Source organism: Brachybacterium sp. GU-2, assembly GCF_030866705.2.
GTDB lineage: Bacteria > Actinomycetota > Actinomycetes > Actinomycetales > Dermabacteraceae > Brachybacterium > Brachybacterium conglomeratum.
Genome location: NZ_CP133037.2, coordinates 2441318 through 2497316 on the forward strand (window position 1 = coordinate 2441318; position 55999 = coordinate 2497316).

At 71.9% G+C, this 55999-nt stretch carries 52 protein-coding genes and 1 pseudogene (2 of these 53 cut by a window edge); 35 read left to right on the forward strand and 18 right to left on the reverse strand.

What is annotated here, in order from left to right:
- On the reverse strand, positions 1 to 199 hold the 5' end (the start) of the coding sequence (locus tag RBL05_RS11145; protein ID WP_308739425.1) for a GNAT family N-acetyltransferase. The gene continues 359 nt to the left of window position 1, outside the view; only the first 199 of its 558 coding nucleotides appear in the window; the start codon lies at positions 197 to 199; the stop codon falls past the left edge of the window.
- 154 nt (positions 200 to 353) lie between these two features.
- Between RBL05_RS11145 and RBL05_RS11150 the strand changes: the two genes are divergently transcribed.
- The 8 genes from RBL05_RS11150 (at position 354) to RBL05_RS11185 (ending at position 8637) form a co-directional block, all read left to right on the forward strand.
- A complete protein-coding gene (locus RBL05_RS11150) occupies positions 354 to 911 on the forward strand; it encodes a DUF4242 domain-containing protein (protein WP_308739424.1) in 558 nt (185 codons plus the stop codon).
- On the forward strand, positions 911 to 2134 hold the full coding sequence (locus tag RBL05_RS11155) for an acyl-CoA dehydrogenase (protein ID WP_308739423.1): 1224 nt from the start codon (positions 911 to 913) through the stop codon (positions 2132 to 2134). Before RBL05_RS11150 ends, RBL05_RS11155 begins: the two co-directional genes overlap by 1 nt.
- On the forward strand, positions 2131 to 2844 hold the full coding sequence (locus RBL05_RS11160) for an ABC transporter ATP-binding protein (protein ID WP_308739422.1): 714 nt from the start codon (positions 2131 to 2133) through the stop codon (positions 2842 to 2844). Before RBL05_RS11155 ends, RBL05_RS11160 begins: the two co-directional genes overlap by 4 nt.
- Complete coding sequence (locus RBL05_RS11165; RefSeq protein WP_308739421.1) at positions 2841 to 4079, forward strand: ABC transporter substrate-binding protein; 1239 nt, start codon at positions 2841 to 2843, stop codon at positions 4077 to 4079. The genes RBL05_RS11160 and RBL05_RS11165 overlap by 4 nt, the downstream gene beginning before the upstream one ends.
- The gene (locus RBL05_RS11170) at positions 4076 to 4975 is read left to right on the forward strand and encodes an ABC transporter permease (RefSeq protein ID WP_308739420.1); all 900 of its coding nucleotides are present in this window, start codon (positions 4076 to 4078) and stop codon (positions 4973 to 4975) included. The genes RBL05_RS11165 and RBL05_RS11170 overlap by 4 nt, the downstream gene beginning before the upstream one ends.
- A gap of 181 nt (positions 4976 to 5156) precedes the next feature.
- Positions 5157 to 6374, forward strand: a complete 1218-nt coding sequence (locus RBL05_RS11175) for an acetyl-CoA C-acetyltransferase (protein WP_308739419.1) — start codon at positions 5157 to 5159, stop codon at positions 6372 to 6374.
- Positions 6374 to 7738: an acyl-CoA dehydrogenase family protein gene (locus RBL05_RS11180; RefSeq protein ID WP_308739418.1), complete on the forward strand. Its 1365-nt coding sequence runs from the start codon at positions 6374 to 6376 to the stop codon at positions 7736 to 7738. Before RBL05_RS11175 ends, RBL05_RS11180 begins: the two co-directional genes overlap by 1 nt.
- Positions 7739 to 8022: 284 nt before the next feature.
- The gene (locus RBL05_RS11185) at positions 8023 to 8637 is read left to right on the forward strand and encodes a hypothetical protein (protein ID WP_308739417.1); all 615 of its coding nucleotides are present in this window, start codon (positions 8023 to 8025) and stop codon (positions 8635 to 8637) included.
- A 15-nt stretch (positions 8638 to 8652) separates the two neighbouring features.
- Here the strand turns inward: RBL05_RS11185 and RBL05_RS11190 are convergent, their stop codons facing one another.
- From RBL05_RS11190 to RBL05_RS11220, 7 genes are all read right to left on the reverse strand, one after another.
- Positions 8653 to 9474 (reverse strand): hypothetical protein, encoded by an 822-nt coding sequence (locus RBL05_RS11190; protein ID WP_308739416.1) that lies wholly within the window; start codon positions 9472 to 9474, stop codon positions 8653 to 8655.
- Positions 9452 to 10429, reverse strand: a complete 978-nt coding sequence (locus RBL05_RS11195) for a hypothetical protein (protein WP_308739415.1) — start codon at positions 10427 to 10429, stop codon at positions 9452 to 9454. The genes RBL05_RS11190 and RBL05_RS11195 overlap by 23 nt, the downstream gene beginning before the upstream one ends.
- Positions 10426 to 13527, reverse strand: coding sequence for a type I restriction endonuclease subunit R (locus tag RBL05_RS11200; protein ID WP_308739414.1), 3102 nt, complete (start codon positions 13525 to 13527; stop codon positions 10426 to 10428). Before RBL05_RS11200 ends, RBL05_RS11195 begins: the two co-directional genes overlap by 4 nt.
- Entirely contained in the window at positions 13524 to 14756 is a 1233-nt protein-coding gene (locus tag RBL05_RS11205; protein ID WP_308739413.1) for a restriction endonuclease subunit S, read from the reverse strand. Before RBL05_RS11205 ends, RBL05_RS11200 begins: the two co-directional genes overlap by 4 nt.
- Positions 14753 to 16723 (reverse strand): type I restriction-modification system subunit M, encoded by a 1971-nt coding sequence (locus RBL05_RS11210; RefSeq protein ID WP_308739412.1) that lies wholly within the window; start codon positions 16721 to 16723, stop codon positions 14753 to 14755. Before RBL05_RS11210 ends, RBL05_RS11205 begins: the two co-directional genes overlap by 4 nt.
- Before the next feature lie 299 nt (positions 16724 to 17022).
- Positions 17023 to 17370 (reverse strand): hypothetical protein, encoded by a 348-nt coding sequence (locus RBL05_RS11215; protein WP_318603642.1) that lies wholly within the window; start codon positions 17368 to 17370, stop codon positions 17023 to 17025.
- A gap of 81 nt (positions 17371 to 17451) precedes the next feature.
- Positions 17452 to 18153 (reverse strand): CDP-alcohol phosphatidyltransferase family protein, encoded by a 702-nt coding sequence (locus RBL05_RS11220; protein ID WP_308739410.1) that lies wholly within the window; start codon positions 18151 to 18153, stop codon positions 17452 to 17454.
- A 218-nt stretch (positions 18154 to 18371) separates the two neighbouring features.
- Between RBL05_RS11220 and RBL05_RS11225 the strand changes: the two genes are divergently transcribed.
- Positions 18372 to 19238 carry a hypothetical protein gene (locus RBL05_RS11225; protein WP_308739409.1) on the forward strand — a complete coding sequence of 289 codons (867 nt, stop codon included), beginning with the start codon at positions 18372 to 18374 and terminating at the stop codon, positions 19236 to 19238.
- 31 nt (positions 19239 to 19269) lie between these two features.
- Here RBL05_RS11225 and RBL05_RS11230 read toward each other — a convergent pair whose 3' ends face one another.
- Both RBL05_RS11230 and RBL05_RS11235 read right to left on the reverse strand, forming a co-directional pair.
- Positions 19270 to 19554 carry an antibiotic biosynthesis monooxygenase family protein gene (locus tag RBL05_RS11230; RefSeq protein WP_308739408.1) on the reverse strand — a complete coding sequence of 95 codons (285 nt, stop codon included), beginning with the start codon at positions 19552 to 19554 and terminating at the stop codon, positions 19270 to 19272.
- Between the two features lie 326 nt (positions 19555 to 19880).
- Complete coding sequence (locus RBL05_RS11235; protein ID WP_308739407.1) at positions 19881 to 20789, reverse strand: NAD(P)-dependent oxidoreductase; 909 nt, start codon at positions 20787 to 20789, stop codon at positions 19881 to 19883.
- 112 nt (positions 20790 to 20901) lie between these two features.
- Here RBL05_RS11235 and RBL05_RS11240 point away from each other — a divergent pair, with 112 nt between their 5' ends.
- The 9 genes and pseudogenes from RBL05_RS11240 to RBL05_RS11280 all read left to right on the forward strand — a co-directional run bounded on the left by RBL05_RS11240 (position 20902) and on the right by RBL05_RS11280 (position 31297).
- Positions 20902 to 21984 (forward strand): D-2-hydroxyacid dehydrogenase, encoded by a 1083-nt coding sequence (locus RBL05_RS11240; RefSeq protein WP_308739406.1) that lies wholly within the window; start codon positions 20902 to 20904, stop codon positions 21982 to 21984.
- Positions 21985 to 22003: 19 nt separating this feature from the next.
- The gene (locus RBL05_RS11245; protein ID WP_308739405.1) at positions 22004 to 22762 is read left to right on the forward strand and encodes an IclR family transcriptional regulator; all 759 of its coding nucleotides are present in this window, start codon (positions 22004 to 22006) and stop codon (positions 22760 to 22762) included.
- Positions 22763 to 22825: 63 nt separating this feature from the next.
- A complete protein-coding gene (locus RBL05_RS11250; RefSeq protein WP_308739404.1) occupies positions 22826 to 24280 on the forward strand; it encodes an MFS transporter in 1455 nt (484 codons plus the stop codon).
- Between the two features lie 89 nt (positions 24281 to 24369).
- A complete protein-coding gene (locus tag RBL05_RS11255) occupies positions 24370 to 25221 on the forward strand; it encodes an SDR family oxidoreductase (RefSeq protein ID WP_308739403.1) in 852 nt (283 codons plus the stop codon).
- A 98-nt stretch (positions 25222 to 25319) separates the two neighbouring features.
- Complete coding sequence (locus RBL05_RS11260) at positions 25320 to 26381, forward strand: LacI family DNA-binding transcriptional regulator (RefSeq protein WP_308739402.1); 1062 nt, start codon at positions 25320 to 25322, stop codon at positions 26379 to 26381.
- Between the two features lie 294 nt (positions 26382 to 26675).
- Entirely contained in the window at positions 26676 to 28064 is a 1389-nt protein-coding gene (locus tag RBL05_RS11265) for an extracellular solute-binding protein (protein WP_308739401.1), read from the forward strand.
- On the forward strand, positions 28061 to 28942 hold the full coding sequence (locus tag RBL05_RS11270) for a carbohydrate ABC transporter permease (RefSeq protein WP_308739400.1): 882 nt from the start codon (positions 28061 to 28063) through the stop codon (positions 28940 to 28942). Before RBL05_RS11265 ends, RBL05_RS11270 begins: the two co-directional genes overlap by 4 nt.
- Before the next feature lie 52 nt (positions 28943 to 28994).
- A pseudogene (locus RBL05_RS11275) lies at positions 28995 to 29815 on the forward strand (carbohydrate ABC transporter permease).
- A gap of 75 nt (positions 29816 to 29890) precedes the next feature.
- Positions 29891 to 31297 carry a glycoside hydrolase family 32 protein gene (locus RBL05_RS11280; protein WP_308739399.1) on the forward strand — a complete coding sequence of 469 codons (1407 nt, stop codon included), beginning with the start codon at positions 29891 to 29893 and terminating at the stop codon, positions 31295 to 31297.
- Positions 31298 to 31558: 261 nt separating this feature from the next.
- Here RBL05_RS11280 and RBL05_RS11285 read toward each other — a convergent pair whose 3' ends face one another.
- Together RBL05_RS11285 and RBL05_RS11290 are read right to left on the reverse strand one after the other, a co-directional pair.
- The gene (locus RBL05_RS11285; protein WP_318603643.1) at positions 31559 to 32674 is read right to left on the reverse strand and encodes a PLP-dependent cysteine synthase family protein; all 1116 of its coding nucleotides are present in this window, start codon (positions 32672 to 32674) and stop codon (positions 31559 to 31561) included.
- Between the two features lie 312 nt (positions 32675 to 32986).
- Positions 32987 to 33718, reverse strand: coding sequence for a GNAT family N-acetyltransferase (locus RBL05_RS11290; RefSeq protein WP_308739397.1), 732 nt, complete (start codon positions 33716 to 33718; stop codon positions 32987 to 32989).
- Between the two features lie 280 nt (positions 33719 to 33998).
- On the opposite strand from RBL05_RS11290, the gene RBL05_RS11295 reads away from it, so the two are divergent.
- Entirely contained in the window at positions 33999 to 35012 is a 1014-nt protein-coding gene (locus RBL05_RS11295; protein ID WP_308739396.1) for a hypothetical protein, read from the forward strand.
- 28 nt (positions 35013 to 35040) lie between these two features.
- On the opposite strand, the gene RBL05_RS11300 is transcribed toward RBL05_RS11295, so the two are convergent.
- Positions 35041 to 36006, reverse strand: a complete 966-nt coding sequence (locus tag RBL05_RS11300) for an aldo/keto reductase (protein ID WP_259882754.1) — start codon at positions 36004 to 36006, stop codon at positions 35041 to 35043.
- A 256-nt stretch (positions 36007 to 36262) separates the two neighbouring features.
- Here RBL05_RS11300 and RBL05_RS11305 point away from each other — a divergent pair, with 256 nt between their 5' ends.
- The 5 genes from RBL05_RS11305 to RBL05_RS11325 all read left to right on the forward strand — a co-directional run bounded on the left by RBL05_RS11305 (position 36263) and on the right by RBL05_RS11325 (position 41533).
- A complete protein-coding gene (locus RBL05_RS11305) occupies positions 36263 to 36412 on the forward strand; it encodes a hypothetical protein (protein WP_156488549.1) in 150 nt (49 codons plus the stop codon).
- Positions 36413 to 36484: 72 nt separating this feature from the next.
- A complete protein-coding gene (locus tag RBL05_RS11310; protein WP_308739395.1) occupies positions 36485 to 37477 on the forward strand; it encodes a hypothetical protein in 993 nt (330 codons plus the stop codon).
- A gap of 214 nt (positions 37478 to 37691) precedes the next feature.
- On the forward strand, positions 37692 to 37931 hold the full coding sequence (locus RBL05_RS11315; protein WP_308739394.1) for a hypothetical protein: 240 nt from the start codon (positions 37692 to 37694) through the stop codon (positions 37929 to 37931).
- Positions 37932 to 38051: 120 nt separating this feature from the next.
- Complete coding sequence (locus RBL05_RS11320) at positions 38052 to 40253, forward strand: 3-hydroxyacyl-CoA dehydrogenase NAD-binding domain-containing protein (RefSeq protein WP_308739393.1); 2202 nt, start codon at positions 38052 to 38054, stop codon at positions 40251 to 40253.
- 299 nt (positions 40254 to 40552) lie between these two features.
- On the forward strand, positions 40553 to 41533 hold the full coding sequence (locus RBL05_RS11325; RefSeq protein ID WP_308739392.1) for a hypothetical protein: 981 nt from the start codon (positions 40553 to 40555) through the stop codon (positions 41531 to 41533).
- 187 nt (positions 41534 to 41720) lie between these two features.
- Here RBL05_RS11325 and RBL05_RS11330 read toward each other — a convergent pair whose 3' ends face one another.
- Both RBL05_RS11330 and RBL05_RS11335 read right to left on the reverse strand, forming a co-directional pair.
- Positions 41721 to 42971 (reverse strand): aminotransferase class I/II-fold pyridoxal phosphate-dependent enzyme, encoded by a 1251-nt coding sequence (locus RBL05_RS11330; RefSeq protein WP_308739391.1) that lies wholly within the window; start codon positions 42969 to 42971, stop codon positions 41721 to 41723.
- A gap of 68 nt (positions 42972 to 43039) precedes the next feature.
- Positions 43040 to 43621, reverse strand: a complete 582-nt coding sequence (locus tag RBL05_RS11335) for a GtrA family protein (protein WP_308739390.1) — start codon at positions 43619 to 43621, stop codon at positions 43040 to 43042.
- Positions 43622 to 43893: 272 nt separating this feature from the next.
- Here RBL05_RS11335 and RBL05_RS11340 point away from each other — a divergent pair, with 272 nt between their 5' ends.
- From RBL05_RS11340 to RBL05_RS11390, 11 genes are all read left to right on the forward strand, one after another.
- Positions 43894 to 44694 (forward strand): hydroxymethylpyrimidine/phosphomethylpyrimidine kinase, encoded by an 801-nt coding sequence (locus RBL05_RS11340; protein ID WP_308739389.1) that lies wholly within the window; start codon positions 43894 to 43896, stop codon positions 44692 to 44694.
- Positions 44695 to 44967: 273 nt separating this feature from the next.
- Complete coding sequence (locus RBL05_RS11345; protein WP_308739388.1) at positions 44968 to 45783, forward strand: amino acid ABC transporter ATP-binding protein; 816 nt, start codon at positions 44968 to 44970, stop codon at positions 45781 to 45783.
- Positions 45784 to 45860: 77 nt separating this feature from the next.
- Positions 45861 to 46850: a glutamate ABC transporter substrate-binding protein gene (locus RBL05_RS11350; protein WP_308739387.1), complete on the forward strand. Its 990-nt coding sequence runs from the start codon at positions 45861 to 45863 to the stop codon at positions 46848 to 46850.
- Between the two features lie 125 nt (positions 46851 to 46975).
- Positions 46976 to 47674 carry an amino acid ABC transporter permease gene (locus tag RBL05_RS11355; RefSeq protein WP_263311799.1) on the forward strand — a complete coding sequence of 233 codons (699 nt, stop codon included), beginning with the start codon at positions 46976 to 46978 and terminating at the stop codon, positions 47672 to 47674.
- Positions 47675 to 47828: 154 nt separating this feature from the next.
- Positions 47829 to 48647 (forward strand): amino acid ABC transporter permease, encoded by an 819-nt coding sequence (locus tag RBL05_RS11360; protein WP_308739386.1) that lies wholly within the window; start codon positions 47829 to 47831, stop codon positions 48645 to 48647.
- A 19-nt stretch (positions 48648 to 48666) separates the two neighbouring features.
- Positions 48667 to 49596, forward strand: a complete 930-nt coding sequence (locus RBL05_RS11365) for a class II glutamine amidotransferase (protein ID WP_308739385.1) — start codon at positions 48667 to 48669, stop codon at positions 49594 to 49596.
- Positions 49593 to 50459 carry an ABC transporter ATP-binding protein gene (locus RBL05_RS11370; protein WP_308739384.1) on the forward strand — a complete coding sequence of 289 codons (867 nt, stop codon included), beginning with the start codon at positions 49593 to 49595 and terminating at the stop codon, positions 50457 to 50459. The genes RBL05_RS11365 and RBL05_RS11370 overlap by 4 nt, the downstream gene beginning before the upstream one ends.
- Positions 50456 to 51106 (forward strand): ABC transporter permease, encoded by a 651-nt coding sequence (locus RBL05_RS11375; protein ID WP_308739383.1) that lies wholly within the window; start codon positions 50456 to 50458, stop codon positions 51104 to 51106. Before RBL05_RS11370 ends, RBL05_RS11375 begins: the two co-directional genes overlap by 4 nt.
- Entirely contained in the window at positions 51103 to 51774 is a 672-nt protein-coding gene (locus RBL05_RS11380) for an ABC transporter permease (protein WP_308739382.1), read from the forward strand. The genes RBL05_RS11375 and RBL05_RS11380 overlap by 4 nt, the downstream gene beginning before the upstream one ends.
- A 61-nt stretch (positions 51775 to 51835) precedes the next feature.
- Complete coding sequence (locus tag RBL05_RS11385; RefSeq protein WP_308739381.1) at positions 51836 to 52786, forward strand: ABC transporter substrate-binding protein; 951 nt, start codon at positions 51836 to 51838, stop codon at positions 52784 to 52786.
- Complete coding sequence (locus RBL05_RS11390) at positions 52786 to 53625, forward strand: SDR family oxidoreductase (RefSeq protein ID WP_308739380.1); 840 nt, start codon at positions 52786 to 52788, stop codon at positions 53623 to 53625. Before RBL05_RS11385 ends, RBL05_RS11390 begins: the two co-directional genes overlap by 1 nt.
- A gap of 16 nt (positions 53626 to 53641) precedes the next feature.
- On the opposite strand, the gene RBL05_RS11395 is transcribed toward RBL05_RS11390, so the two are convergent.
- The 3 genes from RBL05_RS11395 to RBL05_RS11405 form a co-directional block, all read right to left on the reverse strand.
- Positions 53642 to 54433: an IclR family transcriptional regulator gene (locus tag RBL05_RS11395; protein WP_308739379.1), complete on the reverse strand. Its 792-nt coding sequence runs from the start codon at positions 54431 to 54433 to the stop codon at positions 53642 to 53644.
- Entirely contained in the window at positions 54430 to 54975 is a 546-nt protein-coding gene (locus RBL05_RS11400) for a cupin domain-containing protein (protein WP_308739378.1), read from the reverse strand. Before RBL05_RS11400 ends, RBL05_RS11395 begins: the two co-directional genes overlap by 4 nt.
- A gap of 279 nt (positions 54976 to 55254) precedes the next feature.
- A protein-coding gene (locus RBL05_RS11405) for an aminopeptidase P family protein (RefSeq protein ID WP_308739377.1) crosses the window boundary here: on the reverse strand, positions 55255 to 55999 show its 3' portion. It continues 506 nt past the right edge of the window; only the last 745 of its 1251 coding nucleotides appear in the window; its start codon lies beyond the right edge, outside the window — the gene reads right to left on this strand; the stop codon is at positions 55255 to 55257.

Consider the following 55999-nt stretch of genomic DNA (forward strand, 5'->3'; position numbering starts at 1 on the left):
CGAGGCGCCGCGCGATCGCGGGCTCGCCGAACCACCCCTCGCCCGAGAGGGCGTGCCCGTAGGCGACCTCCCAGCCGCGCACGTGGACCCGGGCGAGGCCCGGGACGTCGGCCAGGGTCGGGGCGTCGATCGTGAAGCCGGAGGCCGGGTCCGGCGCGGGATCGGGAGCGGTCGAGCCGGCGGGTCGGAGCGCGCACATGGCCGCGAGGCTACCTGCCGCCCCCGCTCGCCGCGGAGCGGGACGCCTGCGGGCACGGGGACGACAGGGCGCCCCACCCTGTGCGATGCTGATGGATGCCATAAGCAATGCTTCGACCCGTCAGGGCGTCGGAGCGGACGACGAAAGGTGCACCATGTCGCTCTTCCTCCTCGAGATCGAGCCCGCCACCACCACTCGCGAGGGCAGCCAGGCCGTGCTCGACGCCCTGCGCGCCGCAGCGGGCGACACGGCCCCGGCGGAGCTGATCGAGTCCCAGGTCGCCGCGGACCATTCCCGCCTGTTCACGATCCTCGAGGCGGACGACGCCGAAGGGGCCGGGACGGTCGTCGCCGAGCTGCGCGAGGTCGCCGGAGCCGTCCACGGTCCCGACGAGGTGCGGCTGGTCGGCGCCGAGCTCGACGAGATCAAGGCCCTGCGCCGCGGTGCCGGCTACCTGGTGGAGTGGGACATCCCCGCCGAGATCACGATGGACCAGTACCTCGCCCGCAAGAAGGCGAACGCCCCGAAGTACGCCGAGGTCCCCGAGACCAGCTTCCTGCGCACCTACGTGCGCGAGGACACCGCCAAGTGCCTCTGCTTCTACGACGCTCCCGACGAGGCCGCCGTGGTGCGCGCCCGCGAGGCGGTCTCCACCCCGATCGACCGCATCTGGGCGCTCGGCGCGATCGAGCTCGACACCACCGGCGCCTGATGACCGCCACCTCCGAGCGTGCCCCCGAGCCTGCGGCCGGCACGGATCCCGCGACCCGTGACGGGCTCGGCCTCGCCGTGCTGCCCGCGGCGACGGAGCCCGTGCTCGCCCGCGTCGCCGAGCGGGCCGGGGAGGTCGACCGGGCCGAGGCGGACCTCTGGGACGAGCTCGCCGCGCTCGGGGAGCTCGACCTCCTCGCCGCACCGCTGCCCCTGGCCGCGGAGCTCACCCATGCCCTCGCCCGCCGCTGCACCGCGAGCGCCTTCGCGCTGTGGGGCCACCGCTCCGCGATCGCGTACCACGAGGCGACCGGCACCCCGCCGCCGGACGGCGCCGCCTCCGGCGCCGTGGCCCTCGCCTCCGGCATGGCCCCCGCCTTCAAGGAGGAGGCCGGCCTCGGCGAGATCCCGCTGCTCGCGACCGACTCCCCGGACGGCGCGATCGCCGTCTCCGGCGTGCTGCCCTGGTGCTCGAACCTCCGACCGGGAGGCTGGGTCGTCACCCCCGTCCGCTTCGAGGACGGCCGGCGCGCGGTCGTCCGCCACCGGCGCGACGCCGACGGGGTGCGGGTCAAGGAGCTCACCGGCCTCACCGCCCTGGACGCCACCGCCTCCGGCGTGCTGCTCCTGGACGAGGTGCGCATCCCCGCACAGGACGTCCTCACCCGCGACCTGCCCGCCTTCCGCGACCGGGTCCGCGCCACGTTCCTGCAGATCCAGACCGCCATGTGCCTCGGCCTCGCCGGGGCGGCGCTGGACGCAGCCGAGGCCGGGGCCGACGACGTGGCCCGCGAGGTCCTCGCCGAGGAGCTCTCCACGGCCGCCGAGGACTGGCAGCGCCTCCGCGGAGCGCTCGCCGCGGGCGTGCGCGCGGCCTCCGCGGTGCGCGCGGGCGGCGCGGGCGGTCCCTCGGACGACGCGTCGTCGGGGGCGTCTCCGTCGGGGGCGTCTGCGGCGGGCGGATCTCCGGCGGGCGCCGCGCCGTCGGCCCCCGTGCGGCCGGCCGAGCTGGTGCGGGTGCGGCTCGAGGCCGCGCTGCTCACCGGCCGTGCCACCCGGCTCGAGCAGAAGATCGTCGGCGGTCGCGGCTACGCGCTCGCCTCCGACACCTCGCGGCGCGCCCGCGAGGCGGCGTTCCTGCCCGTCCAGTCCCCGACCGAGACGCACCTGCGCCATCTGCTGGCCCGCGCCGGCGTCCCGGTCCCGACGGACGGGCGCGCATGAGCAGCCTCGCGCTCCACGGGGTCACCCACCGCTATCCCGGCGGCGCCGGCCCCGTGCTGCAGGACCTGGACCTCGAGGTCGCAGAGCACGAGACCCTGTGCGTGCTCGGCGCCTCCGGGGCGGGGAAGTCGACCCTGGTGCGGCTGCTGGCCGACCTCGACCAGCCGCAGTCCGGGCGCATCGACCGCGGCGCGGATCCGCGCCTGCCGGCGCTCGTCCCGCAGTCCCCGGACCTCTTCCCCTGGCTCACCGTCGCTGAGAACATCGCCCTCGGCGGCCGCTACTGCGCCAACGCCGGCCGCTTCCGCGCCGAACGGGTCCCCGAGCTGATGGCCGACCTCGGCATCGCCGAGCTCGCAGGCGCCCTGCCCGCCGAGCTCTCCGGAGGGCAGGCCCAGCGCGTCGCCCTCGGCCGGGCGCTCGCCGTGGACCCCTCCGTGGTCCTGCTCGACGAGCCGTTCTCCGCCCTGGACCCCGCGATCCGTGCCGACCTGCAGACCTGGCTGCGCGACGTGCTCACCCGCGTGCGGATCTCGGCGGTGCTGGTCACCCACGACGTCGACGAGGCGCTCGTGGTCGCCGACCGCATCGTCTACCTCGACGGGCCTCGCGGGATCACCGCCGACTGGACCCCGCGGGAGGACGGCACCACCCGCGAGGAGGTGCTCGCCCACTACCGGCGCGGGGCCATCGCCGAGGCGGACGCGTGAGCCCTCGGCGGTCCTCGCGCACGCCGTCGGGCGCGCGGGGTCCGAGCCGACGCGCCGTCCTCGGCGGAGGAGGAGCGCTCGCGCTGTCCGGCCTCGCCGGCGCCGGGCTCGGCCTCGCCGCCCGCGGCGAGGTCCCCGAGTCCCGCGGAGGGCAGGCCGGGAGCGGGTCGGGCGGCGCGGGACGCGAGGGGACGGCCTCGCAGCGCCCGCTGCGGATCGCCTATCTCCCCATCACCGACGCCGCCCCGCTGCTGGTCGCCCACTCCCGCGGCCTCTTCGCCGAGGCGGGGGTCGAGGTGGCCGAGCCCGTGCGGCTGCGCTCCTGGGCCACGATGGGCGAGGCCCTGCTGGCCGGGAGCGTCGACCTCGTCCACCTGCTGTTCCCGATGGCGCTGCAGATGCGTCTGGACCTCGGCGCCGACATCACCGTGCTCGGCGCCAACCATTCGGGCGGCTCCGCCCTCACCCTAGGCCGGGACGTGCCCGAGCTCGGCGCTCTCGCCGGCTCCACCCTCGCCGTGCCCAGCTGGTTCTCGATCCACAGCATCATCGTCCAGCAGATGCTGCGCGCCGAGGGACTCACCCCCGTCGTGCGACGCACCGCCTCCCGCGACCGCGGCGAGGTCACCCTGGTGCCGATGGCGCCCTCGGACATGATCCCGGCGCTGGACGCCGGATCGATCAGCGCATACACCGTGGCGGACCCCTTCAACGCGATGGGCGAGACGACGGGAGCCGGCACCATCGGCCGCTTCCTCGGCGACGTGTGGCGCTCCCATCCCTGCTGCGTCACCGTCGCCTCCCGAGCGCTCCTGCGCCGCCCGCCCGAGCAGATCGCCGGCGTCGCCGAAGCCCTCGTGCAGGCCCAGATCGCCTGCCGGGAGGACCGCGCGGGCGTCGCCGCCGAGCTCGCCGGGACCTACCTCCCCCAGCCGCCCCCCGCGATCGCCGCGGCGATGCACCGCGAGGGCGCCGGCCACGCGCACGTCGCCCATCCCGAATGGCACGGGGAGACCATCGACTTCACCCCCGTGCTCAGGCCCGGCTTCACCGCCCGGCTGGTCCGCGAGATGCGCACCGCCGTGCTCGACGCACCCCTCGGCGCGCTCGCCGAGATCGACCCCGAGGACGCCCACGACCTGGTCGTCGACGACACCGCGCTGCGCGACGCCGCCCGGCGGATCGACCCCGGCTCGCTCGTCGGCCTCGACGACCCCGAGGAGATCGCCCCATGAGCCTCGTCCCCGCAGATCTCGACTCCGAGGACCCCGGCCGCCCCGAGCCCCGGGACGACGCCACCCTCGAGGCTCGTCCCCGCGATCCCGCGGGGCGCGGGGCCGACGGGGCGTCGCGGCGCCCCGGCCGTCGACCCGGCGTGCGTGCGGAGCGCGGCCCGGCCCTGGCCTGGGGAGTGCTCGGCGTGCTCGCCGTGGGGCTCGCGTGGTGGGCGCTCACCGCCGTCGGCGGGGCGGGCAGTCCCATGCTCGCGGCGCTGGACCCCCTGGGCGTGCCCTCCGCCCTCGCCTCCCTGCTCGACACCGGCGTGCTCGTCCAGGATCTCGTCACCAGCACCCTCCGCCTCCTGCTCGGCATGGGGATCGCCGCCGCGCTCGGCATCCCCGCCGGGGTGCTGATCGGCCTGCACCGGCCGACCCGCTGGGCGAGCGCGCTGCCCGTCCAGTTCGTGCGCATGATCTCCCCGCTGTCCTGGGCGCCGGTGGCCGTGGCGCTGCTGGGGGTCGGCTCGGCGCCGGTGGTCTTCCTCGTCACGGCCGCGGCGATCTGGCCGATCCTGCTGGGCACCGCGGCGGCGGTCGCCGCGATCGACCCGCGCTACGTCGCCGTCGCCCACACCCTCGGCGCGAACCGGCGCGAGATGCTGCGCACGGTGCTCGTCCCCTCGGTGCGGCCGGCCGTGCTGCAGTCGATCCGGCTCGCCCTCGGCATCGCCTGGGTGGTGCTGGTGCCCGCCGAGATGCTGGGCGTGACCAGCGGGCTCGGCTACGAGATCCTCAACGCCCGCGACCGCCTCGCCTACGACGAGATGCTCGTGGTGATCCTCGTGATCGGCGTGCTCGGCGCCGCGATCGACCTGCTCGCGCGCCTCCTCCTGACCCCGCGCCGGGGATGATCCGGGCGGCGCCCCGGGGCGCCTAGCACGGGTCCGCTTCCCACCAGGTACCTGCAACCCGTAGTATCACTAACGCCGGCGTCCGGAGCCGACGTCGGCCGCAGGTCCCGCGGGCGCGGATCCCTGCGGCCGCGCCGCGACTCCGGCCCGCCCGAAGACACCGCCGTCCCAGGAGGAACCCGTGCCCGAAGCCGTCATCGTCGCCGCCACCCGCTCACCCATCGGGCGCGCCCGTAAGGGCTCGCTGAAGGACGTCCGGCCCGACGATCTCGCCGCGCAGACCATCCGCGCCGCCCTCGACCAGGTCCCGCAGCTCGACCCCGCCACCATCGACGACCTGCAGCTGGGCTGCGCGATCCCCGAGGGCTACCAGGGCGGGAACCTCGCCCGCACCGTCGCCGTGAAGCTCGGCCTGGACACCGTGCCCGGCGCGACCGTCACCCGCTTCTGCGCCTCCTCGATCCAGACCACCCGCGCCGCCTTCCACGCCATCGCCTCCGGTGAGGCGCGCGCCGTGATCTCCGCCGGCGTCGAGTCGATCTCGCTGAGCACCGGCAAGCTCATGGAGGAGGACGCCCGCGACCCGGAGTTCAGGACTGCGTGGGAGCGCACCGAGAAGCGCGCCTCCCGCGAGATCCCCGCCCCCTGGCACGATCCGCGCGAGGACGGCGAGCTGCCCGACGCGTACATCCAGATGGGCCAGACCGCCGAGAACGTCGCCGAGCTGCGCGGTGTGCCCCGTCAGGCGCAGGACGAGTTCGCCACCCGCTCCCAGAACCGGGCCGAGGCCGCGCAGGCCTCCGGCTTCTTCGCCCGCGAGATCACCCCGATCACCCTGCCCGACGGCACCGTCGTCGACACCGACGACTCCCCGCGTGCCGGCGTCACCTACGAGGCCGTCGCCGGTCTCGACCCCGTCTTCCGCCCGGGCGGCACCGTCACCGCCGGCAACTGCTGCCCCTTGAACGACGGCGCCGCGGCGCTCGTGCTGATGGAGGCGGAGTATGCGAAGGAGCTGGGAATCACCCCGCTCGCCCGCGTCGTCGCCACCGGCGTCTCCGGCCTCAGCCCCGAGATCATGGGCCTCGGTCCCGTCGAGGCGACGAAGAAGGCCCTCGACCTCGCCGGGCTCACCATCGAGGACATCGACCTCGTCGAGCTCAACGAGGCCTTCGCCGCCCAGGTGCTCCCCTCCGCGGAGGACCTTGGCATCGACCACGACAAGCTCAACGTCCACGGCGGAGCGATCGCGCTCGGCCACCCCTGGGGCTCCACCGGCGCCCGACTCACCACCACGCTCCTGAACGGCCTCGCCGAGCGCGACGGCCGCTACGGCCTCGCCACCCTCTGCGTCGGCGGCGGCCAGGGCATGGCCCTCATCGTCGAGAGGATCAAGTGATGACCAGCAACGACACCCGCACCACCACCGACACCAGCAGCTGGGACGCCCCGGCGCCCGGCCACATCTCCCTCGGGGGCAACCCCGGCACCGATGAGAACCGCGATCGCCTCGACTCGGTGGTCACCGAGCGCGCCGTCGTCTCCGCGCCCGACGCGGCGGCCGCCACCCCCGAGGCGCTCCTGCCCGCAACCGCGGACCACTTCGCGCTCTTCCAGGACGTCGAGGGCGAGGACCTGAAGGCCTGGGCCGATGCCCGCTCGCTCGCCGACGAGGTCCTGCCGCGGATCAACGACTGGTGGGACCGCGGCGAGTACCCGATCGAGCTCGTCGCCCGCCTCGGCGAGCTCGACCTGCTCACCGACGGCCTGGACGTGCCCGGCCACCGCACCCTCTCCCCGCTCGCGACGGGCCTGGTGAACATGGAGCTCTCCCGGATCGACGGCAGCGTCGGCACCATGGTCGGCGTGCAGGGCGGGCTCGCGCTGCGCTCGATCATGCTGCTGGGCTCCGAGGAGCAGAAGCAGCGCTGGGGCGACTCCCTCGCCACCGGCGCCGAGCACGCCGCCTTCGCCCTCACCGAGCCCGACCACGGCTCCGATTCCGTCTCCCTCGAGACGATCGCGCGCCGCGAGGGTGACGAGTGGGTGCTGACGGGCGAGAAGCGCTGGATCGGCAACGGCGCCGGCTGCCATCTCTCGGTGGTGTGGGCGCGGATTGATGACGCAGCGGATCCCGCCCTTCACGGCCAGGTCAGCGGCTTTCTCGTGGACCAGTCCCTGCCCGGCTACGAGGCCGAGGTGATCCGCGGCAAGGTCGCGCTGCGCGCCATCCACCAGGCCCACATCACGCTGAACGAGGTGCGGGTGGGGCTGGATCAGCGCCTGCCCGGCGCCCGCACCTTCAAGGACACCTCCAAGGTCCTGTTCGCGACCCGCGCCGGGGTCGCCTGGGGCGCGCTCGGCCACGCGATCGCCTGCTACGAGGCCGCGCTCGAGCACGCCACCACCCGCATCCAGTTCGGGCGCCCGCTCGCCAAGGCCCAGCACGTCCAGGTGCGGCTCTCGGACATGCTGCAGACCCTCACCTCGATGCAGCTGTACTGCCGCCGCCTCGCCGACCTCGAGGCGGCCGGCACCATCCGGCCCGAGCAGGCCTCGCTCGCGAAGGTGCACAACACCCGCGCCGCCCGCGAGATCGCCTCGAACGCCCGCGACCTCCTCGGCGGCTCCGGGATCCTGCTCGAGAACCGCGTGATCCGCCACCGCAGCGACATCGAGGCGCTGCACACCTACGAGGGCACCGACACGATGCAGTCGCTGATCGTCGGCCGGTCGATCACCGGGACCAGCGCGTTCGCGTGAGCGGCCTGTTCGAGACAGGTCGGTAGGATGCGGCGGCGGAGCGGGAGCTCCGCCGCAGCCTGCCTGCTGGCTCAGGCTGGAGACCCTGCCGCTTGGGCAGGAAAGATCCGACCCCAGAGGGGCTGGGAGGTGTTCTCACTGTGGAACCATTCCTAGCTGGCCGTGGAGAAGATCGCAGGTCACAGGCCATTCTCGACGTCCCTTTTCGGCCGGACTTGCGCGGTTGACCGATGCTATCCACAACGGCCAAGTGGGGTACGCCGGAGAACCTCTACTCTTGGTGCATGCCTGTACGCGTCCTGGAGGATCTCCCTGCCGAGCTTGCCCTGCACATCCTGCAATCCGGCAGTTGCGCTGTGGACACGGAGACATCGGGGCTCGATTGGCGTACGGACCGCTTGGAGATCTGTCAGATTTTCTCACCAGACTGCGGACCGGTGATCATCCGGAACACGGGTCGCACGCCGGAGAACCTCGCGATGATCATCGAATCGCCCACGGTCCAGAAGGTCCTCCACTTCGCGCCGTTCGATCTGCGGTTCCTCGAGTTCTGGTGGAGGATCAGGGCTCAGAGTGTTCGGTGCACGAAGACGGCGTCACGTGTTCTCGAGCCGGAACGCCCGAGCGCGGAGTACAGCCTCAAACCGCTTTTGGAGCGTCGCCTCGGCATTCGGGTGGGCAAGGGTGCTGTGCGGACCAGCGACTGGGGTGCCGACGAGCTCAGTGCTGAGCAAGTCGAGTACGCGATCGATGATGTCCTTCATCTACTTGCCCTGCATGATGACCTCACGTCAAGCATGTCCTCGGAGCAGCGTGACCTGTACGAAGGAATCTGCGCATACCTCCCGAGTGATGCACACAGGGAGTTGATCGGCGTGCCGAACCCTCTCGTGCATTGATGCCGATGTCGCAGTTCAGCTGCGGTACGGTTCCCACTCTCCGGTCGTGTCGAACGTGAATCCGGCTGGCGCCTCGCCCTCGAGATCCACTACGAGCCGGACATGCGGCGGAGCCGAGGGACCGGCGACACGGTGCACGGAAGCTCGCACGTACCGAGCGCTCTCGACCAGTGCGCGGACCCCGGTGGACAGGATGCGGGGCACCCAGCCCAAAGGCACGTCGGAAAACGTGACGACGACAGCATCGGGGTCTTTCGGGTTGCTGGTCTCTAGAGAGAGGTCGAGATCATCGCCAGGAGCCAGGGTGCTGAGCGCACTCTCGTGCTCGCCTTCGGTCACCTGGACCGGCTCACCTCCGAGCATTCGAATCGACCCGTTCGGGATGTATCGGATGCCGTTGGTGAGGAACCGGGCTCGCACGTGGCCGTCCGCCACAGTTGGCATCTCCATGAACTGCAACGTGTCACCTGCACGGTGGCCGCCCGAGTGTACAATCTGCTCCCACGGTGTGGCCTCTCGAGGCGCGATACCGAGGTGCTGCATCGCCAAATCGAAGTCGGGCCTGCGCGGCGACATCGTGCGCTGTTGGAACAGGGTCGGCATGCGAGTACTGCAGTAGGGCACACCATCGAGGGGGAGGCCAGGCAAGGGACGGAAATCCGGGATCTGGTGTGCCCGCCGGGTGTACGAGAAGGTATAGACCTCACCGTCGAACGAGAACCGGCCGATAGGGTGGATCTGCCGGGACTCGGGGTGCTGCCACAGGACGAGCAGATCGTCGACCGCTGCGTCCAGCGAGGCATGGTGCACGCGGTCAGCGACGTGGGCCGAGCTCATGGCGGATCCTTTCCAGGTTCAGGGTGAGTAGTTCGATGACGAATCTAGTAGTGGACACTGACATTTCGGGGATCTCTCCGCGGAGAAGCGGGGCTGTGACTGCCGTGAGGTCGATCTCGTCGATGCGGCGGCGCCAGTGGGCTTGGGCAACGCTCGAGGTCAGCGCCAGCCCCTCCACAGCAAGCGTCACCAGTGAGTCTGCCTTCTCAGTGTGCTCGAATCGTCCGGCTGTGCCTCGACGCGCCCACGCCCGCAGGGCTTGTCGGTCACCGGCACGGAGAGCCATCTTCGCTTCGGTCTCGGCGAAGCCGAGGCTGCTGGAATGATCGTACGACGGGCACAGACACGGCGCCATAGTGGTGAGCTGTGGCCTGAGCTGCGCCCAGTTCTGTTCGTGCCGGTCACGATTCGCTACCAGTGCGTCGAACAGGAGGTATCCGGCGAAGACGTCGAAGGCGTCCATGGTTTCGGGACCTTCGAACCCGGGCGGCGCCCCACTGCCATCCAGTGCCCTGCGGATGTTTGCGATCGAGTGGCCAGGCCGTTTGACGTTGGGTCGCTGGGGGTCATGCGCAGGGTCGCCTTCGAGATGCGCGATGTAGTCGTCGACGTCAGGACAGTCCTCGAGTACGAGATGACCGCTGAAGAGGTCAAGCTGCCGGGGCCTCACATCCCGGCTTACGGAACCTCGATGCCCGGCTCGCGAGCAGAGCAATGTGAGGGCGACAGGGACCCCAAGCCGCATGCCGACCTGGGTCGCGATGATCTCCGCCCAGTCTTCTCCCTGCTCCCGATCCTCGTGCATCGTGGTGTTCTTGTGCAGCCACCGGGTGGTTCCATCCCGTTCGTCGAGCAGCCAGGTGGTCTCGTGAGAGCCTGTCTGCTCGGAGTCGAGGACCAGCCACGAGCTCACGTCGATACGTTCCCAGAACGGGGCGGATCCGTCGCCGTTCATGTCGCGGTCTCCCGCAGCCTCTCGTACAACCCGCACTCGAGCAGCATCTCCCGCAATCTCTCCCACGGCATGCCTTGCAGCTCCTTGAGCACGGCATTTGAAGAATCCTCCACCTGCCACACGGCATCCTCAGTGACCATCTGCAGGCCGGGGGCGAACGCGAAGTCTGCGCGGGAGTTCGCGCCGGCGATCGCGCGGAGGTTGTCGTCGGCGGCGACCTCGGCGAGGAGGCTCTCGATCTTGTCGACCTTGTAGCGGTCGTCGACGTCGAGGTCGCCGAGGTACTTGTTGACCTTCTCGACGATCTCGGACTTCGCGGTGCGCTCACGCTCCCGGACCTTCGCCATGCCCGCCTCGGTGAGCCCGTCGAGCCCCTGCGGCTCGCCCTCGTTGAGGGCGAGGTCCTCGGTGCGTAGCGTCTCGAGCTTGTAGTGGGTCAGGACGATGTCGGAGACGTCCACCTCGCCGGGGTCGGTGACCTCGGTCGTGAACGCCCGTAGCTGGCGGGCGAGCAGATCGGCGTAGACGGAGAACTTCAGGTAGCGCGGATTGCCGTAGTCGATGAGCTGGGCGAAGAAGGCGTACGCCTTCACGTACTGGGCGAGGGTGGAGCGGAAGTCGAGGAGGACCTCGCGTTCCTCCGTGTCACCCTCGAGCAGCGCGCGCCGCCACCGGTTCCCGAAACGGTCCAGCGCGGGCCGAAGACGGTCAGCGAGCGAAGAGTGCTTCGCTCCTTGCGCCGACCAGACCTCCCACACCAGGTCGACCTCGGTGGGGGTGTAGATCCCGACGGAATCGAGCTTGGCGAGCATGTCGACCACGAGATACGGATCGGACTCCTGGTGGATCTCGGCTTCCTCGTAATACTCGCGGAAGGCGGCGAGAATCTGCTCGGGATCGTTGATGAAGTCGAGGACGAAGGTGTCCGTCTTACCAGGGGCCCGACGGTTCAGACGCGACAGGGTCTGCACTGCGGCGATGCCGGAGAGCTGCTTGTCGACATACATCCCCACCAGGAGCGGTTGGTCGAAGCCCGTCTGGTACTTGTTCGCGACGATCAGCACGTGCTCGTCCGGCAGGGCGAACACCTTCGCGAGGTCCCGACCCTTCAGGCGCGGGTTCATGGAAGTCTCGGTGACCGTCGGCACCGTCGCGCCGGGAAGGGGCTTGACCTCGGGGTCGGGCACCTCGCCGGAGAACGCGACAAGTGCCTGCAGGCCGAGGCCCTCGGACTCGCTGATCCGCTCGAACTCCCGCGCGTACAGCACCGCGCTCGCGCGGGAGCTGGTGACGACCATGGCCTTTGCGCGCCCGCCGAGGTGGGGCTGTACCGCGGCCTGGAAGTGGCGGATGATCTCGCGGACCTTGGTCGAGATGTTCGTGGGGTGCATCTCGACGGCGTGGAGGTAGGCGGAGGTGCCGGTGCGGACGTCCACGTCGACGTCCTCGCTCTCCGCGGCGAGCTTGATCCGGGCGGCCTGCTCGTAGCTCGTGTAGTTCTTCAGCACGTCGAGGATGAAGCCCTCCTCGATCGCTTGCTTCATCGAGTACAGGTCGAGGGGGACGAGCTGCCCGGAGCTGTCGCGTCGGCCGAACTGTTCGAGGGTCTTCGCCTTCGGGGTGGCGGTGAAGGCGAAGAAGCTGATCCGCTGGTCCTGGTCCGCCTGTGCCGCCATCTCGACCAGCGCGTCCTGGTCGGCGCCGGGCTCCATCTCCTCGGTCCCGGCGGGCGGGTCGTTGAGGTAGACGACCTTCCGCACCGCGGCGGAGGCCTGGCCGGACTGCGAGGAGTGCGCCTCGTCGGCGATGACGGCGAACCGCTTGGCCGCCAAGGTGCCGCCCTTCTCCTGCATCGCCTTGAGGGCGTACGGGAACGTCTGTAGCGTGACGCCGATGATCGGCACGCTGGCGGTGAGCGCCTCGCGGAGCTGCTCGGTCTTCGAGGATCCGGAGCCGCGGGTGACGGCCTGGAAGGTGCCGGTCGCGGTAACGAGCTGGTCGACGGCGTCCTGCAGCTGACGGTCGAGCACCTGCCGGTCGGCGATCACGATGACGGTGTCGAACACCTTCTGCCCGTCGGCCCGGTGGAGGGAGGCGAGGCGGTGCGCCGTCCACGCGATCGAGTCGGTCTTCCCCGATCCGGCGGAGTGCTGGATCAGGTAGTGGTGCCCGGAGCCCTCCTCGCGGGCCGCGTCGACGAGCTTGGTGACGGCCCGCCACTGGTGGAAGCGGGGGAAGCGGATCTGGTGCTTCTCGGTGACCGCTCCGGTGAGAGGATCTTCCTGCGTCTCGTGGTTGACGTAGACGAACTTCGCCAGGATCGTCAGCCACGCGTCGCGGTCCAGCACCTGCTCCCAGAAAAACCGGGCGCCGATCTCCGGCGGGTTTCCCGCGCCGTTGGCGTCGCCCATGTTGAACGGCAGGAACGTGGTGGCCGGCCCGTCGAGCTTGGTGGCCATCGCGACCTCGCGCGGGGTGACCACGAAGTGCACGAGCGCCCCGCGGAACGGGGTCAGCAGCGGCTCGCCTTTCGGGGAGCGGTCGCGCTTGTACTGGGTCTTGCCCTCCTCGAGTCCCTGCGTGAACTCGGTCTTCAGCTCGATCGTCGCGACCGGCAGGCCGTTGCAGAACAGCACGAGGTCGATGCGGTCGGCCTTCTTCTGTGAGTAGACGACCTCCTGCACCACCCGCAGGCGGTTGCGCCGATACCGCTCGGTGAGGGCGGGGTTGCGGTCGTCCGCGGGTGGCATCTGCAGCAGCTTGAACGGCGCGCGGGCGCCGACGACGTCGAACCCCTTGCGCAGCAGGTTCAGCGTCCCGCCGCCGTGCGCCTCATCGGCGCCCAGCACCTTCACCACGCGGTCCAGCAGACGGTCCACGTGCTTCTGCCGGGTAGCAGGGTCGGCGGCTGACGGGATGGCGCGTTCGAAGTCCTCCGGGCTCGTCTCGTCGAGCCAGGCGAGGAGGTCCTCGGGGAACAGGGCCCGCTTCTTGTCGTACCCGGAGGAGTCCCGGGAACGCCACCAGCCGTTCTTCTCCAGACTTGAGGCGATCTCGTCCTGGAAGGCGAGCTCCTGGTGCAGACCCGAGACGGTCATGACAGCTCCTTGATGTCGTCCTCGAGTTGCTCTGCCGCGGGGCGGCGCTTGGCGGTGACGTCGATCCGGCCGGTGACCGCGGCGGTGATCAGCGCGGCGCGGCGCTCCTTGGCGATGGTGATGGCGCGGTCGAGATCGGACACTGATGCGCTGATCGAACGCTGCTCCTCTCGGAGGGTCGCGCAGATGGAAAGCTGCCTCTCAACCGATGGGGCGGGGAGCCTGATCGACAAGAACTCGTCATAGGGAAGGTTCTGCATGGACAGACTCGTACCGACAGCTCGCTGACTCGCCTGATCCTGGTACAGGCGGGTCTGCATCGCGAATGCAAAGTACTCGTTGACGCCTTGGAAGTCGATCGACCAAAGCTTGTCGGAGAGGAACAGATTGTCGTTACTGCGCTCTACGTAAGCGGCGGCACCGACGTTCGACGGAGTGTTGGCGCGATTGACGAGTACACGGTCAGCTTCGACGGGCGTCGAGAGTCGCGCTTGCTCGACCGGATCTATGACGGCCTTGTTCTCGTGGGGTCGATATTCGCGCTGCGAGGCGGCCCCTGTCTTCAGTACGCCCGGCTCACCTGCCTCGGCGGGCCAGGGAGCGCCGTTGACACTCGTTCCGGACTTTCGATGTGGGTTATGGCGACGTAACTCGGATGGAATTGGTCCATCGTTGACGATGAGTCTCTCAAGCGCTGCACTGTGGCGCTCTCGAGCCAGATCTTGGGCTGAGGACAGCTCGGTAATGAGGGTGTCGATCTCGGAAGTCTCGCGGTCGAGGTAGTCGGCGATTACGCGCTGAGCTGACAGCGGCGGGCCGGGCATCCGAAAGCCTGTGAGCATGGGGCGCCGCAGGGACTCGACCGTGGACTTGGCCGTGTTGCCCGACAGGGATGCTTTGAAGGTTGCGGCCATTACGTAGGCGAGGAAACGGATTTCTAGGCGGCTCCCAGGCTCAATGACGTACACGCGCTGGTGAGCGGCGAACCGTCCCCGGGCGATGTGGAAAATATCCCCGACATTCCCGTCGCCTGCAGTGATGACGGCTTCGGTGTCGTTGGTGTAGCGATCCAAGCGGAGGATGTGGGGAGAGCGCACGTAGAAGGGGAAGTGCCCGTCGGGTTCTGCGTCCTGAACGTCAGCTGTTCCGGTGCTGACTCTGGCGACGTGACCGAGTGAGTAGGTCGTCCAGTTTGAAGGCAACTGTTCGAGCCACTGGTAGTTGCTCACGCCTTCACCTCTTCCAGCCGCTTCCTGATCCGTCCCAGCACCTCGTCGAGGTCGCGGTCGATCTCCTCGAGCGGCCTGGGGGGCACGTATTCGTAGAAGTGGCGGGTGAAGGGGATCTCGGCGCCCTCCTTGGTCTTGGCGTGGTCGACCCAGGCATCCGGCACGAACGGGATCACCTCGCGCTGCAGGTACTCCTCCACATCCTCATCCCACGGCACATTCTCAGTGTCGCGCAGGGAGGCGTCCGGCTCGGGCTTGCCCGCCTTTGTGACCAGCTCGCCCGCGTCGTCGTGCTCACCCAGCTCGGCGAGAACGACCTTGAGTAGGGCGGGGGAGAGGGTGGAGTTGTGCATGGCGAGCGCTGTCTTCAGAGACGCCGTGAACTCGGCGCGGCTGGTCGACACCGCCCCCGCGGGCTCCTCGGCGGCGGCCTGCAGTGCGGCACGCAGCGCAGCCTGCTCGGGCTCCTTCAGCTTCGCGACCTGGCGCGCCGCCATGACCCGCACGATCCGCTCGGGCGTGACGGCGTAACTCAGGCGCAGCGGCCGCTCCACCGTGATCGTCCGGTAGAAGAAGTCCGTCGTGGCGAATATCTTCGAGTGCTTCGACTCCGAGAAGTCGCTGTACAGCTCGGAGATCGTGCGGATGTTGTCGGCGGAGAGCATCCGTCGCTTGGACCCGACGGACTTGCGCATCTTCGCGAACATGTCGGTCGCGTCGATCAGCTGCACCTTGCCGCGACGCTCCGGAGTCTTGTCCTTCGACAGGATCCACACGTACGTGGCGATGCCGGTGTTGTAGAACATGTCGGTGGGCAGGCCGATGATCGCCTCGAGATAGTCGTTCTCCAGCACCCACTTGCGGATGTTCGACTCCCCGGACCCCGCACCGCCCGTGAACAGTGGCGAGCCGTTCAGGACGATCGCGCCCCGACCCGCCGAATGGTTGTCCTCCTCCGGCCGCGGATCCCGCAGCGAGGCGAGCAGGTGCATCAGGAACAACAGCGACCCGTCGGAGACGCGCGGCAGGCCAGGACCGAACCGGCCGGCGAAGCCGCGCACCTCGTGTTCCTCCTTCACCACCTTCTGGGACTGCTTCCAGTCCACGCCGAAAGGCGGGTTCGAGAGGCCGTAGTGGAAGGTCTGCCCGCGGAAGGCGGGGTGGGTGAGGGTGTTGCCGAGCACGATGTTCTCGATCGGCTGGCCCTTCACCACCATGTCGGCCTTGCAGATCGCGTACGAGGCGGGATTGATTTCCTGTCCCAGCAGGTTCACCTGCGCGGTGGTGTTGTGGGCCTTGATCTTGTCGTCGGCCGTCGAGAGCATTCCGCCGGTGCCCGCCGTCGGGTCGTAGACGCTCCGCACCACATGGTCTTTGCCGAGGTCCTGGTCGCCCGCGACCAGCAGGGTCACCATCAGCTCGATGACCTCGCGCGGCGTGAAGTGCTCACCAGCGGTCTCGTTGCTGGCCTCGGCGAAGCGTCGGATCAGCTCCTCGAAGATGTGCCCCATCTGCTCGTTCGAGACGATATTGGGATGGAGGTCAACCTTCGCGAAGTGCTGCAGGATCTGCAGCAGCAGGTCGTGCCGCGACAGATCCACGATCGTGTCCTCGATCTTGTACTGCTCGAAGATGTCCCGGACGTTCGGCGAGAACGCGTTGACGTAGTCGCGGAGGTTCTCCTCGAGGTTGTCCGCATCGCCCTGCAGCGACTGCAGATCATGGCGGGATCGGTTGAAAAAGGAGTACTCGTGGCCCGCCTTGCGGCGCAGGTACGCCTCGGGCACGCGCTCCCCGGCCTCGAACCCGTCGACCGCCGCGATCACCGCCTGCTTCGTCGGCGCCAGCACGGCGTCTAGGCGAGCGAGCACCGTGAACGGCAGGATCACGTCCCCGTACTGGTGCTGCTTGAAGGTGCCGCGCAGGATGTCTGCGGCGGACCAGATGAACGAGGCGTGATTGAACACAGGAGCGCGGCTCGCTTCCGTCGATGAGTGTCAGTGCCCGTCACTTTAGGCGAGGAGTGTGACGTCGGGGGGCATTGTCTGCTCGGTAGGTGCGCGCTTACAGGGCGCTCGCAGGGGTGGCCGGGTGGGTCCCGGATTGTTGCCCCCAGCTGCAGGAGGGACGGTCTAGCAGCTTTTGTTGCGGGTGTCTCGATCCTGCTGGATGCTGCGTCGCAGCACTCCCTTATGCGCATTGCCGCCGCAAACCAGGAGATCGTTGAGACGTTCAGGTCTACGGCGCTGGCCGAGCGCGCAAGGGCTCAGCGGGCAGCTTTCTGTGCGCGGCTCGCCTCGACAACCAGAAGGACCACGAGCGCCAGCTCGACCGCCTTCGTCAGCAGGCCGACCGCCATGAACGGCGGACCCATGACGAAGTACAGGACGATCGTGAGGACCGTGTAGCCGATCAGGATGTAGCGGACCGCGGGCCGGAACCGCTCCAGCGCTGCCAGTGGCGCGTACAGCAGCACCAGCAGGCCCAGGTAGCCGAGGCCGTTGAGGACGAACAGGGGGATGCCGAAGGAGAGGTGGACGATCGCGGTGATCAGGGTGGTCAGGATGATCCCGCTCATCACGGGGTAGCCGGCCGGAGGATTCTGGAGCGACATGCGAGATCTCCCGTCGTGGCGCCGCAGGTGCGGTGCCGGGTCGAGGTCTCCGGGTGCGCGACAGGCGTCGCTGCCGCCCCCTCAGCGTAGTGCGGTCCGCTGCGCACGCTCGAGGCGGAAGACGTCCCGTCCGAAGGAGACCACGAGCAGGGCCAGGGCGAGGGCGACCACCGCGGCCGCCGCCGGGACGGGGACGGCGGGGACCAGTGCGATCAGCAGCGCCACCCCCTGACCGCCGCCGACGAGCCGCCGGAACTGGCTGAAGGCCAGCGGCTGCCGCAACGCAGGCCGCACCCACGAGACTGCCACGAAGGCAAAGCGCATCAGCCCGATCGCGAGCGCCCACGGTCCCACCACCGTCGCGGCGAGCACGGACAGCACCATCACCAGCGCCGCGTCGGCCTCCATGTCGATCCGCGCGCCGATCGGACCCGCGCTCCCGGTGCGCCGCGCGACAGGACCGTCCAGGGCGTCCGTGGCCAGGGTCGTCGCGGTCAGCGCGACCAGCGGCCATGACCGCGCGGCCAGCTCCCCGCCGAGGACCAGCACCGCCGCCACCGCGAGCGCACCCGCCCCGAGATGGCGGAGCAGTGTCAGCGCGTCCGCCGCCGTCACCGCACCCGGGGCGCGCGGACGCAGCGTCGAGGCCGCCACGGGCCACGTCGCGAGAGCGACCAGCACCGCTGCGAGGGCGAGGAGCCTCGAGGCGGGAGCGACGAGCAGCGCCACGAGCACGCCGGCGAGCAGCTGCCCGCCGGCGAGCACCGCGAGGACCGTCCCCACCCGGCGAAGCCTCCCGGGAGGGGCCGGAACGGGCGATGTCGCGGCCATGTCGGCGAGCGTAGCGGGACGCCCCGCCCCGCCCGCCGGCCCCCACGGTCACGAGTCGGTGACGAGAATGCGGGAATCACGGTGCGCCCTGCTACATTCCGCTCACCGCTGCCGCACGGGCCACCGGAAGCGCGGGCTCCTGGTCCCTTCTGCACCCCTGGCGGTCACCGATGTCCGACGGCTCCACGCCTCAGCCCCTGCCTGCCCTCGCCCCCGGCGGCGCGGCAGACCCTGCTCCTGCTCCGTGGGCGCTGCTCGCGCCCGCGCGACGTGATGACCCGCAGGCGGGCACCGCGCATGCCGACACCGCGCAGGCCGAGCCTGCGCAGGTGGACACCTGGTCCGACCCCTCGCTGCTCCCGCCCCCGTCGGCGCCGCCGGAGCGTGCCCGGAGCAGCGCGCTGCCGATCGTCGCGATCGTGCTGTCCTCCCTGGCGCTCGCCGTGTCGGGCCTCGTGCTCGTGCTGGTGCTCGTCCTCGGCGGGCTGACGTACATCTACGGCGGTGCGCCGTACGTGATGAGCGATCCCGTCGGCGGGTACTCGAGCATGTACACGCCGGGCAGGGTCACCGATGCCTCCGGCGCGGTCGTCACGGACGTCGGCACCTACGACCGTCCCGCCACGCTCGGGGAGCACACCCTGTCCTGGCCGACGGTGAGCGGCGGGATCGTCGAGGTGACCGTCACCGAGGTCGACTGGGAGGCGGACGCCGCCGTCGCGGCGGACCCCTCGAACCCTCCGCCCGACCCGAGCGCGGGATACGTGCTGGCCACGGTCGACGTCGCGTACACGGGTCCCGGCGGCACGGTCCCGACCGAGGACCTCTACCTCTGCCTCGAGTCGACGTCCTGGGCCAGCTGCCACATGGACCTCGACGTCGCGACCGCCGCCCCGCTCCGGGACATCGGCGCCCTCACCGACGGTGACCGGGCGACCGCGATCGTCGCCCTCGAGCTGGCCGAGGGTGAGCGGGGCTCCGCCTTGTTCTCCGTCGAGACGATCGACGGCGAGCCGCTGTACCTCGCGGAGCGCTGAGTCGGCGGTGCGACGCAGGCGCGGGCCGTCATCAGTCGAGGTCCACGACCTCGAACTCGAGCATGCCCTCGGCCCGGGAGACCGTGGTCGACGGATCGCGCGCCTCGCGCTGCTCGGCCCAGGCCCGGAAGCTCTCCTCGTCCGCCCAGCGGGTCAGGACGAAGTAACGCTCCTCGCCCGCGACCGGGCGCAGCAGCTCGAAGCCCTCGAAGCCGGGCGCCCCGTCCACGGAGTGCTTCCGGGCGGCGAAGCGCTTCTCGAGCTCGGCCGCCTGCCCGCCGGGGACGGCGAGGCGGTTGATCTTCACGACGGTCACAGGGTCCTCCTGGTGGTCGGGTGTGGGGCGGGCGGGGAGGCCGCCCGATGCGGCCAGTATCGGCGCGCAGCGCGCCGCCGCGCAGGACGGAGGGACCGAGGCGGCGGCCGACGATCGTGGTACGGAGGGGCCGGGCGGGCGGCCGACGGTCGTGGTCCGGCGTAGTCCGAGCGCTCAGCGCACCGAGTGCGTGTGGTTCGGGCGGTGCATGTGCAGCGTCGGGTGCTGGGCGGCGAGGCGCTCGCAGAGCGCCGCGACCTTCGGGTTGTGGGCGAGGCCGACGAAGATCGCATGGGCCTCGGGGCTTGCCTAAGCTGCGAGAGATGTCAGGCGCCGCGCTCGGCGACGAAGCGCCGTGCCACCGACAGGTCCTCCTCGCCGAGCCCCGCCGCGACCAGCTCGTCGTACGCGCCCCGCAGCGCACCGAGCAGGGCGGGGGAGGTGCCGGTGTCCTCGGCGACGTCGGCCGCGAAGCCGAGGTCCTTGGTCATGTACGCGGCGATGCCGCCGGGGGAGTAGTCGCCGGCGACGAGCTTGTCGCGCTTGTCCGCCAGCAGCGTCGAGCCCGCGTAGCCGCCCGAGAGCACCTCGAGCAGGTCCGCCGGGGCGATGCCGCTGCGTTCGGCGAGGACGGTCGCCTCGGCGATCGCCATCATCGTCGCGCCGACGATCATCTGGTTGCACGCCTTCGCGACCTCGCCCGCTCCGAGCGGGCCGAGGTGGCGCACCGTCCCGCAGGGGGCCAGCAGCGTGCGCGCCCGCTCGACGTCGGCCGACTCGCCGCCGGCCATGATCGACAGCGTCCCCGCCCGCGCCCCGGCCTCCCCGCCGGAGACCGGCACGTCCACGAGGCGCACCCGGCCGCCCCACTCGCCGACCAGCCGGTCCGCGAGCTCGCGCACCCCGCGCGGGGAGCTCGTCGAGCCGATCATGAGCAGCAGCTCCGTACCCGCGGCGAGCAGTGAGTCCGGGCCCTCGAGCATCGAGGCGAGCTGGGGCAGATCAGGGAGCATCACGAGCACGGCATCGACCTGCTCGGCCAGCTCGCGAGGGGTGTCCGCCCAGATCGCACCGGCCTCGATCAGCGACTCCCTGCGGCTGCGGGAGTGGATCACGAGGGCGCCGTGCGCGGCGAGCAGGTGGCCGGCCATCGGCTCTCCCATCGAGCCCAGGCCAATCACCCCCAGGCGTGCGCGGGCGGGCCAGGGCGTGGAGGAAGCGTCGTCGATTCGCATGGCGACAGACTACGGCAGTCCACTGGAGTGGACACTGTTCACTCCTCTGAATCTGGGGTACGCTCGCCCCGCAGTCACCGCAGACCGTCCCCGTCCGAGCGAAGGAGCGTCGATGACGACCACCCCCGAGCAGCCGGCCCCCGCCGATGCCGCCCGCCCCCGCGTCGTGATCGGCGTGGACCTCCCCGAGGAGCTCTGCGCCCGCATCGAGCAGGCCGAGCCCCGCGTCGAGGTGGTCCGCGACCACGAGCTCTACCGCCCCCGCCGCTTCCCGGCCGACTGGGACGGCGACCCCGCCCACCAGCGCACCGCGGAGCAGCAGCGCCGCTTCGAGGAGATGGTCGACAGCGCCGACGTGCTCTTCTCGCTCCCCGACGTCGACCCCTCCCAGCTCGCCCGCACCGCGAGCGCCAACCCGCGCCTGCGCTGGGTGATGACCATGGCCGCCGGCGGCGGCTCCCAGCTGCGCGCCGCGGGCCTCGCGCCCGAGCAGCTCGAGCGCATCGCCGTCACCACCAGCGCCGGCACCCATGGCGGCCCGCTGGCCGAGTTCGCCCTGCTCGGCGTGCTCGCCGGCGCGAAGACCCTGCCCCGCCTCCTCGCCCAGCAGCGCGACCACGACTGGTCCCCGCGCTGGGAGATGCGCCAGCTGGACACCATGCGGGTGCTCGTCGTCGGCCTCGGCGGGATCGGGAAGGCCTGCGCGGCCCTGTTCCACGCCGTCGGCGCGACCGTGCTGGGCACCACCCGCTCCGGCGCCCCCGTGGAGGGCGTCGACGAGCTCGTCCCGATCGAGGACCTCGCGAGCGCGGCCGGCGACGCCGACGCGATCGTCGTGACCCTGCCCGGCACCGACGCCACCGTCGGCCTCGTCGGCCAGGAGGTGCTCGGCGCCGTGCGGCCCGGGACGATCCTGGTCAACGTCGGCCGCGGCACCGTCGTCGACGAGCCGGCGCTGCTGGACGCCCTCGAGACCGGCCGGATCGGCTTCGCCGCCCTCGACGTCGTCGCCCGCGAGCCGCTCACGGCCGACAGTCCCCTCTGGGACCACCCGAACGTGCTGATCAGCCCGCACACCGCGGCGCTCGACCGGCGCGAGGAGGAGCGGATCGTCGCCCAGTTCATCGAGAACCTCCGCCGCTTCCTGCACGGCGAGGAGCTCGCCAACCGGGTCGACACCGTCGAGTTCTACTGAGCCGGGGGAGGCCGAGACGATGAACGACACCGCCCGCGATCCCGCCCCCGCCGTCACCCGCGCGCTGCGCGTGCTCGAGCTGCTCGAGCAGTCGGGCGGCGCCCCGCTGACCCTCTCCGACCTCGCCCGCGCCCTCGGCGCCGCGAAGTCCTCCACCTCCAACATCTGCGCCGTCCTCGAGGACGGCGGGATGATCCGCCGCGTCGAGGCCGGGTACCGCCTGGGCCGACGCACCGCCGAGCTCGGCGGCGCCTTCGCCCACGAGTTCAACCAGATCCGCGAGTTCTACGGCGTCGTCGAGAACGACCCGGTGCTGCGCGGGGAGGTGGTGCAGGTCGCGATGCTCGACGGGGAGTACTCCCTCTACCTCGCCCGGCACGAGGGCCGCGCCCACCGGCTCGGCACCCCGCTCGGCTCCCGCCTCGCGGCCGTCACCACCGGCGCAGGGCTCGCGATGCTCTCGCGGCTGGACGACGCCCGCATCGACGAGGCCATCGCCCGCACCGAGGCGCCCGACCTGCCGTCCGCGGAGCAGATCCGCACCCAGATCACCGAGACCCGCGAACGCGGCTGGTCCGTCGACCCCGGCCGCGGGCTGTCCGGGATCTGGGGCGTGGCCGTGCCGCTGGAGCCCTGGCGACCCACCGACCCGCCCCTCGCCCTCGGCGTCGCACTCCCCGCCGCGGAGGCCGACGAGCAGACCATCGAGCGCCTCGGCCGCGCCTCCCTCGGCGTCGCCGCCCAGCTCACCAACCCGTTCCTCCGACCCGCCGGCTGACCCGGCGCAAGAACGCCCCCGGGGCCCGTCGGCCCCTCTCTGAGCCATCGAAGGAGATGTCCCATGAGCTCCACCCCCCACCCCACGACCCCGCCGGATGCGGTCGCCGCGGACGCGGACCGCGAGTACCAGGCGAACCTGCGCCGGGCCACGCTCTCCTCGAGCGTCGGCAGCGCGCTGGAGTACTTCGACTTCGCGATGTACGGCCTGATGACCGCCCTGGTCTTCAACCAGCTGTTCTTCGACCAGTCGAACCCCGCGATGGCGCTCATCGCCGCCTTCGGCGTCTACGGCGTCGGCTTCGCGGCCCGCCCCATCGGCGGGCTCGTCTTCGGCATGCTCGGCGACAAGGTCGGCCGACGCTTCGTGCTCGTCACCACGATCGTGCTGATGGGCGGCTCGTCCATGCTGATCGGCGTGCTGCCCACCTACGAGTCCGTCGGCGCCCTCGCCCCCGCGCTGCTCGTGATCCTGCGGCTCGCCCAGGGCTTCGGCGCAGGCGCCGAACAGGCCGGCTCCACCGTGCTGATGGCCGAGTACGCCCCCGTGAAGCGGCGCGGCTTCTTCTCCGCCCTGCCCTTCGTCGGCATCCAGGCCGGCACCCTGCTGGCCGGCCTCGCCTTCTCCGCCCTGACGCTGCTGCCCGAGGAGCAGTTCCTCTCCTGGGGCTGGCGCCTGCCGTTCCTCGCCTCCGTGGTGCTGATCCTGGTGGCGCTGTGGATCCGGGCGAAGCTCGAGGAGACCCCCACCTTCGTCCACCTCGAGAAGCGCGAGCAGACCGCCGAGCGGCCGCTGCGCGACATCTTCACCAAGGGCCTGCCGGGCGTCGTCACCGGCATCGGCCTGCGCATGGCCGAGAACGGCGGCTCCTACCTCTTCCAGTCCGTCTCCCTCGCCTTCGTCACCTCCGCCGCGATCGGCCTGGACCGCGGCTCCGTCGCCTGGGGCGTGACACTCGGCAGCCTCATCGGCGTCTTCTCCGTGCCGCTGACCGGCGCGCTCTCCGACAAGGTGGGCCGAGTTCCCGTCTACCGCTTCGGCGCCGTGTTCATGCTGCTGTACAGCTTCCCGGCCTGGTGGATGCTGTCGCTGGGCAGCACCGGCCTCTCGATCGCCGTGGTCGCGATCGGCATCGGCGTGGCCGTGAACTCCATGCTCGGCCCGCAGTGCGCGATGCTCCCCGAGCTCTTCGGCAACCGCCACCGCTATCTCGGCGTCGCGATGGCCCGCGAGCTCTCCGCAGTGCTGGCCGGCGGTCTCGCCGGCGTGCTCGGCGCCTCCCTGATGGCCTGGACCGACGGCAACTGGATCGTGCTGGGCCTGTACATGGCGACCCTCGCCGCGATCACCACCGCCTCCACCTTCCTGGTCCCCGAGACCCGCGGCCGCGACCTGCTGCGCACCGAGGACGCGATCCGGCTGTCCACCACCGAGAAGGACTCCGCCTACGAGGCCGAGGCGGCCGTCGTCCCCGGCTCCGGCGGCGCGGACGAGACGTCGCGCCCCGCACCGGCCTGAGATCCTCCGAGGAGGCCCGGGCCCGCTCCACGGCCCGGGCCTCCTCGTCCGACCACGCCCCCGCACGTCCCGCACGAAGGAGAGACATCGTGTCCGACCTGTTCGACCTCACCGGCCGCACCGCTCTGGTGACCGGTTCCACCCGCGGCATCGGCCGTGCGCTCGCCACCGGTCTGGTCCGGGCCGGGGCGCGGGTGATCGTCCACGGCCGGGACGCGGGGCGCGCTGCTGCCGCGGCCGAGGAGATCGCCGCCGTCGTCGCCGAGCGCGCGGGCGCGGCCGACGGGTCGACCACCGCCGACGGGACCGCCGTCGGCGACGAGGCCCCGGGCGGGGCCGGCGAGGTGCCGGAGGTCCTCTCGGCCGGCTTCGACGTCACCGACCCCGCCGCCGTCGACGCGGCGCTCACCGCGATCGAGGCCGCGCACGGCACCCCGGACGTGCTGGTCAACAACGCCGGCATCCAGCGTCGGGCGCCGATCGCGGAGTTCGCCGACGAGGACTGGGACGCGCTGCTGGCCACGAACCTCTCCGCCGCCTTCTACTGCGCCCGCCGCGTCGCCCGCGGCATGATCGCGCGCGGCAGCGGGAAGATCGTGCAGATCGGCTCGGTCCAGTCCCAGCTCGCCCGCCCCTCCATCGCCGCGTACAGCGCGACCAAGGGCTGGATCGCGATGTTCACCAAGGGCCTCGCCGCGGACCTCGCCCCGCACGGCATCCAGGTCAACACCCTCGCCCCCGGCTACTTCGCCACCGAGCTCACCAAGGCCCTGGTCGAGGACGAGGAGTTCTCCGCCTGGGTCGCCCGCCGCACTCCCGACGGGCACTGGGGCGACGTCGAGGACCTCATCGGCCCACTGGTGTTCCTCGCCTCCGACGCGAGCCGCTTCGTCAACGGCCAGACCCTCCACGTCGACGGCGGGATGACCGCGGTGGTGTGAGCCGCCGGGCGGGCACACGACGACTGGCCGGGAACGCGGGGAAGGAGCTGCAGGCGCCGCCCCGCCGCCGGTCGGAGGAGCCGCGTACCCTACGAGCTGTGAGCTCCTCGTCCCGTCGCCCCACCTCCGCCGACGTCGCGGCGCGTGCGGGCGTCTCGCGGGCCACCGTCTCGATGGTGCTCAACGGACGTGTGGAGGGGACGGTCGCCGCGGCCACCCAGCAGCGCGTGCTCGCCGCCGCCGCCGAGCTCGGCTACACCCGCTCGGCCCTCGCGATCTCCCTCAAGGAGCGTCGCTCGCGCACGATCGGTCTCATCACCGACGAGATCGCGACCTCGCCCTTCGCCGGCCGTATGGCGCGCGCCGCCTCGATGGTCGCCGCCCGGCACGATCACCTCGTGATCACCGTGGACCTCTCGCTGCGCGACCACACCGTCGAGGATGCCGCTCGCCTCCTTGCCGAGCGCCAGGTGGACGGACTGCTCTACGCGACCATGGGCCGCATGAGGGGCCCCCTCCCCGTCGTGCCGCCGGGGATCCCGCTGGTGCTGGCGAACCACGAACCGGTGCCGCCCGGGGCGGACGAGCGCGGCGAGAGTGCCGAGCTGCCGCCCACCTTCGTGCCCGACGACTACGGCGGCGCCCGACGTGCTGCTCGTCGCCTGATCGAGACCGGTCATCGGCGTATCGCCATGCTCTCCGGCGACGATCGCTCCGTGGCCGTTCTCGAGCGCGAGGCCGGCTTTCGTGACGAGCTGGCGGACGCAGGCCTCGAACCGCGGATAGTGAAGGCGGGGTGGCAGATCGACGATGGCTACCGGGCCGCCGCCCGGCTGTTCGCGGGGGAGGACCCGCCGACGGGTGTGTTCTGCATCCGTGACCGGGTCGCTGCCGGGGTGCTCCAGGCCGCGGCCGCGGCGGGCATCGCCGTTCCGGGGGATCTCTCGGTGATCGGCTTCGATGACGAGGACTTCTTCGCCGAGCGGCTCGTTCCGAAGCTCACGACGATCGCCCTGCCCCACGAGGAGATGGGACGCCGGGCGATGGGTGCGCTGTTCGCGCGACTGGAGGGCGAGGCGGCGGGCGACGATGCGGGTCTCGTGGTCGTCGAGTGCCCGCTCGTCGAGCGGGAGTCGGTGGGGATCGCTCGCGAGCGCTGACCTCGCTCGACGTCCGCTGCGCGGGCTGGTCGAGGTGGGACCGGTGGTGCTCCGGCCGGGTCTAGGCCGGCTCCGGGCTGGTCCCGGGCTGGGCGAACCGGTCCGCGTCATGGCTTCGGGGCGCTGACGCGGGATCAGGGTTGACACGTGTGAAAGCTGCGCTCCATACTGGTCTCGCACGACTTGGACACGTGTGAAAGCGGTGTGTCGGCGATGACGCCGGACAGCCGCATCGACTCGCACCTCCTCCCTCAACCCGCTTCGACTGTCCCGACTCTCGACGAAGAGGACCGCATGGCCAGCCCCTCCACCCTCACCCGCCGCGCCCTCCTCGGCGCCGGCGGCGCGGCAGCCCTCGCGGGCACCGTCGCCGCCTGGCCCCGCCTCACCGGCGCCGACATCCCCGGCCGCGGCCAGGACGCCCTGACGATCCTGATCCTCGGCACCTCCCAGGACGCAGCCGGTCGCCAGGCGATCGCCGATGCGTTCATGGAGACCCACCCCGACATCCCTGTCCTGATCCAGTCCGTGCAGGCCACCGACTGGGGAGACTTCTTCGCGAAGATCCTCACGATGGTCGCCTCCGGCACCCAGCCCGACATCGTCTACACCGCGACCGAAGGCGCGCAGCTCTTCGCCGAGCGCCTCGCGCTGCCGCTGGACGACTACCTCCGCCGCGACGCGGAGGAGATGAAGGACTACTTCGAGGACGTCCACCCCAGCCTCATCGAGGCCTTCATGTACAAGGGCTCCCTCTACCAGCTCCCGCTCGACTTCAACGCCGCGAACATGTACCTCAACCTCGACGTGCTCGAGCGCAACGGGCTCGAGATGCCGGGGGAGGACTGGACGAAGGACGACTTCACCGAGCTGCTGCGCGGGATGAAGGGCGACGCCACCCCCTACTACTGGACCAATCGTCTCTTCGGCGGGATCGTGCCCTGGCTCTACGTCAACGACACCTCCTTCCTGATCGAGGAGCGGGCGAGCGGCGGCGAGGACTTCTGGTCCATCTTCTATCCGGGCGAGCAGCGCTCCGGCGGTTATCTCTGGACCGGCTCCAATGCCACCGACGACCGCGTCCACGAGAGCTTCGAGCACCTGCGCGGCCTCGTCGGCGAGGGCCTCGCCGTGCGTCCCGAGGAGGGCGGCGGCAACACCCTCGTCGGCCTGTTCGCCTCCGGTCGCATCAGCACCACCCCCGCGGGCGGCTACTGGGTGCAGGGCCTCGCCGAGGGCGGCATGCGTCCCGAGCAGTACGACGTGCAGTTCTTCCCGCGCTGGAAGTCCCAGCGTCACCAGTTCGGAGGCGCCGGATACGCGGTCATGAAGACCACCGACAAGCCGGACCAGGCCTGGGAGTGGATCAAGTACACCGCCTCGAAGGAGGCGATGGAGCTCGCCTTCCCGACCCCGTCGACCACTCCGACCCGGCGCTCGATGGTGAACGATTCCCTGTACACCGGCATCGGTCCGGAGCACTGGTCACGCTTCTACGAGACCCTCGACCGCTTCCCGTCCACCGGTCCGATCCCCGCCCCGCCGCAGCAGGCCGCCGTCGAGACGGCGCTCATCCGCAATGTCTCCACCGCGCTGTCCGGCGGCCCCGACCAGGTCGCGCGGTCGCTCGCGGCTCTGGACGCCGACCTGCGCGCCGTCTTCTCCGAGGAGGACCCCTCATGACCGCCGATCGCGACAGCGCCCTGCTGCGTTGGCTCTTCCTCGCCCCGACGATGCTCGGCATCGGCATCTTCGTGGTGCTGCCGATCGTCGGCTCGCTCGCTCTCGCCTTCTTCCGCTGGGACATCATCACCTCCCCGCAGTTCGTGGGGCTGGAGAACTTCGCCGACCTCGCCACCGACCGCACCGTCGGCATCTCCTTCCTGAACACCGCCGTGTTCGTCATCGTCGCGGTCGCCGCCCAGCTCGTCATCGCGATGCTGCTCGCCGTGCTGGTCAGCTCCCGGATGCCTCCGTGGCTGCGAGTGTTCTTCCGCTCGACCTTCTTCTTCCCCCTCGTGCTGTCCGCGGCGAGCGTCTCGATCCTCATGAAGTACCTGTTCAACGAGAGCTACGGCGTCATCAACTGGCTGCTCTCGCTGGTGGGGATCCCGGCCGTGCCCTGGCTGACCAGCCCGCAGTGGGCCATGGTCGTGGTGATCGCGGTGTACGTGTGGCAGAACTTCGGCTTCTCGTTCCTGCTGTTCATCGGGGGCCTGAGCTCGATCCCCACCGAGATCTACGAGGCCGGCTCCATCGACGGGGCGACCGGCTGGCGCCAGTTCCGCCATCTCACCCTGCCGCTGGTGAGTCCCACCGTGCTGGTGGCCTCGGTGATGGCGATCATCTCCGCGCTGCAGGTCTTCGACCAGCCCTACGTGCTCACGCGCGGCGGGCCCGGGGACTCCACCCGCACGGTCGTGATGGTCATCTACGAGAGCGCCTTCCGCGAGCTCGAGTTCGGGCGTGCCAGCGCGATCGGCCTGGTCCTCATGGTCCTGATCATGCTCGTCACCGCCGCCCAGTTCCGCCTCGCCCGACGCTTCGTCTTCTATCAGTGAGCCGCGCTCCCGCCGTCGCGAGCGCCCCTGTCCCCGTCCGGAAGGACCCCCGATGACACGCCGTCTGCCCGCCCTCGCCAAATACTCCGCCCTGTTCGTCGCCGCCGTGCTCACCCTCGGTCCGGTGTGGTGGACGTTCACCACCTCGCTCCGGCCCGCCGCGGAGTCCTTCAGCCTCCCCCGAGCTTCTTCCCCACGTCACCGGACTTCTCGAGCTACACCGCGGTGTTCGAACAGATCGCGGTGCCGCTGCTGGTGCTCAACAGCGCCCTGGTCACGGGCGTCGTCGCGATCGGGCAGATGCTCACCGCCGCGATGGCGGGATACGTCTTCGCCCGTATGGAGTTCCGGGGAAAGAACGCCCTGTTCGCGATCGTGCTGTCGACGATGATGGTCCCGGTGCAGGTCACGATCGTGCCGGTGTTCATGATCATCCGCGGCATGGGGCTCTCCGACACGCTGCTCGCGCTGATCCTCCCCGCGATCCCCACCGCCTTCGGGACCTTCCTGATGCGCCAGTACTTCCTGGGCCTCCCACTGGAGCTGGGGGAGGCCGCGGCGCTCGACGGCGCGAGCCCCTGGCGCACGTTCTTCTCGATCTATGCGCCGCTGGCGCTGTCCGGCATGGCGATCGTGGGCGTCCTCGCCTTCAACTACCACTGGAACGAGTTCTTCCGCCCGCTGATCTTCATGATCTCCGAGCAGAACTACACCCTGCCGCTCGGCCTCGTGACCCTCCAGGGGAACCTCGGCACGGGTTCGATCTCGGTCGTGCTGGCAGGCGTGATCCTCTCGATGGTGCCCGCCGTGGTGGTGTTCCTCTTCGGACAGCGCTATCTGCGAGAGGGCCTCACCGCCGGGTCCTCGAAATGACCTGCCCTGCCTGATCCCGGCCCGATCCGGAACCTTCCCCGCCTCATGTCCCTCCCGACCAGGAACGAGCACCCCATGACGGACCCCCACCTGCCCGCCCTCCACCGTGTCCACCCGCGCGGCTGGATCAACGACCCCAACGGCATCCACCGCACGGCCGACGGGCGCTGGCACGTCTTCTTCCAGTACAACCCAGACTCTGCCCGGCACGAGCTCATCCACTGGGGCCACATGTCCTCCCCGGATCTGGTGAGCTGGCGCGAGGAGCCGCTGGGCCCCGTGCCCCGCCCGGGAGAGGCCGACCAGGACGGCTGCTGGAGCGGCGTCGGACTCCTCGACCACGCGCCCGACGCGAGCGCCGCCGAGGGTGCCGAGCTGTCCGCCGGAACTGTCGCCGGCGGGCCCGGTGCTCCCGTCGTCCCCACTCTCGTCTACTCTGGGGTCGACGGGATCGACAACCAGCTCGCCCGCGTGCTCGTCACCCGCCTCGATGAGAGCGGCACCGAGCTGGTCCGCACCGGCGTGGTCGCCGCCGAGGTGCCCGAGGTGCCCGGACTGATCGGGATCCGCGACCCCTTCGTGTTCACCTACGGCGGGAAGCGCTGGGGGATCCAAGGCGCCGGGGTGCGCGAGGGCGGTCGCTTCGTGCCGACTCTGCTGCTGTACTCGTGCGAGGACCTCGAGAACTGGGAGCTCGTCGGCACGCTGCTGCACGGGGACGACCCTGTCGCCGCCGAGCACTCGCCCGCCGATCTCTGGGAGTGCCCGCAGCTCGTGCCCGTCGGCGGGCGCTGGGTGCTGCTGCTGTCCCGCTGGGGGCACCCTTCCACCCACGAGCGCTCCACCCTCCAGGTCGACTACCTGGTGGGGGACCTCGTCGACGGCCCGGACGGCGCGCCGCGCTTCGCTCCGACCGCCGGGGGGCAGGTCGACATCGGTCCCGACTTCTACGCACCCCAGGCCGTCGTCGACGCCGAGGGCGGACGGGTGCTGCTGTGGGGCTGGTCATGGGAGGGGCAGCAGCGCAGCCAGGAGCAGACCGACGCCCAGGGCTGGGCCGGAGCGCTGACCTTCCCGCGGGAGCTGCGGCTCGACGGGGAGGAGCTGCGCAGCGCGCCGGTCCCGGAGCTGCGCGCGCTGCGGGCCGAGGCGCTGCCGCTGGAGGCGGCGGACGACGTCGACGTGCCCGGGGCCACCGGGGCCGGCGGCACTGTCGAGCTCCTGCTCGAGACTCCCGCGCGGGCCGAGGTGCGCACTCGCGGGGCCGTCACGGTCGAGATCCTCGGGGCCGACGGCACTGCGCGCGAGGTTCTCTCGGCCGATGACGGACCCGCGACGCTGTTCCTCGACGCGAGCCTCCTCGAGCACCTCCCGGACGCGGTGTCCCCGTGCACTCTGCGCTTCTATCCGGCAGATGGCGATCGGGTCCGCGTGCGCGGAGCGCTCGCCGAGGCGTGGGCGCTCGAGCTGCCCGGGCGCTGAGCCTCCCGCCGCGGCATCCCGAGCGCTGCCGGGTCCGGTTCCCCCGATCCGAGGCCCGGGACCGTCGGTGGCATGGTCGGTCACGGGCGTCTGGCGTACCTCTATGCCTATATAGGCATAGAGGTACGCCCTGCGCCAGTAGTCGACCATGCTCTGCGGGCTGCGGGCTGCGGGCTGCGGGCTGCGGGCTGTGGGCTGAGGGTTGCAGGGTGCCTGGAGCTGAGTGCGACCTGGCCCTCCGCGGGCGGGGTGGGCCGGGTGTCAGCGCACCCCGAGCGGCAGTAGCTTCGTGAGCGCGTCGCGCCAGTGCGCGAGGTCCCAGCCCTGCGCGGCGACCCAGTCGTCGTCGAAGTAGGTGTCGGTGTAGCGGTCGCCCGGATCGCACAGCAGCGTCAGCACCGAGCCGCTCTCGCCCCTCTCGCGCATCTGCGTGATCAGCTGCGCCGCGGCGATGAGGTTCGTGCCGGTCGAGGCGCCGACGCGCCGCCCGAGCACCTCGGAGAGATGTCGGGCCGCGGCGACCGAGGCGGCATCCGGCACCCGGATCATCCGGTCCACGACCCCGGGCACGAAGCTCGGCTCGACCTGCGGGCGGCCGATGCCTTCGATCCGCGAGCCGGACCCGGTGGTGAGCTGCGGATCCTCCTGCACCCATCCGGGGAAGAACGCGGAGTTCTCCACGTCCGCGACGCACAGGGAGGTGGGCAGGGACCGGTAGCGCAGCAGGCGTCCGAAGGTCGCGCTGGTCCCGCCGGTCCCGGCGCCGACCACGATCCAGCGCGGCACCGGGTGCGGCTCCAGCTCGAGCTGGGCGAGGGCGCTGACGGCGATGGAGTTGTTGCCGCGCCAGTCGGTGGCGCGCTCGGCGTGGGTGAACTGGTCCAGGAAGAGCCCGCCGAGCTCATCGGCCAGGCGCTGCGCCTCCCGGCTCATGTCCGCCGCGCCGTCGACGACGTGGCACCGCCCGCCGGCGAACTCGATCAGCGCGATCTTCCGCGCGCTCGTGCCGCGCGGGACCACGGCGACGAAGGGGATGTCGAGCATCCGCGCCACATGCGCCTCACTCACCGCGGTCGAGCCCGACGACGCCTCGACCACCGGCATCCCCGGCCGCAGCTGGCCGTTGACCAGCGCGAACAGGAACAGCGAGCGGGCCAGTCGGTGCTTGAGGCTGCCGGAGGAGTGGGTCGTCTCGTCCTTGAGGTAGAGATGGATGTCCCAGTCCTCGGGCAGGTCCAGGCGCACCAGGTGGGTGTCGGCGCTGCGGCGCCCGTCGGCGTCCAGGCGGTGGATCCGCTCGGCGACCCAGGCCCGCAGGTCCTCGTCGCTGCGGTCGACGTCCTGCAGGGGGTCGGGCCAGCGCGCATCGATGGTCATGGGGAGACCGTACCGAGTCGGGTGTCGGGGGCAGGACGGGCGCGGTGGATCTTCGCCTGTGTCGGTCTACGACCCGGGCACGGCCGGCCGAGGCGGCGGGTGGGCCGGCGGGCGGGGTCAGGCGTGGCCGGCGACTGCCCCGGTGTCGCCGGGCCGCGTCCCGCTCTGCTCCCGCAGCTTCTCGACCGTGTCGGCGGGGGTCGCGTCCTGTCGAAGGGCGGCGGGACCGCCCATGCCGCACGAGCCCTTCCAAGGCTGGTGGGCCGTCCGGGACCCGCGCGAGACGGCCGGGCGGAAGAACGGCGCTGCCGCTCAGGGTGTGCGCAGCGCCCCGAAGGTGAGGCGGCGCCGCAGTTCGAAGCCGAGCTTCTCGTAGCCCGCGATCGCGGCGGTGTTCGCCGCGGAGGCGTGCAGCAGCGCCCTGTCACCGCGGCGCTGGATGTGGTGGGCGACGTCGAGCACGAGGCGGGAGGCGAGACCCTGCCGGCGATGGTCGGGATGGACCGCGACCGCGCTGATCTCGGTCCAGCCCACGGGGTGGAGGCGCTCGCCGGCCATCGCGATCAGCTGTCCGGCCCGCCGGATCCCCACGTAGCGGCCCATCTCGTGCGTGCGCGCCTCGAAGGGGCCGGGCCTGGTCTGCGCGATCAGGGCGAGCATCTCGTCGGCGTCGGCCGCTCCGAGCTCGACCGCCTCCGGCTCGGGGCGCGGGGCGAGACGGTCGGTCTGGACGAGCTGCACGCCCGGGATCTGGAACTCCGGCGCCCAGCCGTCCGGCAGCAGCGGATCGGCGTGCGAGACGGAGACCACGGCGTCGTGCCCGAACACGTCCAGGATCGCGTCCCACACGTCGGGGTGCTCCCAGTCGCGCACTCCCACGAAGGGGGAGACGTCCTCCGGATAGCGCAGCACGTGCTCGTTGCCGATCGCGAGCTCGCGGTGGGAGCCGGTGAGCGAGGACCAGGCGGGGTTGTCGAGCACCGGATGCTCCGCGTCCGAGGGGGCGTCGGCGCTCCCGACATGGGGCTGTTCGTCCAGTGGCATGCGGTGACCTCGTGCGGCGGAGCGGGCGTGACCGGGCCACGCTACTCCCGGCGGGGCATCGGGTGCGCAGCTCTGTCACTCCACGTGAACGGCGCGGGCCGGCGGGGCCCGGGGGTGATGGGGCGCGGCCGACGAGGGCGATGCCCACCCTTTCGTGATGCAAGGCGAGTTGTCATTGAGGTAAAGAGATCGTAAAGTCATCGCCGAGCGGTCCTCGCGACCGCGACCCGGACGGCCGCTGTGGAGCGCACGGCGACGGGGAACCCCAGGGGAGGCCGGGATGTCGAGGACAGCAGGGGTGGGCGCGGCGGTGTCGGGGGACAACGGGGCACGAGGGGATCGCCGCGGCACGCGGCGGCGCGGAGGAGCGTCCCTCGCGGCGCTGCTCGCCGCCGGCGCGCTGCTGGCGGGCTGCGGCACGGCCGCGCCCAAGGCGGCTGACGCCGAGGACCCGGAGCCGGCCGCGGTCGCGATCCCGGCCCCGGCCGAGCCGGAGCAGGACGGCGCGGCGGCGGACGACGCGGCGGGGAACGCCTCCGGCATCGTGACGACCGCGGGCGACCAGGGCGAGGGCGACCAGGACCAGGGCGACGAGGGCCAGAGCGGCGACGACCAGGGCCAGGGCGGCGACGATCAGGGTGAGGACGACGACCAGGGCGAGGACGCCCCGGGCCCGTCCGCGGCAGAGCTGCCCGCCTCGTGGGCCGGCACCTACTCTGCCGAGAGCCTTCCTCTCGGCAGCGGGTATCTCGTCGTGCAGAACCTCTACGGCGAGCACCGCGGGGCCACGTCCATGGAGGCCTCCGACATCGCCGGCCAGGAGTTCTTCGCGAGCAGCGGAGCGACCTGCGAGGGCGCGGCGACCCTCGCCGGCGACACCGCCGACTGCGTCCTGCCCGGCGACGGCCGAGGCATGGGAGAGCAGACCGCCGTCGTCCACCTCGTCCCCGCGGCGTTCGGCGCGACCTCGCTGCTCGTCGAGGTCGGCGTCACGGACGGCCTCGCCGTCGCCGAGGCCCCGCAGGGCATCGGCGGCCTGAGCGCGGCGGTGCCGAGCGAGGTCACTCTGGAGGAGGTCGAGGGCGCCATGGTCACCGCGGTGATGATGGCCGACAGCCCCGAGGGTCCGCTGCCCGAGGAGCTCGACGCGCGATGCGAGCTGCGCGACGGCGGCCGGCACGCGCTGTGCGAGATCGTCGGCACCCCCGGCGGCGGCGGCGACGGCAGCTGGTACGGCACGCTGCAGCCCGGCTACGGCAACTACGTCGTGCTCGCCACGAAGCTGCCCGCCTGACCTGACACCGTCGGGCCGCCGGCGCTGCTCAGGCGAAGGGCGCCGAGGCCTCGTCCAGGGCGGCGACGTCCTGCGCGGAGAGCTCGAGACTCGTGCCTGCGAGGAGGGCGGGCAGCTGCTCGGGCGTGCTCGCCGAGGCGATCGGGGCGGTCGTGCCCTTGGCCAGCAGCCAGGCGATCGCGACGGACGCCGGCTCCGCGTCGTGCGTCGCGGCGACCTCGGTGAGCACGTCCACCACGGCCAGGGCGTCCTCGGTGAGCTGGTCCTGGACCATGCCCTTGCGGGCGCGGCCCTCGAGGTCCTCCTTCGTGCGGTACTTGCCGGTCAGCAGGCCGGAGGCGAGCGAGAAGTAGGGCATGACGGCCGCGTCGAACTCGCGCGCGATCGGGGCGTAGTCCTTCTCGTACGCGGCGCGGGCCAGCAGGTTGTAGTGCGGCTGGATAGCGACCGGCACGGTGAGGCCCTCGCGGGTCGCGACCTCGAACCACTCCCGCATCCGCTCCGGCGAGTAGTTCGACAGGCCCAGGTGGCGCACCCTGCCGGAGCGGACCAGGCCGTCGCCGATCCGCACCTGCTCCTCGATCGAGACCGCCTCGTCGTCGTAGTGGGCGTAGTACAGGTCGATGCGGTCGGTGCGCAGCCGCTCGAGCGACTCGTCCAGCGCCGCCTCGACGTTCGCGGCCGACAGGCCCGTGCGCGACGGCTTCGCGCCGACCTTGGTGGCCAGCACGATCTCCTTGCGATTCCCGCGCGCCTCGAACCATTCGCCGAGCACCGTCTCGGAGTCGCCGCCCTCGCTGCCCTCGGCCCAGGCGGCGTAGACGTCGGCGGTGTCGATGAAGCTGCCGCCGGCGGCGACGAAGGCGTCCAGCACGGCGAAGGACGTCTCGCGGTCCGAGGTCCAGCCGAAGGTGTTCCCGCCGAGGTTCAGCGGGAGCACCTCCAGGTCGGTGCGGGGCAGGCGGGTCAGGGATGCGGTCGGAGCAGAGGTCATGGAGCACTCCTCGTGGCGGGGTGGGGCCGGGTCCGTCCGCGCCCATCGGCTCTCAGGCTGCGGGCGCGGCGGTGGCCGGCCGGTGCGCCCACCACGCTAGCGAGTCTCCCTGACCGGCGACAGAGCCCGTCCGACGGGCGAGGCGCGAGAGGAGCTCGACGCGGTTCTCCTCGCTCCGCCCTGCCCCGGGGAGGTCGACTACCGTGGCCGTGCCCGCCCCGCCGGGCCTCGACCAGCCCCGGAAGGAGCACGGCACGTGCCGAACGCCCAGGACCCCAGCAGCCCGGACCCAGACCGCCGCGCATCCCGTCGCCCGGCCCCGAGGGCCGTCGCGCTGGTGCTGCTCGGGATCATCCTGCTCCTCTCGATCGGAGCGTACGCGCTGGTCACCGCCTGGCTCGGCTGAGCCCTCCGCGCCGTCGTCGGCAAGGGTCTGCGACCCCGCCGCTCCGTCGTGTCCGTCCTCTAGGCTCGAGGCATGAGCACGGGACGGGGGACGCCCTCCGACTACGACTGGGAGGACGGCGCCGACGCGCCGGACGCCTCCGACCCGTCCGCGCGCACCCCCGCCGCGCTGCCCGCGCTTCCCCGTCGGCGCGCACGCGCCGTCCCGTCGCGCGACCTCACGGCCGACGTCTCCGCCTGGTCCGGGACGGGGGCCGAGCCCGACGCGACCGGTGCGGCCTCCGAGGAGCCCTCCGGCATCCCCGACGGCCTCTTCGACGCTCCCGCCGAGGGCCCCTCCGGCGCGCCGTCCTTCACCGACGACGCCCCGGAGGAGACACCCGACGAGGAGCGCCGCGACGGCCGCCTGCCCGCCTGGGCCATCCTCGCCATGGTCGCCGTGCAGGGCGCGGCCGCCGTCGCGATCGTCGCCCTCGTGCTGGGCGCCGGGCAGAACCTGCTCGGCGGCGGGGCGGCGGACCCGTCGGCCGCGCCGCCCTCCGCGCCCGCCACCCGCTCCGCCCCGCCCGCGCAGACCGAGCAGCCGCGCGAGCCCGGCACCGTCCTCGACTCGCAGGGGCGCGAGGTCACCGACGGCACCGGCGGCTACGACCGGCCCGCGACCGTCGGCGAGCACTCCGTCGCCTGGAGCGTCTGGACCGGCGGGACGCTCAGCGTCACCCCGCTGGCGGTCGACCTCGACGCGACCCTGCCCGGCGCGAGCGGCGAGGGCGCCATCCAGGAGGGCTATCGCCTGGTCCTGGTCGAGTACGAGGTGCGCTACGACGGGACCGGGCATCTCGCGCCCGCCGAGGAGCTGTGGCTGACCGGTGAGTCCTCGCGCACCTACTTCCCGGACGTCGGCGAAGGCCTCGTCCCTGACCCGATGAAGCGCATCACCCCGCTCGCCGACGGGGCCAGTGCCCGCTTCCACAGCGCCTTCGTGGTGCCCGAGGCGGAGATGGAGAGCTTCCGGCTCGGGGTCGAGACGTTCAGCGGAGAGGTCCTCTACTTCGCGACCGCCTGAGCGCGCCGTCGGCGGGTGGTCGCCGGCCGCCCGGGCGCCGGCGCGTCGGCCGCGAGCCGGGGACTCGCAGACCGGAGGGGCGTGGGACGGATGGGCGGGACGGAAGTCGCGGGCCGCGTGCGCTAGCGTCAGGGTGCCCCGCGCAGGGGCAGCGCACCGCACCGGGGGAGGGGCGGCGACGGCCGCGGAGCGACGCGCCGCAGGAGGAGTCGACATGCAGCCCACGCCGCCCACCCAGCCCCTGCCCGAACACCGCCCCCGCACCTCCTTCGAGCCGACCGAGGACAGCGGCCGCGTCGACGTGCGGATCACCGCCGTGGACTGGGACGCGACCGACGAGATCCTCTCCCAGCAGGCCTTCGTGGTTCCCGAGGACCTCCAGGGCGGCGGGCACTTCGTGCTTACCCAGCGCGCTGGCGATGTCCAGGAGGGCATCTGGCTCCGCGCGAGCTGAGGCGGTCGGACGGAGCGGCCCCGGTGGACACCCGGCCCCGACCTGGGGCATGATCTACCTGAAACCCGCAGTATCAGACAACTGTGCGGCACTCGACGACGAGAACGCGAAAGGCCCCTGATGAGCAGCTACACCGAGCACGTCACCCGAGTCGTCACGGAGGATCGCGAGCATCCCGGACTCGGCACCGTGGCTGTTCTGACCTTCGCCCCGCCAGAGGGCGAGGAGCGCCGCCCCGCGACCCTCGGCCCCCGCTCCATCGACGCCGTCACCGGCGCGATCGCCGCCGCGCTCGACCGCGCCGAGGCCGGGGAGATCCGTGCGATCGCCCTGACCGGCACCGGCCGCACCTTCCTCGCCGGCGCCGACCTGTCGATGTTCGCCGACCCCACTGCCGCCGAGAACGTCCGCGCGATGACCCGCGCCGCCCACGACCTGCAGGTCCGCGTGCGCACCAGCCCCGTCCCGATCCTGGCCCACCTCAACGGCGTCGCCCTCGGCGGTGGCCTCGAGGTCGCGCTCATGGCCGACGTGCGCACCGCCGCCCCCGGCGTGCGCGGCATCGGCCTGCCCGAGACCAGCCTCGGCATCCTCCCCGGCTGGGGCGGTACGACGCTGCTTCAGTCCGTCGTCGGCGCGGAGACCGCTGTGCGGATGATCCTCGAGGACCCCGCCCGCGACCGCCAGCTCACCGCCGAGAAGGCCCAGGAGGCCGGGCTCGTCGACGAGATCGCCGCCGACCTCGACGAGGCCCTCGAGCAGTTCGCCGCCCTGGTCGCCGCCCACGTCGACGTCGACGAGACCGACACCGACGTGGTCGACCCCGCCGTCGTCGGCGAGACTGCCCCGGCCGAAGCGGCCGGCGCCTGGGGCGGCCGCGCCCCGGCCCTGCCCGCCGCCGACTCGCCCGAGGCCGAGGAGCTGCTGGACGCGCTCGACGCCCCGCACAGCCCCGCCGAGACCCGCCGCGCCTGGGCGCAGCGGCTCGAGGCGCAGGGCGCCCCCGCCGTCGGCCGCGCCCTGATCCTGCTGCAGCAGCTGCCCGGCTCCACGCTCGAGGACGCCCTGGCCCGCGAGGGCGACGCGCTCGCCGAGCTCGTCCGCAGCGATGCCGCCTCCGCGTCCCTCTACTCCGCCGAGCTGCTGCGCCGCGGCAAGCCCGGCCGCACCCCGGTCGAGGGCGCGCGGGAGATCACGCGCGTCGGCGTCGCCGGCGCCGGGCTGATGGCCTCCCAGATCGCGGCGCAGCTCGCGCTCGGCCTGGAGGTCCCCGTCGTGATGCGCGACCTCGACGAGTCCATCGCCGAGAAGGGCCTGGCCGCCGCCCGCGACGTGATCGCCCAGACCGCCGCCCGCGGACATCTCGACGAGCCGACCGCGACCGCGATCGCCGAGAACCTCTCCGCCACCACCGACCTGCAGGAGCTCGCCGGCTGCGACCTCGTGATCGAGGCGGTGCCGGAGGTGCTCGCGATCAAGAAGTCCGTCTTCGCCGAGCTCGAGGGCGTCCTCGCCGAGGACGCGCTGCTGGTCACCAACACCTCCTCGCTCTCCGTGTCGAAGATGGCCGAGGACCTCGCCCGCCCCGAGCGGGTCGTCGGCCTGCACTTCTTCAATCCCGTCGCGAAGATGCCGCTGGTCGAGGTGATCCACACCGAGAAGACCGACGCGCAGACTCTCGCCACCGGTCTCGAGGTGGTGCGCCGCCTGCGGAAGTTCGCGGTGCGCAGCGCCGACGCGCCCGGCTTCATCGTCAACCGCCTGCTCTTCCGCGTGCTCGGCGGCGTGCTCGCCTCCCTCGACGCCGGCGCGGACCCGACGGAGGTCGACGCCTCCCTCGACGCGCTCGGCATGCCGATGCGACCCTTCGAGCTGCTGGACCTGGTGGGGCTCGGCGTCGCCGACCACGTGGGCCAGGTGCTGCGCGAGGAGCTCGGCGACCGCTTCCACGCCTCGCCCGGACTCGGCGTCATGGCGCAGGGCGGCGTCCACTTCACCGAGCGCAGCCGCACCTCCGTGCACCCGCCGGTCTCCCCGACGGTCGCGCAGGTCTTCGGCGAGCGCGAGCGCCCCGCCGGCATCGAGCCGCTGGTCGGCGAGGCGCTGCTGGAGAAGGTGCGGGCGGGCCTGGCCGAGGAGATCCAGCTGATGATCGAGGAGGGCGTGGTCGAGCAGCCCGAGCAGGTGGACCTCGCGCTGATCCTCGGCGCGGGCTTCCCCCGCCACCGCGGCGGGATCACCCCCTATCTCGACGCCTCCGGCACCTCCGAGCGCACCACCGGCAGCGCCTTCCACGGGGAGCGCTTCACCGCGGGGCGCTGAGCCCGGTCCCGACGGGGGCGGCCGACGCACGGTGACGACGTGCGCGGTCGCCCCGTCCCGTCATGGGGTGCGGCCGCCCGGCCCGTCGACGGGTGCGGCCGGCGAGGACGACGCAGCGTGACCGTCGACGGGAGCGCGGAACGGCTGCGCCCGGCATCGTGACCCGACTGCGACATGACGGATGCTGAACGGAGCCTGGACGCGCTCTACGATGACGCGCACGGGCCCGCGCGGGTTCGTGCAGAGCACGTCCCGCCAGCAGAGAGGGGTCGGCGCCAGAGTCGGCGCCGGAACGGACCATGTCGCAGCCACCGCAGAACCCGTGGGGTCAGCCCCCGTCCGATGACCAGTACGGGCAGCAGTCCGCGAACGCCGGCTACGGGCAGGGACCACAGCCCTATGGCCAGCAGCAGGGCTACGGCGAGGAGGGGTACGGGCAGCAGGCGTACGGCCAGGGCTCGCCGAGCGGTGCTTACGGGCAGCCCTCGCCGAACTCCGGCTACGGTCAGGACCCGCAGGGCTGGGCCCAGGCGCCGGCCTCCGCGCCTGCCTTCGGGGCCGACGGCCAGCAGCCTCACGCCCAGCACGCCGAACCGCCGAAGAAGTCCTCGAAGACGCCGCTGCTCATCTGCGCGGGCTGTGCGGTGCTCGCCCTGATCGTGCTCCTCGTCGGCGGCGGCATCTTCCTGTTCACCCGCGACGGCGGGGAGCCCACGGACGACCGGACCACCTCGGAGCAGGCCACCACCGAGGACGGCGAGGAGCCGACCGAGGAGGACGCCACGACCGAGGAGGCCACCTCGGAGGAGGCGACCGAGGCCGCCGCCGACGGCAAGGGCACCGAGGACGCCCCCTACGCGATCGGCGAGAAGTTCACGCTCGACGATGGCAGCGGCGGCACGCTCGAGGTCGTCATCGGAGAGGTGGACTGGGATGCGACCGATGCGGTCATGGAAGCCAGTTCGGCCAACGAGCAGCCCGGCGAGGGCGAGACCTACATCCTCGTCCCCGTGTCGATGACGTACCACGGTGACGGCTCTGCGGAGCCGGGCTACTTCGCCCTCACGGCCGACTACGTGGGCGAGAGCGGCGACACCTTCAGCGACGAGGGCACCCTGACACCGCAGAGCTGGCTCGACACCGGAACGCTCCATGATGGCGACACCGGCGAGTGGCAGTACGGGATCATCATCCCCGAGGACCAGGCGAGGACAGGCAGCTTCACCGTCTCGACGCTGATGAACTTCAGCGCCGACCCCGTCTGGGTCAAGGCCTCCTGAGGCCCGCCCGCGACCACGACGGCCCGCCCGCCCCCGGAGCTCTCCGGGCGGCAGGCGGGCCGTCGGCCGTACGGCTCCGGACCGTCGGCCGCGCATGCCCGGACGATGGGCCGGGAGCGCCGTCAGCACGGGCCGGCGTCGGAGCGCGGCCGGGTCGGCGGCGTCGACCCACCGGGCCGTCGACCGCTCAGCGGCGGGGCGCCGCCCAGCTCTCGAGCCGCTCCATCGCCTGCTCGATCGTCGCGCGCGACTTGCAGAAGGCGAGCCGCAGATGGGACGAGGCGTCGCCCGCCTCGCCGTCGCGGTAGAAGGCCGACAGCGGGATCGCGACCACCCCGGCCTCCTCGGGGAGGCGCGCGGCCAGGGCGCGGGCGTCGCGCTCGCCGAGCGGGCCCGCGTCGGCGACGGTGAAGTATCCGGCCTCCGGCACGCTCACCCGGAAGCCGATCCGGCGCAGCCCGTCGGTGAGCAGGTCGCGTCGTGCGCGCAGGTCGGCGGCGAGGTCGTGGAAGACCGTCGGATCCATCCGCAGCCCGGCGGCGACCGCGGGCTGGAAGGGGGCGCCCGAGGCGTAGGTCAGCCACTGCTTGACCCCGGTGATCGCGGTGATCAGCTCGGGCCGCGCCGTGATCCAGCCGATCTTCCACCCGGTCACGGCGAAGGTCTTGCTTGCCGAGGAGATCGAGATCGTGCGGTCCTGCGCCCCGGGCAGCGTCGCCGGCGGCAGATGGGCGGGGCCGAAGGTGAGGTGCTCGTAGACCTCGTCGGTGACGATCAGCGCATCGTGCCGCTCCGCCTCCTCGACGATCGTCTGCAGCGCCTCCACCCACAGCATCAGTCCGGTGGGGTTGTGCGGCGTGTTCACGAGCACCAGGCGGGTGCGCTCGGAGAACGCCGCGCGCAGCGCGTCCCGGTCCACGTCCAGCACCAGGTCCCCGTCGTCGGCCGCCGAGCCGGTGTCTGTGGCGGAGCCCGGCCGGGAGGTGATCGGGACGGTGCGGTGCACGCCGCCCGCGAGCGCGATCAGCGCCGCGTACTGGTCGTAGAAGGGCTCGAGGGTGATCACCTCGTCGCCCGGCTCGACCAGCGCCAGGATCGTCGCGGCCAGCGCCTCCGTCGCCCCGGTCGTGACCAGCACCTCCGTGGCGGGGTCCCAGCGCAGTCCGTACCAGCTCGCCTGGTGCTCGGCCACGGCCTCGCGCAGCTCCGCCTCGCCCGCACCCGGCGGGTACTGGTTGCGGCCGCGACGGATCGCGTCGATCGCCGCCTCGGCGACCAGCGCGGGCGGGTCGTCGTCGGGATAGCCCTGCCCGAGGTTCAGCGCGTCGTGCGCGGCGGCCTTCGCCGACATCTGCGCGAACACGGTGGGACGGGCCTGCCCGCCCACGAGCAGGCCGGCAGCGGCGGCGGCACGGGTCCAGGGACCGGAGGAGTTCATGGGTCCGAGTCTCTCAAAGCTGCGGAGCGGTGCGGCAGCGATCGCCGGGGTGACGAGCGGCCCGATGCTCATCGGCGGGGGAAGACCAGCCGCCCGTAGGTGACGTAGCGGAAGGAGGTCGAGACGATCTGGCCGATGAAGGTGCCGGAGATGTTGTCCGCGAGCGGGGAGTCCAGCCCCAGCACGTACCGCGAGAAAGCGAGGCAGGCGAGCTGCAGTCCCGTCGCGATCACGTTGACCAGGATGAACAGCATGATCGAGCGGGTCGTGTCCGGGCGGGGCCGGTCCCCGAAGGTCCAGAGCCGGTTGCCCAGATAGGTCAGGCACGAGGCGACCGCGATCGTGAGCACCTTCGCCGTGAGCGGGCTGCCGTGCATGATGCCCTCGCCCCAGCCCTGCGCGGGATGCCAGAACACCAGCAGGTTGTACATCGCGGCGTCCAGCAGGAACACCAGACCGCCGACGACCAGGAACTTCAGCGTCGAGCGGAGGTGATCGTCGACCAGCGCGCCGGCGCGGCCACGGAGGGTGCGGCGGGTCCCGGCCGGCCTCGCGGGGGAGTGCTCGGCCGTCCCGTCCTCGGACAGGGAGGTGTCGCGGAGCGTGGTGGACGGAGCGCTGCGCCCCGTCGTCTCGTCCGGCGACAGCACGCCCGGCACTGTACCGGACCCGGTACCATCGTGGACCTGCCGCAGCGACGGGTCGGCGGCGCCTCACGGGGCGCCCGGCCCTGGGAGCGCGCGGCACCGACCGCTGCGACGGGAGGCGCCTCCGAGAGGTGCGCCGGCCCTGGGAGCGCGCGGTCACGTCGCCCCGACGGCGCCCGTCCCCGGACGGCACCCGTCACGAGGCGGAGCCCGTCGGCCCCCGCGCCGCGGACCGCTCCGGCGACGCCGACGCACACACCACGAGAAAGGCCCCCATGACTCACGTCGCCCTGACCATCGCCGGCTCCGAGGCCTCCGGAGGTGCCGGTGCCCAGGCGGACATCAAGACCTTCCACCAGCTGGGCACCTTCGGCGCTGCGGCGCTGACCTGCATCGTCTCCTTCGACCCGAAGAACGACTGGAGCCACCGCTTCGTGCCGCTGGAGCCGCAGCTGATCCTCGACCAGATCGAGGCGAGCACCGCGGTGCACGACATCGACACCACGAAGATCGGCATGCTCGGCACTCCCGCCACGATCGAGACCGTCGCCGGCGCGCTCGCCGAGCGCTCCTTCAGGAACGTCGTCCTCGACCCGGTGCTGATCTGCAAGGGCAACGAGGGCGGCTTCGCCCAGGACACCGACGACGCGCTGAAGGCGAAGATCCTGCCGCTGGCCACCTTCGTCACCCCCAACCACTTCGAGACCCTGGCGCTCTCCGGCATGGAGAGCATCGAAACGGTCGAGGAGCTGGCCGAGGCCGCGAAGCGCATCCACGATGCCTTCGACGTGATCGTGCTGGCCAAGGGCGGGGTCATGCTCGAGGGCGAGGAGGCGGTGGACGTGTTCTACGACGGCGAGCAGACCGTCGAGCTGCGCAGCCCAAAGATCGGCCAGGAGCGCGTCAACGGCGCCGGCTGCACCCTCGCCGCCGCCGTCACCGCCGAGCTCGCCAAGGGCGCCACCCCGCTCGAGGCGGCCCGGACCGCGAAGGCCGTGGTCACCAGCTCCATCGAGAACCGCCAGAAGGGCCACACCCCCTTCGACTCCGTCTACCAGGGCAAGTACCAGGGCTGACGGGTCCCGGGGCCGGGCAGGCGAATCGCCGCGCCGGGCCGCGTCGGGCCGCGGCGGGCAGAGCAGTTCGGGTCGGGTGACCGACAGGGCGCTCGGCCGCGGCTGCGGCGTGGTGATACGCGGCCGCAGCGCGGGGAGACGGGCCCGGAGCGGGCGGAGGAGCCGTGGGAGAGGTCCAGCAGACGGTCCCGGAACGGTCACGAATGCATCCCGACATCCGATCAGCGCTCCCCTCATGTGGACAGATGTCGCCGGGGGAAGCATTCTCGGAGCATGAACGAGCGCACCACGCCGCCCGACGCCGACGTCGCGGGTCAGGACCCGACCCGCCCCGAGGGGGCTCCCCGCACCGGCGAGCCCCTGATCTCCGTGCGCGGCGTCGACAAGCTCTTCGGCGACTTCCAGGCGCTGAAGGGCATCGACCTCGACATCCACCGCGGCGAGGTCGTCGCCCTGATCGGCGCCTCCGGCTCCGGCAAGTCGACCCTGTGCCGCTGCCTGAACCGGCTGGAGACCATCAGCGCCGGTGAGATCACCATCGACGGGGAGCGGCTGCCCGAGGAGGGCCGGGAGCTCACCCGCCTGCGCGCCGACGTCGGCATGGTGTTCCAGAGCTTCAACCTCTTCCCGCACCTCAAGGCGATCGACAACGTGACCCTCGGCCCGCGAAAGGTGCGCGGCGTGCCCAAGGCCGAAGCGGACCAGCAGGCGATGGAGCTGCTGGAGCGCGTGGGCCTCGCCGACAAGGCGAACTCCCTGCCCACGGCGCTGTCCGGAGGTCAGCAGCAGCGCGTGGCGATCGCCCGCGCACTGGCGATGAAGCCGAAGGCGCTGCTCTTCGACGAGCCGACCTCGGCCCTGGACCCTGAGGTGATCAACGAGGTCCTGGACGTCATGGCGGAGCTCGCGGAGGCAGGGATGACGATGCTCGTGGTCACCCACGAGATGGGCTTCGCCCGCCACGTCTGCGACCGCGTGGTCTACATGGACGCCGGCGAGATCGTCGAGGAGGGCGAGCCCGAGCAGTTCTTCACCGCTCCCCGCAGCGACCGCGCCAAGGCCTTCCTGTCCAAGATCCTCGCGCACTGACCCCGACCTCCGCACCCCCCTCCCGCACACCCCGACCCCCGCTCCGTCCGGAGCGCACGCAGAAACCGGAGAGACCCATGAACCCCACGAGCTTCCGCCCTCGCCGCCGGGCCGTCGTCGCCGCGGCGGCCGCCCTGCCCCTGGTGGGCCTGGCCGCCTGCGCCTCCGACACCGGTGACGGTCCCGACCTCGGCGGCGGCGCGGACGGCGGCTCCGACGGCGGCGGCGAGGGCTCGGCCTTCGCCGACGTGATCGCCTCCGGCCCCGTCGCCGCCGACGACGCGATCGCCGGCAGCGCCTGGGCCGCCGCGATCAAGGAGAAGGACCAGCTGATCCGCGGCGGCACCGTCGCCAACCAGGTCTTCTCCCTCGCCTCGACCACCGGCGGGCAGCCCACCGGCTTCGACGCGGGCATCACCCAGCTGCTGGCGAAGTACATCCTCGGCGAGGGCGGCGAGGAGAAGGTCGAGTACATCGACACCACCGTCGAGACCCGCGAGACGCTGGTGCAGAACGGGACCGTGGACTGCGTGATCGCGACCTACTCGATCACCCCCGAGCGCCTCGAGGTCATCGACTTCGCCGGCCCCTACTACCTCTCCGGCACCGCGGTCCAGGTCCGCACGGAGGACGCGGAGTCTATCTCCGGGCCCGAGGACCTCACCGGCAAGAAGGTGGTCACCCAGGCGAACTCGACCGGCATCCAGGCCGCGGAGGAGTTCATCCCGGACTACGACGCCTCCCTCGTCCAGACCCTCCCGGACAACGAGTCCTGCGTCGCCGCGCTCAAGCAGGGCCGGGCCGACGCCTACGTGCTCGACCAGGGCGTGCTGCTCGGCAACTCCGCCGCGGACCCCGAGGTCACCGTCGTGGGCGAGCCTTTCGTCGACGACCCCTACGGCGTAGGCCTCGCGAAGGATGCCGAGGGCGCGGTCGACTTCGTGAACACGTTCCTGCAGGAGATCATCGACTCCGGCGCCTGGGAACAGCTGTGGACCGCCACGATCGGCGAGGTCATGGACACCGAGGCCCCCGAGCCGCCCACCCCCGGCGACCTCCCCTCCTGATCGGCTGAGCCGCCCGGCCGACGGGCGGGCCGCCGGCCCGGCGGCCGATGAGCCGCCCGCAGGCAGGCCGCCGGCCCGTCGGCCGTCCCTGATCCCCAGTCCCCGATCGCACCGAGAGGCCCCAGATGGACGCCATCCGCGAGAACATCCCGCTGCTGCTGCAGGGCATCGGGACGACCGTCGCCCTGACGGTGCTCGGCTACGTGTTCGCGCTCGTCGTCGGCACCGTGATGGCGGTGGCGAGGGTCAGCCCGATCCCGCCGCTGCGCTGGGCGGCGACCGTGTACGTCGAGATCTTCCGCAACATCCCGCTGCTGAGCCTGCTGATCCTCATCTCCTTCGGCCTGCCGGACGTGGGGCTGCGCCTGCCCTACTTCTGGTGCGGCGTGCTGGGACTGACGCTCTCGTCGGCCGCGTTCGTGTGCGAGAACGTGCGCTCGGGCATCAACACCGTGCCCGTCGGCCATGCCGAGGCGGCCCGATCGATCGGGCTCGGGTTCTTCGGCACGCTGCGCTACGTGGTGCTGCCGCAGGCGTTCCGGTCCATGGTGCAGCCGCTGGTCAACGTATTCATCGGCACCGTGATCGGCTCGGCGCTGTGCTCGGCGATCGCGGTGCAGGAGGTCACCTGGGTGACGCAGACGCTGAACATCCGCTACGCCCAGGCGGTGCTGATGTTCCTCATCGCCGGCGCCGTCTATCTCGTCCTCTCCCTCGGCGGTGCGGCGATCGGCGGGGCGATCGAGCGGGCCGTGTCCCCGGGCGGTCGCGACCGCTCGCGCGCGAGCAAGGCGCTCGACGTGACGGCAGGAGCCCAGGCATGATCGCGCGTCGACGAACTGCGAGGAACGAGCGGGAGGAGATGCGCTCGATGGGTTCCGCGCGTCGACGAACTGCGAGGAACGAGCGGGAGGAGATGCGCTCGATGGGTTCCGCGCGTCGACGAACTGCGAGGAACGAGCGGGAGGAGATGCGCTGATGAGCACGAGCGCCACCCAGGTCCTCTTCGACGCGCCCGGTCCGAAGGGTCGTCGGCGCATCCTGCTGCTGTCGGTCCTCAGCGTGGTCGCGATCCTCGCGCTGCTCGCCGGGGCGCTGTGGCAGTTCCAGTCCAACGGCCAGCTCGATCCGGGCAAGTGGATCGTCTACCTGCGGGTGGACTACCTCGCCTTCCTCGGCCAGGGCCTGTGGGGAACCCTCAAGGTCACGGCGCTCGCCGCCGTGGTCGCCTTCCCGCTCGGCCTGCTGCTGGCCCTGGCGCGCCTGTCCCGCTTCCGGGTGCTGAGCACGCTCGCAGCGGTGTGGATCGAGTTCTACCGCGGCATTCCGATGCTGCTGGTGGTCTACGCGTTCCTGCTGGCCCTGCCCGCCTTCGGCGTGACCTTCCCGCGGTTCTGGATGCTGGTGATCCCGATGATCCTCGTCTCCTCCGCCACCACGGCCGAGGTGTTCCGCGCCGGGATCAACGCCGTGGACCGCGGACAGCACGAGGCGGCCGCCGCGATCGGGCTCTCGCGCCGCGATGCGATGACCTCCGTGATCCTGCCGCAGGCGGTGCGCCTGGTGCTGCCGAGCCTCATCCTCGCCCTGGTCACGCTGCTGAAGGACTCCACGCTCGGCTACGTGGTCAGCTACAACGAGCTGCAGTTCCAGGGCAAGACGCTCGTGTCGATCACCCGCTATCTCGTGCAGACCTACCTGGTGGTCTCGGTGATCTACATCGTCATCAACTTCCTGCTCACCCGGATCGCTCTCGCGCTGGACGCGCGGATGAAGGCCCGCGCGGCCGCGGGCTGAGCGCAGAAGGAGTAGCCCCATGTGCCGTCTGCTCGGCGTCGTCTCCCGCGGCGCGCTCCCGCTGCCCGAGGCGGTGCCCGACGAGCTGCCGCTGTTCACGGCCCTCTCCGAGCGGCACAAGGACGGCTGGGGCGTGGCCTCCTACCCCGCGGGCTCGGGGGCCGACGGGGGCGACGACCCCGCCCCGATGCTCCCGCTGCTGCGCCGCGGCACCGACACCGCCCTCGCCTCGAACGACTACGGGGACGCGGTCGCGGAGGCGCGCGGCGAGGTGATCGTGGTGCACCTGCGTCGGGCGAGCGTGGGCCTCGCGCTGACCCCCGAGAACACCCACCCCTTCGTCGAGGGGGAGATGACCTTCAGCCACAACGGCCAGTTCGACCTCTCCGACGAGCTGCGCGAGCGGATCCTCGCCCGCGGCGGCCGCACCCCGCTCGGCACCACCGACTCCGAGCTGTTCCTCGCGCTGATCACCGCCTGGGCGGGCGAGCTCCCGCCGCGGGAGGGGCAGACGGACTGGGCGCCCGCGATCCAGCACGCGGCCGCCGAGCTCACCGCGCTGACCACGGAGCTCTTCGGCCGCCCGCCCGAGTCGCTGAACTGCCTGCTCACCACGCCCGGCACGCTCGTCGCCTTCGCCCAGCACGACCCGCCCCAGGCCCCGGCCGATCAGCCGGCGGAGGTGTACGACCTGCGCTGGCGCGCCGACCACGACCGGGTGCTCGTCTCCTCGACCGGCTACCCGCAGGCGGGCTTCGCGACCCTCACACAGGGGGCGGCGCTGACCGTGCACCGCGGCAGCCTCCGCGTCGAGGAGAATCCGCCGCTGGGTCGGTGGACGCGGCGGACCGAACGGCCTGGCGCGACCCCGCGCGTCAGGCCACTCGATAGGGTTGGTCCCTCCGGCAGTGACAGCTCGTCGGCCCGACCGCCCTGGGAGGCCCCGTGATCGGTTTCGAGAACGTCCGCAAGGAGTATCCGGGCGGCACGCTCGCAGTCGAGGACTTCACCCTCGAGATCGCCTCCCACGAGGCGGTCGCGCTCGTGGGCACCTCCGGCTCCGGCAAGACCACCCTCATGCGCATGATCAACCGGATGGTCGACCCCACCTCTGGACGCGTCACGATCGACGGCGAGGACGTCGCGGGGATGGATCCCGTGGCGCTGCGCCGCTCCATCGGCTACGTCATGCAGGCCTCGGGCCTGCTGCCCCATCGCACCGTGCTGGACAACATCACCACCGTCCCCGTGCTGCGCGGCACCGCGAAGGGCGCCGCGCGCGAACGGGCCCGCGAGCTCATGGACACCGTGGGCCTCGACCCGGAGCTCGCCTCCCGCTATCCGGCCCAGCTCTCCGGCGGCCAGCAGCAGCGCGTCGGCGTCGCCCGCGGCCTCGCCGCCGACCCGAACATCCTGCTCATGGACGAGCCCTTCGGCGCCGTCGACCCGATCGTGCGCGAGGAGCTGCAGAGCGAGCTGCAGCGCCTCCAGCGCGAGCTGCGCAAGACGATCGTCTTCGTCACCCACGACATCGACGAGGCCTTCCGCATCGGCGACCGCGTCGTGATCCTCCGCCCCGGCGGCCGGATCGCCCAGGTCGGCACCCCGCAGGAGATCCTCGCCGACCCGGCCGACGACTTTGTGGCCAGCTTCGTCGGCGCCGACCGCGGCACCCGCACCCTGCACGTCGAGCATGTCGACGGCCGCGACGTCGTCGTCGACGCGGACGGACGCGCTGCCGGGGTGCTCGCCGGCGCTCCCGCAGCCGACGGGGGACGCGAGGGCGAGCGCGGGCAGGAGCGGCCCCGGTGAGCTGGGTCCTCGACAATCTCGACGTGATCGCGGGATACACCGGCGCGCACCTGGTCCAGGCGCTGCCGCCGATCCTGCTCGCCTTCGCGCTCTCCCTGCCGCTGGCGAAGCTCGCGAACTCCCGCGGCTGGCTGCGCACCGGCGTGACCACCACCTCCGGGCTGATGTACGCGATCCCGTCCCTGCCGCTGTTCGTGCTGCTGCCGGGCTTGATCGGCACCGGCGTGCGCAGTCCGCTGAACATCGTCGTCGCCCTGACCCTCTACGGCCTCGCGCTCATGGTCCCCACCGCCTCCGACGGCTTCCGCTCCGTCTCCCGCGACGTGCTCGGCTCCGCGACGGCCCAGGGCTTCGCCCCGGCCGCCCGCTTCTGGCGGGTCGAGCTGCCGCTGGCCGGGCCGGTGCTGCTGGGCGGGGTGCGGGTCGTCGCGGTCAGCACGATCTCGCTGGTCACCGTCGGCGGTGTGCTCGGCGTGCCGAGCCTGGGGATGCTGTTCGTGGACGGGGTGCGGCGCGGGATCGTCGCCGAGATCGCCGCCGGCGTCGTCGCGACCGCCGCCCTCGCGCTGCTCATCGATGCGCTGCTGGTGCTGCTGGGCCGCCTGCTGATGCCCTGGCACCGCGGGCGGAAGGAGGGCAGGCCGTGAACGAGAACCCCTTCGCCGGAGCCCTCGAGTGGCTCTCCGACCCGGCGCGCTGGACCGGGCCGTCCGGGATCCCCGTCCGTGCCGCCGAGCATCTCGGCTACACAGCACTCGGCGTGCTGGTCGCGGCGCTGATCGCCGTGCCCGTCGGGCTGTACGTCGGCCACACCGGCCGGTTCAAGGGCCTCGCCGTCGGCGCCGCGGGCGTGGCCCGCGCCCTGCCCACCCTGGGGCTGGTGACCCTGTTCGCGCTGCTGGTGGGGATCGGGCTCACCGCGCCGCTGCTCTCCTTCGTGATCCTGGCGATCCCGTCGCTGCTGGCCGGGGCCTACTCCGCCGTCGAGTCCGCAGATCCAGCGACAGTCGACGCCGCCCGCGCCCAGGGCATGACCGAATGGCAGATCCTCACCCGGGTCGAGCTCCCGCTGGGGATGCCGCTGCTGGTGGGCGGGGTGCGCGGCGCGACCGTGCAGGTCGTCGCCACTGCCATGCTCGCCGCCTATGTGGGCAGCGGCGGCCTGGGCCGGTACATCTTCCAGGGCCTCGGCTCGCAGGACTACCCGCAGATGATCGCCGGGTCCCTGCTGGTCATCGTGCTCGCCCTCGTGCTCGACCTGGCCCTGCTGCTGCTCCAGCGCGCCACCGCACCGCGCGGGACGGCCGCCGCATGAGTCCCGACTGTTCCCTCCCCGCCGCACGCTCCGTCCGACCTCACCTCCCAGGAGAACCCTCATGAGCATCCACAGCACCCGTCGTCACCTGCTGGGCGCCCTCGGCGCGGGCGGGCTCGCCCTCGGCGCCGCGGCCTGCGGCAGCTCCGACCCCTTCGAGGAGGACGGCGGCTCCGGCGCCGCCGGCTCCGACGGCGGCGGCGAGGCCCCCGCGGGCACGCTCGCCATCGGCTCCCAGGCCTACTACTCCAACGAGATCATCGCCGAGCTGTTCGCGCAGGTGCTCGAGAAGGCGGGATTCACCGTCGACCGCCAGTACCAGATCGGCCAGCGCGAGGTGTACATGCCCGAGCTCGAGGCCGGGTCGCTGGACCTGCTGCCTGAGTACCTCGGGAACCTCCTGCAGCACTACCAGCCCGACGCGGGCTCCGCGAGCCCCGAGGAGATCAGCTCCTCCCTCGAGGAGGCCCTGCCGGAGGGGCTGCGCGTGCTGTCCTTCGCCGAGGCCTCCGACCAGGACTCGTACACCACCACCTCCGACTTCGCCTCCACGCACTCCCTCAGCGCGATCGGCGACCTCGCAGGCGTCGAGGAGGACCTGAAGATCGCCGCGAACAGCGAGTTCGAGACGCGGCCCTACGGTCCCGAGGGCGCGAAGGCGGTGTACGACGTGGACATCGCGGTGGTGCCCGTGGAGGACTCCGGCGGCCCGCTGACCGTCCAGGCCCTCCTGGACGGGGACGTCCAGCTCGCCGACATCTACAGCGCCGATCCCTCCATCGCCGAGAACGACCTGGTGGTGCTCGAGGACCCCGAGTCGATGATCCTGCCGCAGAACGTGGTCCCCGTCGTCTCCGAGAAGATCGACGAGCAGGCGGCCGAGGCGATCGAGGGCGTGATCGCCGAGCTCAGCGCCGACGACCTCGTCGAGCTGAACCGGCAGAGCGTCGTGGACCAGGCCTCCAGCGCCGACATCGCCACCGGCTGGCTGACGGAGAAGGGCCTGCTCTGATGCGCATCGTCCTCACCGGCGCGAGCGGGAAGGTGGGCGGCGAGGTCGCCCGCCTGCTCCACGGGGCCCCCGGGGTCACGCTGCGCCTGGTCGGCCGGAGCCTCGAACGCCTCCCCGCGCTCGAGGGCGTCGAGCAGGCGCAGGCCGGGTTCGGCGACGCGGACGCCTGCGCCGCCGCCTTCGACGGGGCCGACGCGCTGCTGCTGGTCTCCGCCGGCGAGGCCGCCGACCGGCTCGACCAGCACCGCACCGCGATCGACGCCGCGGCCCGGGCCGGGGTGCGGCACGTGGTCTACACGTCCTTCCTCGGCGCGTCCGACGACGCCGGCTTCACCCTCGCCCGCGACCACGGCGCGACCGAGGAGATGCTGCGCGGCTCGGGGATGGCCTGGACGTTCCTGCGCGACAGCTTCTACGCCGACGTGCTGCTCGACTTCGCCGGGGACGACCGGGTGATCCGCGGCCCGGGCGGCACAGGACGCTGCGCCTTTGTCGCGCGACGCGACGTGGCCGAGGTCGCCGCCCGGATCCTGCGCGACCCCGCCCCCTACGCCGGTCGGGCGCTGGACCTGACCGGCCCGGTCGCGGTCAGCCTCGCCGAGGCGGCGCTGCTGATGACGCGCGCGACGGGGGAGGAGTACGAGTACGTCGACGAGTCGACCGCCGAGGCCCGTGCTTCCCGTGCCCCCTACGGCGCACCGGACTGGCAGGTCGAGGCGTGGATCAGCACCTACACCGCGATCCGCGACGGCGAGCTCGATCTCGTCTCCGGGCACGTCCAGGAGGTCCTGGGGCGGGCACCGCTCGGCCTCGAGGAGGCGGTCGCCGACCCGCTGTGAGCGGGGGAGGGGCTCCTCAGCCCGGGCTCACCGCGCCGAGCCGGCGCGAGATCGCGTCGGCCGCGGCACGGGTCCGGGCGGCGAGCTCCGGGAGCTGCTCGGCCCCGGCGCGGTAGAACGGCGCCGCGAGGAGCACGGCGCCGGCGACCTCCCCGCGGTGGTCGCGCACCGGCGCGGCGAGGGAGACCTCGTCCTCGGAGGTCTCGCGGTCGTTGAGCGCGTACCCCTGCTCCCGCACCCGGGCGAGCCGCTCCATGTAGTCGCCGGTCTCCCAGCCCTCCTCGAGCCGGATCGTGCCGGCAACGACCAGGGCCTCCGCTTCGGCGGGCTCGAGGGCTGCCAGGAGCACCTGCACGGTCGAGCTCAGCGCCGTGCGGTAGTGGCTGCCGAGCACCGAGGTGTGCTTGATCTGATGTCGGCTCGGGACCTGCTCCACCGTCACCGACGCCGCGCCGTTCCAGACCGCGAGCGCGGAGGTCTCCCCGGTGCGCTCGGCGAGCTCCTGCAGGTCCTCGAGCGCGACCCGGCGCACGTCGAGCTCCGCCAGCAGCGGCCCGGCCACGGCGATCAGGCCCAGGCCCAGCCGGTAGCGGCGGGAGGCCTCGTCGCGCTCGACCACCCGCTCCTGCTCGAGGGTCGACAGGATCCGCGAGACGCTCGACTTGTGCAGGCCGACCTGCTCCGCGATCTCGGTGACGCCCTGCTGCGGATGCTCCACGGTGAAGCAGCGGATGATCCGCAGGACGTTGACGATGACGGAGGCGCCGCGGCCGCTCTCGGAGCGCTCCTGCTCGTTGGTGCTGGTCATCCTCGAATCCTATCGGCGCTGTCGTCCCCAGGGGCCTCGCCGCGGGAGACCGTGTCGGTGGAGGGCTCGTCGCGGGAGGCCGAAGCGGCGTCGCGTGCGGCGAGGGCCTTGCGGTACGAGCCGAAGGCGGTCATGTCGAAGTGCCCCGTCGGCCCCCATGCCACGAGCACCTGCAGCGGCTCGTCGCCCTCGCAGGCCAGGTCGTGCTCGATGCCGGCAGGGGCGCGCAGCGCATCCCCGGGACCCAGCAGATGCGTCTCGCCGTCCTGGCGGATGCGGGCCCGGCCGGAGAGGACCAGGTAGATCTCCTCGAGCGCCGGCTCGTCATGGGCGTGCATGCCCTCGTAGGCGCCTGGGGCGAGGGTCCAGGTCTGCAGCGCGACGGGCAGCTGCGAGCTGCGGGCGAAGTGATGGCGGATGCGCAGGTCGCCGGACCCCTTGTGCAGGGTGTGCGCGAATTCGTGCTCGCCGGCCCGCTCGACGGGCCCGTCGGGCTGGTCGGGGGCTGCGGGCCGGTGCTGCGGTGTCTCCGGGCTGCTCATGCGGGGCTCCTGGGGTCGGGGATCGGGCCGGCAGGCGGTGAAGATGGTCGTGAGACGGCTCAGGGCGTACCAGTACGCCTATGTAGGCGTAGTGGCACGCCCAGCGCCCGTGATCGACCATGACCGATCATGCCGCTCGGGTCGGGTCGGGTCGGGTCGGGTCGGGTCGGGTCGGGTCGGGTCGGCGCCGCACGTGCCGGGCGGACGCGGCGGGGACGAGGACGCCGGCCGGCATCGTCCGCGGGTGCGGTGATGTCGGCCGGCGTCCCCCGTGCCTGATCAGGCCGGGATGATGTTGTGCTCCGGGCCGAAGGGGAACTTCGTGATGTTCTCGGCGCCGTCCTCGCCGACCACGAGGATGTCGTGCTCGCGGTAGCCGCCCGCGCCGGGCTGGCCCTCGGGCACGGTGATCATCGGCTCCATCGAGACGACCATGCCCGGCTCGAGCACCGTGTCGATGTCCTCGCGCAGCTCCAGGCCGGCCTCGCGTCCGTAGTAGTGCGAGAGGACGCCGAAGGAGTGGCCGTAGCCGAAGGTGCGGTTCGGCAGCAGGCCGTAGCCGATGTAGATCTTGTTCAGCTCATGGGCGATGTCCTTGCACACGGCGCCGGGCTTGATCAGCTCGATGCCGGCGCGGTGCACCTCGACGTTGATGTTCCACAGACGCAGCGACTCCTCGTCGGGCTCGCCGAAGAACAGCGTGCGCTCGAGGGCGGTGTAGTAGCCGGTGGGCATCGGGAAGGCGTTCAGCGACAGGATGTCGTGCTCCTGCACCTTCCGCGTGGTGGCCCAGTTGTGGGCGCCGTCGGTGTTGATGCCGGACTGGAACCACACCCAGGTGTCGCGCACCTCGCGGTGCGGGAAGGTCTTCGCGATCTCGCGGGTCATGGCCTCGGTGCCGGCCAGCGCCACCTCGAACTCCTGCACACCGGCGTGGACGGCGTTCTTGATCGCCTCGCCGCCGATGTCGCCGATCCGCGCGCTCTCCTTGATCACCGCGATCTCCTCGGCGGACTTGATCATG

Excerpts from the sequence above, each read along its gene's own strand:
- RBL05_RS11315 (WP_308739394.1), top strand. The coding sequence starts at position 37,692 with ATGCAGCCCACGCCGCCCACCCAGCCCCTGCCCGAACACCGCCCCCGC.
- RBL05_RS11395 (WP_308739379.1), bottom strand. The coding sequence starts at position 54,433 with ATGACCAGCACCAACGAGCAGGAGCGCTCCGAGAGCGGCCGCGGCGCC.
- RBL05_RS11225 (WP_308739409.1), top strand. The coding sequence starts at position 18,372 with ATGTCCGACGGCTCCACGCCTCAGCCCCTGCCTGCCCTCGCCCCCGGC.
- RBL05_RS11300 (WP_259882754.1), bottom strand. The coding sequence starts at position 36,006 with ATGACCTCTGCTCCGACCGCATCCCTGACCCGCCTGCCCCGCACCGAC.
- RBL05_RS11310 (WP_308739395.1), top strand. The coding sequence starts at position 36,485 with ATGAGCACGGGACGGGGGACGCCCTCCGACTACGACTGGGAGGACGGC.
- RBL05_RS11240 (WP_308739406.1), top strand. The coding sequence starts at position 20,902 with ATGACGACCACCCCCGAGCAGCCGGCCCCCGCCGATGCCGCCCGCCCC.
- RBL05_RS11200 (WP_308739414.1), bottom strand. The coding sequence starts at position 13,527 with ATGACCGTCTCGGGTCTGCACCAGGAGCTCGCCTTCCAGGACGAGATC.
- RBL05_RS11180 (WP_308739418.1), top strand. The coding sequence starts at position 6,374 with ATGACCAGCAACGACACCCGCACCACCACCGACACCAGCAGCTGGGAC.
- RBL05_RS11355 (WP_263311799.1), top strand. The coding sequence starts at position 46,976 with ATGGACGCCATCCGCGAGAACATCCCGCTGCTGCTGCAGGGCATCGGG.
- RBL05_RS11365 (WP_308739385.1), top strand. The coding sequence starts at position 48,667 with ATGTGCCGTCTGCTCGGCGTCGTCTCCCGCGGCGCGCTCCCGCTGCCC.
- RBL05_RS11285 (WP_318603643.1), bottom strand. The coding sequence starts at position 32,674 with ATGACCATCGATGCGCGCTGGCCCGACCCCCTGCAGGACGTCGACCGC.
- RBL05_RS11270 (WP_308739400.1), top strand. The coding sequence starts at position 28,061 with ATGACCGCCGATCGCGACAGCGCCCTGCTGCGTTGGCTCTTCCTCGCC.
- RBL05_RS11160 (WP_308739422.1), top strand. The coding sequence starts at position 2,131 with ATGAGCAGCCTCGCGCTCCACGGGGTCACCCACCGCTATCCCGGCGGC.
- RBL05_RS11320 (WP_308739393.1), top strand. The coding sequence starts at position 38,052 with ATGAGCAGCTACACCGAGCACGTCACCCGAGTCGTCACGGAGGATCGC.
- RBL05_RS11170 (WP_308739420.1), top strand. The coding sequence starts at position 4,076 with ATGAGCCTCGTCCCCGCAGATCTCGACTCCGAGGACCCCGGCCGCCCC.
- RBL05_RS11235 (WP_308739407.1), bottom strand. The coding sequence starts at position 20,789 with ATGCGAATCGACGACGCTTCCTCCACGCCCTGGCCCGCCCGCGCACGC.
- RBL05_RS11265 (WP_308739401.1), top strand. The coding sequence starts at position 26,676 with ATGGCCAGCCCCTCCACCCTCACCCGCCGCGCCCTCCTCGGCGCCGGC.
- RBL05_RS11245 (WP_308739405.1), top strand. The coding sequence starts at position 22,004 with ATGAACGACACCGCCCGCGATCCCGCCCCCGCCGTCACCCGCGCGCTG.
- RBL05_RS11390 (WP_308739380.1), top strand. The coding sequence starts at position 52,786 with ATGCGCATCGTCCTCACCGGCGCGAGCGGGAAGGTGGGCGGCGAGGTC.
- RBL05_RS11295 (WP_308739396.1), top strand. The coding sequence starts at position 33,999 with ATGTCGAGGACAGCAGGGGTGGGCGCGGCGGTGTCGGGGGACAACGGG.
- RBL05_RS11185 (WP_308739417.1), top strand. The coding sequence starts at position 8,023 with ATGCCTGTACGCGTCCTGGAGGATCTCCCTGCCGAGCTTGCCCTGCAC.
- RBL05_RS11330 (WP_308739391.1), bottom strand. The coding sequence starts at position 42,971 with ATGAACTCCTCCGGTCCCTGGACCCGTGCCGCCGCCGCTGCCGGCCTG.
- RBL05_RS11325 (WP_308739392.1), top strand. The coding sequence starts at position 40,553 with ATGTCGCAGCCACCGCAGAACCCGTGGGGTCAGCCCCCGTCCGATGAC.
- RBL05_RS11360 (WP_308739386.1), top strand. The coding sequence starts at position 47,829 with ATGAGCACGAGCGCCACCCAGGTCCTCTTCGACGCGCCCGGTCCGAAG.
- RBL05_RS11190 (WP_308739416.1), bottom strand. The coding sequence starts at position 9,474 with ATGAGCTCGGCCCACGTCGCTGACCGCGTGCACCATGCCTCGCTGGAC.
- RBL05_RS11215 (WP_318603642.1), bottom strand. The coding sequence starts at position 17,370 with ATGTCGCTCCAGAATCCTCCGGCCGGCTACCCCGTGATGAGCGGGATC.
- RBL05_RS11150 (WP_308739424.1), top strand. The coding sequence starts at position 354 with ATGTCGCTCTTCCTCCTCGAGATCGAGCCCGCCACCACCACTCGCGAG.
- RBL05_RS11400 (WP_308739378.1), bottom strand. The coding sequence starts at position 54,975 with ATGAGCAGCCCGGAGACACCGCAGCACCGGCCCGCAGCCCCCGACCAG.
- RBL05_RS11345 (WP_308739388.1), top strand. The coding sequence starts at position 44,968 with ATGAACGAGCGCACCACGCCGCCCGACGCCGACGTCGCGGGTCAGGAC.
- RBL05_RS11280 (WP_308739399.1), top strand. The coding sequence starts at position 29,891 with ATGACGGACCCCCACCTGCCCGCCCTCCACCGTGTCCACCCGCGCGGC.
- RBL05_RS11155 (WP_308739423.1), top strand. The coding sequence starts at position 911 with ATGACCGCCACCTCCGAGCGTGCCCCCGAGCCTGCGGCCGGCACGGAT.
- RBL05_RS11195 (WP_308739415.1), bottom strand. The coding sequence starts at position 10,429 with ATGAACGGCGACGGATCCGCCCCGTTCTGGGAACGTATCGACGTGAGC.
- RBL05_RS11385 (WP_308739381.1), top strand. The coding sequence starts at position 51,836 with ATGAGCATCCACAGCACCCGTCGTCACCTGCTGGGCGCCCTCGGCGCG.
- RBL05_RS11250 (WP_308739404.1), top strand. The coding sequence starts at position 22,826 with ATGAGCTCCACCCCCCACCCCACGACCCCGCCGGATGCGGTCGCCGCG.
- RBL05_RS11350 (WP_308739387.1), top strand. The coding sequence starts at position 45,861 with ATGAACCCCACGAGCTTCCGCCCTCGCCGCCGGGCCGTCGTCGCCGCG.
- RBL05_RS11290 (WP_308739397.1), bottom strand. The coding sequence starts at position 33,718 with ATGCCACTGGACGAACAGCCCCATGTCGGGAGCGCCGACGCCCCCTCG.
- RBL05_RS11340 (WP_308739389.1), top strand. The coding sequence starts at position 43,894 with ATGACTCACGTCGCCCTGACCATCGCCGGCTCCGAGGCCTCCGGAGGT.